Below are 57671 nucleotides of genomic sequence, written 5' to 3' on the forward strand. Positions count from 1 at the left end.
AGCAGTGGAAAAAACGATATGGTTATCATCGCCGTTCAATCTCAGAAACCGCCATGTACAGGATAAAACAACTGCTAGGAGGCACGTTGAGCATGCGGAATTATAACGCTCAGGTGGGAGAAGCTTACGCGATGATTAGGGCTTTGAACAAGCTTACTGGGCTAGGTATGCCTGAAACCCACTATGTAGCTTGATATTTGAACAATGATGAGAGTTTTGTTCGCTGACTCGATTTAGGAAACAAAGCCTCATTTACTCTCAATTTGATTTGGATTTACAACATTGGCACAACAAGTGCAATAGCACTATCAGTGTCAATAATAAATCAATATCAACTACCCTGAGAGAATTAGAATGATTAAAGGAATCCTAGTAACAGTTACTCTATTATCTTCAATTGGCTTTGTAGCAAATTCTGCAGCACTTGAAGCGACTTCCAATTCTGGACAAACATCGCTTGAAGCTACTGGTCATCCTGCGGTCAAATTCAAACCACTCGAAGTTGCTGGCCATCCTGCTGTGAAGTTCAAATCACTTGAGGTCGCTGGTCATCCTGCAGTCAAATTCAAACCATTCGAAGTTGCTGGCCATCCTGCTGTGAAGTTCAAATCATTTGAGGTTGCTGGTCATCCTGCAGTGAAATTCAAATCACTTGAAGTTGCAGGTCATCCATGCGTGAAGTTCATTAACTCTGAAGTTGCATAACATTAATCAGGTTAAGGAGAGTGACTATGTTAAATTCTATCAAAAAAGCACTCGGTTTATCCAAGCCAGCACGTAAAAAAGTTAAGTTGCCTGAAGGCTTGAATCACCTTGAAGTGATTTCTGCAAAAGGTTGGTGGAACTAATTTAAGTTCTGTAGCCATGAGTCTAACTCATGTACAGTGATAGTTAATTAAGTTAGCGCAGCTTAGAAACAATAAAGGGAGCATTGGCTCCCTTTAGTTTTAAGTGAATATAAAAGTACTAAATAGTCATGTAGTCATGTAGTCATGTAGTCATGGAAATTACCTAACAAATTAATAAATTAGCTATTTAATATCCCTTCCTCACTACAACGGATTTTCCTCAAGGCTAAATGACTATGTGTCGTAAAGAGTGGATAAGCCAGAGGCCCGAGCACAAAACCCAGCAGCACCCAATGCTTAACAGTAAAACCTGCGGTAAATGCAGCTAAGCCGAAGTACCAAGCCGAGATTAATGCGATAAACATAACCAGCAAAACCACAAACCACCTCTTTAAAAACAACTAAATAAATCATAAAGGTAGAGAAATTAATTCCTCATTAAAATGCGGATGCTACTAGCGTAGTCTTGGTGATTGATGCACATGTTAAATACGTCATTTTAACGGCAGGATAAAAAGTTTTCCGCACTATGCATAAACGAGCAACACTCATTCATCGCTACGCTCTCAGTACAGAACACGTAACACCGAACTCTCGATAAAGGGCTCGGATTATACAAGATCCACATCCCCAATGTGAACATTTTTTAGGCAAAAGCATGCCTTGTGGCAATAAAAAAAGCGGCAATAACCTGCCGCTTTTTTGTCCAATTCTGATTAACTAAGACCTAGATTAACTATGACTTAGATTCACTGAGACTTAGAAAAAGTGCGCGTTTTCTTGCGCCATGGTTTTTAAGCGCTCACAAGGTTCGAATCTGTTACCGAATTGACTTTGATAACCTTCAAGGATCTTCACTAAGTTCGCGGCGCCTAAAGTGTCAATATAATGGAATGGGCCACCGAGGAATGGCGGGAAGCCAATACCGAAAATGGCACCAATATCGCCATCTCTTGGCGATGCGATAATACCATCATCTAAACAACGCACCGCTTCATTGAGCATTTGTACGACACAACGCTCAGCAACCGCTTTTACATCTTTATTGGTGCCAGGCTTAATACCTAACACGCCATAAACACTCTCATCGACGACTTTCGCTTTCTTGCTAGAGTCTTTTTGGCCGTATTGATAAAAGCCTTTGCCATTTTTGCGGCCTTTACGATCGTCACCTAAAAGCTTGTCGAATGCGGCTGGCGCTTTAAAACGTTCACCCAATTCTTTCTCAAGGATCGGTGAAATTTTTGCGCCCACGTCAATACCCACTTCGTCGAGCAAAGTAATCGGTCCCACAGGGAAGCCAAATTTCACTAAAGCTTTATCCAAATGCTCAACACTTTGGCCTTCGAGTAGTAATTGCGCGGCCTCATTCATATACAGAGCCAGAATACGGTTCACGTAGAAACCCGCACCATCCTGCACCACTATCGGTGTTTTACCTTGCTTACGGGCAAATGCGACAGTAGTCGCAATGGTTTCTGGCGACGTTTTAGCATGGGCAATCACTTCCACCAGCGGCATTTTTTCCACTGGCGAGAAATAATGCAGACCAATCACATTTTCAGGACGCGTCGCCGCCTCGGCGATTTGGCTAATAGGTAAAGATGAGGTGTTTGACGCAAAAATCGTGTGCTCACCACACTCACGCTCAATGTCTTTCACCATTTGATGCTTAAGCGCTAAGTCTTCAAATACCGCTTCCACAACGATGTCGGCATCTTTAACGCCTTTATACTCAGTGGTTGTAGTCATCAGCGCCATTAAGTTGTCACGGGCAGCAGGCGTCATATGGCGGCGCTTTACCCCTTTATCCAACAACTTATAAGCGTAGGCTAATGCATTGCTTAAACCTTTTTCACTGATGTCTTTGACGCGAACGGGGATTTTAGCCTTAGTGGTAGTCACAGAGGCGATGCCTCCGCCCATTAAACCACCACCTAAGATCACCGCTTTCTTCACTTTACGCGGCGTAGCACCCTCAGCGCCGGTTTCTTTCTTCATTTCTGTGGTAGCGAAGAAAATACTGCGCAGCGCTTCAGATTCTTTTGATACCACTAATTCGGCAAAGTGACTCGCTTCGACTTCAAGCCCTTTTTGCATCCCCTTCGCAATCCCTTGACGCACGCAGTCAATAATCTTGGCTGGTGCTGGATAATTACCTTGGGTTTTCTTTTCGACTTGTTTAGTCGCTTGATCGAAAATAATGTTACGGCCAAAGCTCGTGCCTTCAAGTACTTGATTAACTAATGACTTTTTAACAGGTTTCGGTGCACGTTTACCAGCAAGCGCCATCTCAACTGCGGTTTGCAGCAAAATGGTCTGCGGTACAACATCATTCACTAAACCCATTTTCAAGGCTTGTTTAGGACGGATTTGTTTACCGGTCAACATCATGTCTAAGGCGGTGGTAATGCCGACTAAACGAGGCAAACGTTGAGTCCCACCGCCGCCAGGTAATAAGCCAAGTTGAACTTCCGGTACACCGAGCATGGTTTTACCATCGTCGCTACATACCCTTTGATGGCAGGCTAAGGCTAACTCTAAACCACCACCTAAACAGGCACCGTGGATTGCCGCCACTACAGGAATTTTTAAGGCTTCTAACTCATTAAAAACCACATGCCCTTGCTGGGATAAGGCTTTGGCATCGGCCGCCGTTTTACAGGCATCGAGCATGGAAATATCCGCGCCCGCAACGAAAGAATCTTTTTTGCCCGAGATCAGCACGAGTCCACGAATATGAGGATCGCTTTTAATCTCAGCCAGAATCTCACTGATTTCAGGGCCAAACTGTGCTTTTAGGGTGTTCATAGTTTCGCCAGGAACATCCATAGTCAAAATGGCAATGCCGTCGTCGCGGCGGGTTAAATTAAAGGTCTTTTCCATGCCGATTACTCCACTTCCACTATCATAGCCACGCCCAAACCACCGGCCGCACAGGCCGTCGTTAAGCCAGTTCCACCACCACGGCGCTTAAGCTCACGACACACTTGGGTGATTAAACGGGTTCCCGTTGCCGCAAAGGGATGACCATAAGCCAGCGAGCCACCGAGCACGTTAAACTTGCTCATGTCGATTTCGCCAATCGCGCGGTTACGGCCGAGTTTTTCTTCGGCAAATTTTTTCGAAGCAAACATCTGCATATTCGCTAATGTCTGCGCAGCAAAGGCTTCGTGCATTTCAATCAGAGTAAGATCTTCTAATTCCATTCCAGCACGTTTTAACGCCAGTGGCGTCGCGTAGGACGGTCCCATCAGCATATCTTGCCACACATCAATGGCGCTAAAGGCGTAACTCTTAATGTAACCAATAGGTTGATAACCTAAGGCTTTGGCTCGACCTTCACTCATCAGGATAATCGCTGAGGCACCGTCCGTCAGTGGCGTACTGTTAGCCGCCGTCACAGTACCATGCTGTTTATCGAATGCAGGACGCAACTTAGCATATGACTCCAGTACCGAGTTTTCACGGATATTGTTATCACGATCGATAAACTGCTTATACGGCGGTATATGCGCGACCATCACTTCGTCACGCAAATGGCCCGAAGCCCAAGTTTCACTCGCTAAGGTATGTGAGCGGTGCGCTAAGGCATCTTGATCGGCACGACTAATATTGTAGGTTTTTGCCATCTGCTCGGCGGTTTGTCCCATAGACAAGCCCGTTGAGTACTCTGCCACCGCAGGCGGCACAGGTAATAAATCCTTTATGCCTAAACGGCGGAAAATTTGTAATTTTTGCCCAAAGCTACGGGCTTTATTCAGATCGACTAACGCATGGGCTAATTTTTTCGATACACCGATAGGCAATACAGAGGAAGAGTCGGCGCCGCCCGCAATACCGATTTCGATATTACCCGTCATGATAGATTCAGCCACGTTTACGGCAGATTGAAAGCTAGTTGCACAGGCGCGAGTGACACTATAGGCATCGGTCGACACATTCATGCCAGTACCGAGTACGATTTCACGGGCAATGTTAGGTGCAGCCGGCATTTGCACGACTTGTCCATACACTAATTGCTCAATCAGCTTAGGATCGAGTTCAGAGCGCGCCAATAATTCATTGACCACCATTTTGCCCATATCGAGCGCCGATACGCCGTGGAATGCCGTGGCTTGCTTTGCAAATGGCGTTCTTAAACCCGCTACAATGGCGATACGTTCACCCTTTGCGTTCGTAACCTGTTGTCTATCACTCATTTGTCACCCTCTTTATGTGCGCAATCGCTGAGAGATTTCAGGCGGCGCTATCGATTTCCGTGTTTGACCCATTGTTTTACGGCAAAAAACGCCCAATAACAGGTCTGACCATTAAAGTGTGATCTGATTCTAACTTCTTGTCAGCAAGTTTTAAACACCTGTTTGTTTTTTTAACACTAGCCAAACCCTAAGGGAATTCTTTACCATAGCTGTTGTCTATAGCCCACACACGTATTTTCAACATAATAAAACGAGTAGCATCATGCCTTTGAGTCGCTTCCACGCATTACGCACTTACCTAAATAAGGTTGTTTTAGGGCAGCCAGTATTGACCGAAAATCTGCTCATTGCCTTAATTGCCAATGGCCACTTATTAGTTGAAGGACCACCGGGGCTGGCAAAGACCCGTGCAGTGAAAGCCTTATGTGACGGGGTTGAGGGCGATTTTCACCGCATTCAATTTACCCCAGATCTGCTACCTGCCGACTTAACTGGCACAGATATCTATCGCTCGCAAACCGGCACCTTCGAATTTGAAGCCGGACCGATTTTCCACAATTTAATCTTGGCGGACGAAATTAACCGCGCCCCAGCCAAAGTTCAGTCAGCCTTATTAGAAGCCATGGCCGAAGGTCAAGTTACAGTTGGTAAGCACAGCTATAAACTTCCACCGCTGTTTTTAGTAATGGCCACCCAAAACCCATTAGAGAACGAAGGCACTTACCCGCTGCCCGAAGCACAGCTTGACCGTTTTCTGATGCACTTAAACCTTGATTACCCAAACGGCGAGACTGAAATCGAAATTCTGCGTCAATCCCGCAAAGAAGCGCTGACCCACGAATTGCCAACCACTGAGCCGATTGCTCAGGCGGATGTGTTTGCCGCCCGTGACGAAGCCATGGAAATCTATCTCGCCGAGCCACTCGAAAAGTACATAGTCGAAATCGTGATGGCGACCCGTGAGCCTTTACGTTACAGCGAAGACTTAGCTAAGTGGCTTGAGTATGGCGTCAGCCCGCGCGCAACTATTTCATTAGAACGCTGCGCCCGCGCCCGTGCTTGGCTGCACGAGCGAGACTTTGTTTCACCAGAAGACATTCAAGCCGTCGCACCGAACGTGTTAAGACACAGATTGCTACTTAGCTACCAAGCACAGGCCGAAGGTGTCAGCCGCGATCACGTGATCAACCACATCTTAAGTCAAGTTGCAGTACCTTAACGGTGAAGATAAAGGTGAAATAAGATGAGTGACACAGCGCGACTCTCAGCCTCAGTCGATGGCTTGCCGCTTTTTGCCGATGGCTTGCATTTAACCGAGCAAGAGCTGCTGGCGTGCCAAAATATCGCCCGTGCTATGCCTGAGCGTTATAGCCGTGCCCGCGCTAATTTAGCGGGCCATCGCAGCAGCTTAATCAAAGGCCGCGGTATGGAGTTTGCCGAGGTGCGCCACTACCAACAGGGCGACGATGTGCGCACCATTGATTGGCGCGTTACCGCTCGTACTGGCACAACTCACACTAAGTTATTTGTCGAAGAACGTGAGCGCCCTATTTTATTGTTAATCGACTTGAGCCAAAGCCTCTATTTTGGTTCGAGTTTATTGCTGCAATCGGTGCAAGCAGGACACCTTGCGACCACCTTAGGTTGGAATGCGATTAACCATGGCGATCGGCTCGGCGCCTTGATCGCCTGCGAGTCTGAGCATTTAGAGCTCAAACCCCGCAGCCGTCGTCAGGGCATATTGCAATTGATCTCAGGCCTGCGCCGTGTGCACGAAAATCAGCTCAATCATGTTGGCAGTGGCCAGCGCGATCCTGACCATATCCTGCGTGCCTGTCAGCGATTACAACGTATCGCCAAACCCGGCTCCTTAGTTTGGATAGTGACAGATGGCAGCCATTTTAGCCCCCAATGTATCGCGCCTCTCACCGAGCTTAAGCGTCATTGCGATGTGGGCGCCTATCTTATTACCGATCCTCTGCGTCAAGGCACACTGCCGTTACCGCACAACTTTAATTTGCCGGTGCGGGATGGGGATGAGAACTTGGTGCTTACCCGCCACAGTTATCAGGCTTGGCTCGACATTCAGTTACGTCAGCAAAACGATTTTATCGCCATGATGCAACAACTGCGCGTACGCACCCAGCTCATAAATGCGGGTGCTCCCCTAGCCCATCAATTGGAATTATTGCGTTAACTATGGATCCAGCAACAGTGAATTCAGAAATAGCAAATCCACAGGCAACAGTACCTATGCCTTCTACGGCGTCAAACCCAGCCCTTGCACAACTGCAGGATATTATTCATCCCGATCCGATCGGCGCTTGGCCTTGGGCAATCGGTTATTGGCTGGTTTTAGCACTTGTGATTGCCCTCATCACACTCTTAGTTATCTGGCTAAGAAAACGCGCCCGTGACTTAGCACCGAAAAAAGCCGCTAAACAGTTACTTAATCAGCTCGATAAACAAGCGACTTCCTATGCCTCTGACGTCAACAGCATATTAAAGCGCACCGCCATGAGTTACCTCAGCAGAGAAGCAATAGCCTCCTTAGATGGCGAAGCTTGGGCGGCTTGGTTAGACAGCTATTTACCCGAGCATAAACGCCAACGTATCAGCCCCTTATTAGCCAAACGCCATCAGGCAACGCCATTGACCTTAGCTGAAGCCAATGAATTACATCAACTCGCACAGGCTTGGTTGGCATCGAAAGCAAAACTGAGTGCGCCTGAGTCGAATCTTGTTCAAGCTAAGGGCTACATTCAAGCTAGTGGCGACGCTCAAGCTAAAAGCCAAGCGCCAACCCAGCAAACTGACACTGAAAAAGCGGAGGCACAATGTTAACAATTGCATGGCCTTGGCTATTGATATTATTACCTTTACCTTTGATTTTTTGGCGCCAACACACAGTACAAGTGGATGGCGGCCGGCTGCAATTACCCGGAATAAGCCAAACGGGTAAACAAAGCTTAGCGGCCAACACGCGCCAAAGTCGCAAACGCTACTGGCTGATGTGGTGCCTGTTAGTGCTCGCTATTGCTCGTCCTCAATGGCTTGGTGAACCTATCGAACTGCCAAGCCAAGGCCGCGATTTGATGATGGCGGTGGATTTATCCGGCAGTATGCAGATTGAAGACATGGTGGTGAATGGCAAAACCGTCGATCGTTTCACTTTAATTCAGCACGTCGTCAGTGACTTTATCGAGCGCCGCAAAGGTGATCGTATCGGCTTGATCCTCTTTGCCGATCACGCCTATTTACAGGCGCCGCTGACCCAAGACAGACGTTCAGTCGCGCAATTTTTAAAAGAAGCACAAATTGGCTTAGTCGGTAAGCAAACCGCCATAGGTGAAGCCATCGCGCTGGCGGTAAAACGCTTCGATAAAATGGACGAGAGTAATAGAGTGTTGATTTTATTGACCGACGGTTCTAACAACGCGGGCAATATCGAACCAGAGCAAGCAGCGCAAATTGCCGCTAATCGTAAAGTTACTATTTATACGGTTGGTGTGGGCGCAGATGTAATGGAGCGCCGTACACTCTTTGGCCGCGAGCGGGTTAATCCTTCGATGGATCTGGATGAAAACCAACTTAAGCATATCGCTGACGTCACCCACGGCCGTTATTTTCGCGCCCGTAACAGCCAAGAGCTAGACCAGATTTACCAAGAAATCGATAAACTCGAACCTGTGAGTCGCGATCAATTAAGCTATCGTCCGCAGGCAGATCTGTTCTACTGGCCGCTGGCACTGGCATTACTGACGAGTCTGTGGATTGCCTTAGGTCAATTGCCACTCTTTGCAGCGCGCCGCGTTAAACCCTCTGTCGCAACCACTTCACAGGGGAACATCAAATAATGAGCCTACATTTTATTCGTCCCGAATGGCTACTCGCACTAGTACCGCTAGCCTTAGCCTTGTTGAGTTTATGGCGGCAACACGAGAGCCACAGCGCGTGGAATCGTTATATTGCGCCGCACTTAGCCAAGATATTGGTCACCCAAGGCAATAAGAAATCCCGCCGTCCGTTGCATTTATTAGCCTTAACTTGGTTGATTGCGACCTTAGCACTCGCCGGACCTGCCGTTAATAAACAATCCTTACCTGTGTTTGCCGCCGAGCAAGGCCGCGTACTGGTGATGGACATGTCCGTATCTATGTTCGCCACCGATCTTGCGCCGAATCGGTTAACCCAAGCCAAATTTAGGGCAACGGATCTCCTGCGTAATCTTAAAGAAGGTGAAACAGGTTTAGTCGCCTTTGCCGGCGATGCCTTTACTATCAGCCCGTTAACGCGCGATACCGGCACGCTACTCAATTTACTGCCGACGTTAAGTCCTGAGATCATGCCCGTTCGTGGCTCAAACTTAGCGGCAGGCTTGACCCAAGCCAAAACGCTACTGGCTCAGGGTGGGCATATTCGCGGTGATATTATCCTGATGACAGATGGCATAACTGCTGCCCAGTTTGATGAGGCTAACTCGGCATTTAGTGGCACCCAATATCGCCTCGCCGTCGTCGCTTTTGGTACCAGCCAAGGCGCGCCAATTCGTCTATCCGATGGACAATTACAACGCGACAGCAGCAACGAAGTCGTTGTGGCCAGCACTGATTTCGCTCTGCTACAAAAACTGGCCGTGAATAACAAAGGCGTTCTGATCCAGAATCGCACCGACGGTAATGATCTCGCCCAATTACAGCAATGGTTAAGCGATGCTGGCGATGCGAAAGCCACAGATCTTGATGGTGAAACTTGGCAGGATCTCGGTCCTTACCTCGCCTTATTATTACTGCTACCCGCCCTTTTCAGCTTTAGACAAGGAATCGTGGCCAGTGTTGGATTTGTCACTCTTGCTGGCAGCTTACTGATCGCGGCTGCGCCTCAGCCTGCCCATGCCAGTATGTGGGACAATGCCTGGGACAATGTGTGGAAAACCACAGATCAACAAGCGATGCAGGCCTATCAATCCCAAGATTACGCAAACGCCGCTAAGCAGTTTGAGTCGCCCCAATGGCGTGGCAGCGCCCAATATAAAGCTGGTGATTTTGCGCAAGCACTAAAAACCTTCGAGCAAGATAGCTCAGCCCAAGGCCTCTACAATCAAGGCAATGCGTTGATGCAACTCGGTAAACCCGATAAGGCCAAGGAGCGCTATCAAGCCGCGCTTGAGAAACAAGCTGATTTCCCTGCGGCGAAGGCCAACCTTGAACTGGCTGAAAAGTTATTGCAGGAACAGCAACAACAGCAAGGTAAAAACGAGCAACAGGATAAGAACCAAGGTCAACAAGGTGATCAACAGTCTGGCGACCAACAATCCGGTGACCAAAAATCGCAGGATAAACAGCAATCTGACCAAGATAGCGCTCAGAAAGATAAGCAAGATCAAGCGGGACAAAAGTCTCAGGATCAACAGGACGATGCCGACGCGGATCAAAGCCCTGAGCAGCAAAAAACGGATGAGCAACAGTCTGAGCAAGATAAGCAAAATGGCAATGCTCAGGATCAGCAGGATGAAGCCAAGCAGCAAAATGGCGAGCAGGATGCGCAGGAAAATGGCGAGCAGGATGCGCAGGAAAATGAGCCGGTAGACAATTCACCTGTAGAAAATGAAGCTAAGATGCAAGCGCAGGCTAAAGCCGATGCTGAAGAGCAAAAGTCAGCAAAACAAGAAAAGCAAAGCGTTGCCGCCAAAGAAGCTCCTGAGCAAAATGCGCAAGATAAACAAGAGGCTGCTATGAGTGAATCGGTCGAGGCACCGCCAACCAATAGCGAGCCACTGCCCGCAGAAATGCAACGAGCACTGAGGGGCGTGAGTGAAGACCCGCAAGTGTTACTGCGCAACAAGATGCTGTTGGAATATCAAAAACGCCGTCAAAATGGCCAAATATCAAAGGATAACGAACAGTGGTGACGAGACAATTTTTTATCCTGCTACTCCTTGCCATCGGAGTAGCCCATCCCGCCTTTGCACTTAGCAAAATTGAGGCCTCGGTCGATCGCAACCCAGTGATGGAGGGCGAATACTTTGTGCTCAACATCAGTGTCGATGACGAAGTCGATACCGGTAAGCTAGACACATCCGCCCTACTGAAAGATTTTATTGTCGGCCGTACTAGCGTGAGCCGCAGCACGCAAATCATGAACTTCGATGCGGTCAAAGAAACCCGCTGGCAAGTACTGCTCGCGCCAAAACAACAAGGCCAGTTAACCATTCCAGCCTTTAGTATTGACGGCGTCGGCTCATCGCCTATTCCACTCAAAGTGGTCGAAACTGGTAGCCAGCCCGCGCAAATGAACAATCTGTTCATTGACGCCAAAGTCTCGACCGACGAAGCCTATGTTGGGCAGCTCATTACCTACAAAGTGAAACTCTATCTGGCGGTAGAATTACAAAGGGGCGTATTGAGTGCACCAGTAATCGAAGGCGCACAGATCAAACAAATCGGAGAAGATAGGGATGGTTCAGAGATAGTCGATGGCCGACGTTACCGCGTGATTGAACGCACCTATGGCATCATTCCCGATTTGCCCGGCCAAGTGAATATCAAAGGTGCAACCTTTGCTGGCGATGTGCTGGTAGAATCCCAACGCCGCGGCGGCATGTTTGGCTTTAATGAAAGCCGCCCAATGCAAGCAGGCGCGCCCTCACTGACAGTTCAAGTGAATCCTGCACCAACAAGCTTCCAAGGCCAATGGCTGGTTGCCGATTTAGTAGCGCTAAAAGAAAACTTCCCTGAGGATATTAAAAAGTTTACCGTCGGTAGCCCTATCACCCGCACTATTACACTGTTGGCTTCCAATGCCGATGAAAATAGTCTGCCTGATATAGTGCAAACTCTGCCCGATGAGCTTAAGTCATACCCAGAAAAACCTCAGCGGCAGACCTTTGTGCGCGATGCACAAATTGTTTCGCAGTACAGTATTACTTCGGCAATCGTTCCCAGCAAAGCAGGCACCTTTACCTTGCCCGAAATCAAAGTGCCTTGGTGGAATCCGCGCCTTAAACGTCAAGAAACTGCAACGCTGCCCGCGCGTACCATAATCGTTGAAGGTGGTGCTGTCAGTGATACGCCAGCTCAACCAACATGGGAAACCAACTCCGCGGCCGATAAGGGCTGGTCTTGGCTAACCATGGTTTTTGCTGCTCTATGGCTGGTCACTCTAGTCGCTTGGATTATCACCTTAGTCGCTTGGCGCCGCGCCTTAAAAAATCAAACGGCCGCCCAAATTTCAGTAAACTCTTCAATCAGTTCAGCACAATCAGTGACTGCCTCCGGCTTGAAAGGATTAGAGCAAGCCTGCGCCAGTGGCGATGTGAGTCGAATTATGTTGCAATTGCAGCGATATTTCAGTGAGTTACAGCAAACGCCTATGACATTAGATAAGATTGCTGAGCAGTCACCACAACTGGCAGCAGCGATACAGCAACTGCAAATCAAAGCCTACAGTGCGAAGGCCGATAAGAGCCACCATACTGACAGTGCTAATACGAGCAGTGCGAATTCTAACAATACAAATAGCCACTTAAGCGCCGAATGTACCGCCTTACTTAACGCGGTTAAGGCCTGTGAGCATAAACATTCAAACCCAAAATCAGCACCATTAAGCCCACTGAATCCTAAATAAATGATGGGGTTAATGACAAAGAAGCGAGTGCTACCATGCTAAATATTCCGCCAAAAAGCCCAAAGATAAAAAATGTTTGCTAACTGGCGCAAGAAATCCGTCGAGCCCGCGGTCTCTTCTGACATGCTAAGCAAACAACGACGATACAACAGCCTAGTCATGGCGCTACATGCAGACATTTTCCGCTACGCCTATTGGTTATGCGGCGATAAGCACGTGGCTGAAGACATTACCCAAGAAACCTTCTTGCGGGCGTGGCGCTCTTTGGATTCCCTCAAGGATGATAAAGCGGCGAAAGCTTGGCTGATCACGATTCTTAGGCGTGAAAATGCGCGGCGTTTCGAGCGTAAACAGTTCGATTATTCCGACGTTGAGCAAGATACCTTAGAGGACAATATCTCCAATAGCAGTGAAGAGCAGACCGAGCAATATCTGATCCGTCGACAAATTGGCAAGCTGGATATCGAATACCGCGAACCACTCTTACTCCAGCTCATTGGTGGCTTTAGCGGCGATGAAATCGCCGAGCTGATGGAGCTCAATCGCAACACCGTAATGACGCGTTTATTTCGGGCGAGGAGCCAATTGAAAGAATTACTTGAGAAGAATGATGTGAGAGGTCAATCCAATGGATGAGCTTAAATTTAGACGTCAAGCTTATGAAGATCCTCATAATCAAGATGCTGACTTTCTGGCGCAGATCAATGCAAAGCCAGAAAACCAAGCCCTAATCAATGAGCTTAAAAACCTTGATGCCAAACTGAGCAACGCATTGAAAGTAGATGTGGCTGAGGATCTCGCCGACAAACTCATTTTGCGTCAGCAGTTACAACAGCACCATAAACAGCGCCGGCAAACGTTTTTTTTAGTGGCCATGGCAGCCTCGGTTGCGTTTGTGGTAGGGATCAGCTTCAGCCTATTACGCTTAGGGCCTATTGATTTGGCTGAACATGCACTGGCCCATGTCTACCATGAAGATATTGCCTTGCATGTCGATCAAAATGTCAATTTTAGTCAAGTCAATGCCCAGCTTGCGTCGATAAAAGACTTTGGCAATGCCAAATTTACCCAACAACCGGGCAAAGTGTATTACACCTCTTATTGCGATTTTCAAGGGGTAAAAAGCCTGCACTTAGTACTTCAGGGCGAACAAAGTAAGGTGACACTCTTTATCGTGCCACTCGAGAAACGTATGGTGTTGGATAAAACCTTCGCCGACGGTAAATATCAAGGAATGGGCTTTGAAACGCCCGATGCATTTATTTTGCTAATAGGTGAGGATCAAGCTGACCTTAGCTATATAAAAGACGAAATCAAGAATATATTTATTTAAGACATTGTTATAAATTGCATTTAAAAATCAATCTCCGATATTTTCATGTTATCGGAGGTTAGATTTCAATCACACTTACATCTGCTAATGGGCGCACGTTCAAACATCTGGTAGCATGCTTGCCACTTTTAATAATAAAAAGATGGGAAAAGGCAAGATGACGATTGAAACCCCGATTTTAATCACATTTGTTGGTTACTTAGTATTGATGATGGGCATAGGTTTTTGGGCTTACCGTGCTACCGATACTGTTGATGATTATATTTTAGGTGGCCGCAAAATGGGCCCCGCAGTGACCGCACTCAGCGTGGGAGCATCTGACATGTCAGGTTGGCTGTTACTGGGGTTACCCGGCGCAGTTTACTTAAGCGGTTTAGGTGCAGCCTGGATTGGCGTAGGATTAATTATTGGTGCTTGGCTAAACTGGTTATTTGTTGCCAAGCGACTGCGCATTTATACCCAACTCGCCGATAACGCCCTCACTTTACCGGATTTTTTCGAGAAACGTTTCCACGATACCCAAGGCTATCTCAAGCTCGTTTCCGCAATCACTATTCTGGTGTTTTTTACTTTCTATGCCTCCTCAGGCATGGTCGGTGGCGCGATTTTGTTTGAGAAAGTCTTTGGGCTTGATTACACCGCAGCCCTCGTGATTGGCTCGGCCATCATAGTCGGTTACACCTTTATTGGCGGTTTCTTTGCCGTGTGTTGGACTGACTTTTTCCAAGGCAGTTTAATGCTCATCGCCCTATTGATTGTCCCTTTCGCCGTTTTCGTTCACCCAGAAAGCCATGCAGGTATTGAAACGATTGATCCCGCAATGTTGGCATTGGTCAATGACAAAACCACTGCCATCGGCATGTTATCTTTGCTCGCATGGGGCCTAGGTTATTTTGGTCAGCCACATATTTTGTCGCGTTTTATGGCGATAGGCAGTGCCGATGCCCTGCCCTTGTCACGCCGTATTGCCATGAGCTGGATGGTGTTATCTCTCATTGGCGCGTTAGCCACAGGTATCGCAGGCTCGCTCTATTTCGCCAAAGAGCCATTGGCCAATTCTGAAACGGTATTTATCCATTTAGCTCAAGCGGCGTTTAACCCATGGATTGGTGGGCTATTAATCGCCGCTATTTTATCGGCAATCATGAGTACTATCGACTCACAACTCTTAGTCTGCTCAAGTGTCATTACCGAAGATTTCTACCGTAAATGGTTGCGCCCAAAGGCCGATGATCGCGAGCTAATGATGGTAGGTCGTTTAGGCGTGCTCGCTATCGCTGTGATTGCAGGTGTGATAGCACTCAATCCTGAAAGTACCGTACTTAGCCTAGTGAGTTATGCTTGGGCAGGCTTTGGTGCGGCCTTTGGTCCCGTAGTCTTGTTATCCTTGTTTTGGAAGCAATACAGCCGTAATGGCGCTATCGCCACTATTATTGTCGGCGCATTGACTGTGGTGATTTGGAAGCAACTCACTGGTGGCATTTTTGAAGTATACGAAATCCTTCCTGGGTTTATATTCGCGACTATTGCGGGTATTTTAGTCAGTAAATTCTCTGCTCCAAGTGAAAAAGTAACGACAGAGTTCGAACAATTTAAGTCTGCACTCTAATCTAGATATGCTTCCATATGTTAAAAAGCGCACAAGTGTGCGCTTTTTACATTTTGTATCCTTTTAAATGCCCAACACACCATTACAAACCGTTAACTTCAATTGAAACCCATAGCGGTACCCAAAGCCCTTCATATCAAGCATCTGGCCAGACCATTCAAGCATACTAAAGTATCACTCTTGTTTTAAAGACTTTTAATTAACTGAAAATTAACATATTTCACTTCTGGTCGGACTTGTTGAGGGTACATTGAATCCATAAGATGCCGGAGACTAATAAATGGATTTAAATACTTTCGGCGGACTAGGACCGAATAAAAATCCAATACTTATAAAAAATAGAGAGAATAATAATGAAAACATTCAACAAGACACTCATTGCCGTTTCTGTCGCATTAGCAAGCACACAAACCTTAGCTTCAGGTTTTCAACTAAACAGCCAATCAGCAACGGGTATGGGCCGTGCATTTGCGGGTGATGCGGTTATTGCCGATAACGCTTCTGTGTTATCACGTAACCCTGCTGCTATGGCATTATTCGATAAAGATGCGATCTCCTTCGGCTTAACTTATGCCGATATTACTGTTGATGTTAAAGACGTTAACTTTGCCGGTGGTGCCGTTGACTTAGGCAGCATCGATGACGCGGGTAGCTCTAAAATTATCCCTAATATTTTCTACATCCACCCCATCGACGATAAGTTCGCCGTAGGTTTTGCCGCTTTCTCTAACTTTGGTACCGGTACCGATGCCAGCTCACTTTCAAAGAGTTTACCAGCAGGCTCACCAGCACCTTATGATCTGCTTGGCGAAACAGAAGTAACAACGGTTAATTTTAACACCAGCCTTTCATACCGTATTAATGACATGTTCAGTATCGGTGCTGGTATTGATGCCATTTACGGTGAAGGCCGTTTAACCCGTAACATGGGCGCGACACCTCTGGTTGACGTCGACGCTGACGGTTGGGCGTTTGGTGGTATTGTGGGTGCCACAATTGAGTTAGATAAAGACAATCGTTTCGGTATCAGCTACCGTTTCAGCCCAACAGTGAATGTTAAAGGTGATGTTAATACCATTACATCAACCAATATACCAAATGTTGGACAAGTGGCTGTTGCCACCAGTTTTGATAGTTTAGATGTACCGCTAGCGGATATCTTCCAAGTTGCAGGTTTTCATCAAATCACCCCTAAGTTTGCTCTGCACTATACAGCACAGCACACCCAATGGGGTAATTTTGAACAAATCACAGCTAAAGATGGTGTTGCAACCATTCCAGCTGTTGGAGTGACTCAAGCCGTAGGTGATGTTGCGCTGAAAGAATACCAATGGAAAGATTCATGGTTATTCAGCCTAGGTGGCACTTACACAATCAACGAACAATTCACCGTGCGCGCGGGTTATATGCATGACCAAGGCGTTGTGGACGAAATCAGCTCTATTTCATTCCCAGACTCTGACCGTAACTGGTATACAGCGGGTATGAGCTACCACATCAACCCACAAAACACGGTTGACTTTGGTATCGCTTATATTAAAGGTGAAGAAGTTCACTTGATCGAAAACAGCTCTATCACAGGCATAGGCCCTGTTAATGCGATTACTGAATCGAGTGGTATGTACTACTCAGTTCAATACAGCTACCAGTTCTAAGCTAAACGCTTAACCCCAAAAGCCGCATTTTTTGCGGCTTTTTTGTATCTTAAGCATTTATTGCCTAAAGTTAATTCATACTCCTGTAAACGCAGCTACGGCTATGGCTAAAGTCATTGGACTCGGTGGAATTTTCTTTAAAAGTGTCGATCCCGTTGCCTTGGCAACTTGGTACAAAACCCATCTTCAAGTCCCCATTGAAAACTGGGGCGGCGCCGCGTTTTATCACACAGATAAATCAACTCTTGGCTACCATGTTTGGACCCCTTTCGCCCATAGCACGGACTATTTCGCCCCCTCAGATAAAGGGTTTATGTTCAACTTTGTCGTTGACGATCTAGAGCAAGCCCTAGTACAAGTAGAGCAAGGTGGCGGTCAACCGATTGGGGGTATTGAAGATTCAGAATTTGGCCGCTTTGGCTGGTTTATTGACCCTGATGGCAATAAAGTCGAATTATGGCAGCCAAGCGCCATCCCTCCTGAAAAATAAAATGCTTTAAACAGATATTTCAAAACTCATCTCTCAACATAATCTCCTCTGCCTTAAGCGGCATCTATTCCGAATAAACCCAGTGCATGACTGAGGTTTATTCGGTATCGTAGACTGAGTTCATCTAATCAAGAGATTCTTTTTATGGAAAAAAGTAACATCCTTCCTGCCCTGCTGTTAGGTGGTTTCCTTTGCGCTGGACTTGTTTATGTAGGCCAGACAGCAAGCTCAGCACTATTGCAAATGAAAGCCATGGAACGCACTGTCACGGTAAAGGGCTTAGCGGAAAAAGAAGTCAAAGCCAATGTGGCAATTTGGCCAATCAATTTCACTGAGGTCGATAACAATCTGCCTAAACTCTACGAGACGGTACAGCAAAAAACCGATCGTGTTGTGGCGTTTTTAAAGGAACAAGGCTTTAGCGACAGCGAAATTACTGTCTCTTTGCCTTCAATTGAAGATCGCCAAGCCCAAGGTTATGTCGATCCCAACGTCAGATACCGTTACTCGGCAAAAGTGAACCTATCAGTTTATACCCCACAGATTGATCTCATGCTGAACACCCGTAAGCAAATGATTAACTTAGTAAAAGAAGGTATAGCGATCGCTAGCCAAGATTATGATAATCGCACTGAGTTTCTGTTTACCGATCTCAACTCAGTCAAACCTATCATGGTGCAAGAAGCGACTCAAAATGCCCGCGAAGTGGCTGAAAAATTTGCTAAGGATTCGGATTCTCGCCTCGGAAAAATTAAAAGTGCGAGTCAAGGCCAGTTCACCATTTCAGACCGCGACAGCAGCACGCCTTACATTAAACAAATTCGCATCGTTTCCACACTAACCTATTATTTAAATGACTAAATTTTAGGCTTAATTTGAAGCTCTGAAGCATGAGGAATAAGGCGCTATAGGCCTTATTCCTCATTCCTAAATTAGGTAAAAACACTACATTAAATTTTTCTAATAAATATTGATTGCCTATTGAAAACAACTCCATTAGAATTTTCTCATAAATTACATCTGGGGTGATATAAGTTATGACATCAATTTCTCGTGCTTTTTTCTTACTGCTGGCACTTTCCAGTACTCAAGCTCAGGCTGCCTCAATCGAAACCATCGAAGTCTTAAATAAACCCTATCCGAATTGGGTCACCTTAGACGCCACCATTGAAGCAATAAAAGCAGCGACGGTATCGGCGCAAACCTCTGGTCGTATTGTCAAACTCAACTACGATGTTAACGATGTCGTCCCCGAAGGAGCCGCCCTACTGGAAATTACCAGTAAAGAGCAAGGTGCTGAACTGGCAAGCTTTGAGGCTGATCTAGCCAAAGCGAAGGCTTTAAATGTCGAAGCTCAGGCACAATACAAACGTTATAAAGAGCTATTTCCCCAAGGCGCGATTTCTAAGGGCGCGATGGATGAAGCCACCGCCAATGCTAAAGCAACAGAGCAAGCCGTCAGTGCAGCACAAGCCCGTGTCATCAAAGCCAACGAATCCTTAAAATACACTGTCGTTTCAGCGCCTTTTAGTGGCATAGTCACTGAGCGTTTTGTCGAACTTGGCGAAACAGTAAGCCCAGGACAAGCACTACTTTCAGGGTTTTCCGCGAGTCAAATGCGCGCCATTACCCAAGTACCACAGCGTTACATTAACCAACTTAAAAATTCCCCCGAATTTCTCGTCCGTTTAAGTGATGGGCGTGAGTTCACCTCAACTGATCTCACGATTTTCAGTTTCGCCGATCCTGTCAGCCACAGTTATCAAGTGCGAATTAATCTGCCAGAAAATGAAGCCAATCTTCAACCCGGTACTTGGGCAAAAGCTTCCTTTAAAAATGGCGATCGGGAAAAAATCCAACTGCCCGCCTCTGCACTGCTCACAATGAACGAACTGAGCAGTGTTTACCTTAAACAAGGCGAAGCCTTTGTGCTGACCCAAGTCCGTATCACTGAGCCCTTAGATGGCGAGGTAGAAGTGCTTGCGGGCCTTAAGTCGGGTGACAAGGTGGCCGTTGATGCCTACCAAGTGTTGCTCAGCAAGAAGCAATAAATTCCCTAGCGACTTAAGCTTTGTCGAGGTTGTTTTATGAAACATGCTCCAGTACCACAAACCACACTTGGGATTTCCGGACGAATTGCCGCTGCCTTTCAAAATAGCGCCATCACGCCGCTATTAGCACTTCTCGGGCTCTTACTTGGCTTATTCGCCATTTTGGTGACACCAAAAGAAGAAGAGCCACAAATTGATGTCACCTTTGCCGATGTGTTTATCCCTTTTCCCGGCGCGACACCCACGGAAGTTGAAAACTTAGTCACTCTGCCTGCGGAACAAGTGATCTCCGAAATCAAAGGCATAGATACTCTGTACTCGTTCTCCCAACCCGATGGCGCGCTGATCATCGTCATCTTTAAGGTCGGCGTTGCGCGCAATGATGCCATCGTCAGCCTATACAACCAGATTTATTCCAATATGGATAAATTGCCAAGGGGCGCTGGCGTGGGCGATCCGCTAATCAAACCCCGCGGCATCGATGATGTGCCCATTGTCAGTTTGACCTTGTGGTCTAAGGACAGGCAAGTGTCTGCTGAGCAGCTAACCCATGTCGCCCTTGGATTAGAAACCGAAATTAAGCGTATTCCCGGCACTCGCGAAATTGATACCGTTGGCCAGCACGATATGGTGGCCAACATACGTATCGATCCCGCCAAGATGAACAGCTTTAATCTGACCTACGATAAGTTAAGACAAAGTCTGAATGACAATAATATGGTCTCTATGCCTGCATCCTTAGTGCAAGGCAATCAAGAGATTAAAGTTCAGGCTGGGCAGTTTTTACAATCCATCGACGATCTCAAGCAATTAGTCGTCAGTGTCTATCAAGATAAACAAGGCAAAAATATTCCGATTTATTTGGCGGATATTGCTGAAATCAGCTTAAAGAGTGATATCCCTAAACAGAGCGTTTGGCACGCAGATAAAACCGACATTTATCCCGCTGTCACAATCGCAATTGGTAAACAAGCAGGCCAAAATGCCGTCGACATCGCCGACAGTGTGATTGAGCGGATAGCTAAGGTCGACAATGTGTTGATCCCAGCAAATGTCGAAGTCACAGTGTCACGTAACTATGGCGAAACCGCGGCGGATAAATCTAACACCCTTATTTTAAAACTGATTTTTGCCACCAGCGCCGTAGTTGTACTGGTCTTTTTAACCATGGGCGCACGCGAATCCTTAGTCGTGGGCGTGGCCATTATTATCACGCTGGCGATCACCCTTTTCGCCTCTTGGGCGTGGGGATTTACCTTAAACCGCGTGTCCTTGTTCGCGTTAATATTTTCCATCGGCATCTTGGTCGACGATGCCATAGTCGTAGTAGAAAACATCCACCGGCATATGGCGCTCGGCAAAAAGTCCTTCAGCGAGCTTATCCCAGTGGCGGTCGATGAAGTCGGTGGCCCGACGATTCTGGCGACATTTACTGTTATCGCAGCCTTGCTGCCAATGGCTTTTGTATCAGGCTTAATGGGGCCTTACATGAGCCCGATCCCCATCAACGCCAGTATGGGCATGTTAATTTCCCTCGTTGTGGCATTTGTGGTCACTCCTTGGCTCAGTCGTAAACTGCTGAAACATAATGACCAACACGATACTGCCCAAGCCTCGCACGAGGATGAAGCTGAAACTAAGATGGTGCGCCTCTTTACTCACTTAATTGGCCCTTTCCTGCTGGGTAAAAATGCCCGTAAGGCAAGAGTGGGACTGGCTGCCGGCGTATTTGTGTTAATCGGCATCGCCGTCGCGCTCCCTGTCGGTCAGCTCGTGGTGCTTAAAATGCTGCCCTTCGATAATAAGTCCGAGTTTCAAGTGATGGTGGATATGCCAGAAGGCACTCCCGTAGAGCAAACACAAAGAGTATTGCAGGATTTGAGTCGCTACCTAACAACCGTCCCTGAGGTCGAGCATCTGCAATTGTATGCGGGCACTAACGCGCCAATGAACTTTAACGGCTTAGTGCGCCACTATTTCCTGCGTCACAGCCAAGAGCTTGGCGACATCCAAGTGAACCTAGTGGATAAGAAACACCGCAAGCGCGACAGCCACAGCATAGCGGTATCGGTGCGAGACGAACTGCAGCAAATTGGCGAGCAATATCAAGCCAATATCAAAGTGGTTGAAGTGCCACCAGGGCCGCCAGTGTGGTCGCCGCTGGTTGCAGAAGTGTATGGCCCAAGTCCCGCTATTCGCGAGCAAGCCGCATATGAGATGCAGGCGCTGTTCCATGAAACCAAAGACGTGGTCGATATCGATATTTTCTTGCCCGCCGCCCAGCAAAAATGGCAAGTGATGATCGACCGCAGTAAAGCCAGCCTGATGGCCGTGCCCTACAGCAATATTGTCGACTTGATTGCCACCTCAGTTGGCGGCAAAGATGTTAGCTATTTACATCAAGCCCAGCAAAAACAACCGATACCGATCCGCCTGCAATTAAACGAAGGCGCGAAAGTCGATTTAGAGCAAGTACTGAATATGAAGTTACTGAGCCAAACGGGGCAATCTGTGCCTGTCTCTGAGCTAGTAACCATCAAACGTGGCAAAATCGATGCACCGATTATCCATAAGAATATGATCCCTATGATCATGGTTGTCGCCGATATGTCGGGACCACTGGACAGCCCGCTCTACGGCATGTTCGATATGGCGGGCAAAATCGATGGCGCCGATGGCTTAGGTTTTGATCAGCATTATATTCACCAACCCACAGGGTTAGACTCAGTCGCCGTGCTCTGGGATGGCGAATGGAAGATCACCTACGAAACCTTTAGAGACATGGGTATCGCCTATGCGGTCGGTATGATTGCGATTTATTTATTGGTGGTCGCGCAGTTTAGATCGTATCTGGTGCCGCTTATCATCATGGCGCCAATTCCACTGACTGTGATTGGCGTAATGCCTGGACATGCCCTGCTCGGAGCGCAATTCACCGCGACGTCCATGATAGGCATGATAGCGCTGGCGGGGATTATTGTGCGTAACTCGATATTATTGGTCGATTTTATTAATCAAGAAACCGCATCCGGCGTGCCCTTTGAGCGGGCAGTGATCCACTCTGGCGCCGTGCGAGCTAAACCTATCATGCTGACTGCATTTGCAGCCATGATAGGGGCATTGTTTATTCTTGATGATCCGATTTTCAATGGCTTAGCGATCAGTCTGATCTTTGGTATTTTTATCTCGACCATACTGACCTTAGTTGTCATCCCTGTGCTGTACTACACGGCCATGAAAAACCGTATGAATACTGTTCAGATATAAACACAAACACAAAATTAACCACAACAAAGGCCATCACCAAGATGGCTTCAAGGAGTAAGGTATGTCATTAGAACGCAATATTATGGCTTTTGCCGGATTTATGGTGTTACTGTCACTGGTGTTAACCGCCTATGTGCACCACAACTTTCTGTGGTTAACCGCATTTGTTGGCGCTAACCTATTCCAAAGTGCTTTTACCGGTTTTTGTCCTGCCGCCATGGTTTTACGAAAATTGGGTGTAAAATCAGAGGCTGAAATTGCTAAACAAAGCTAAGCCACATACAGTCACTGCTTAAGAGTTAAAATAAGAGATAAGAGATAAGAGTTAGGTGAGCAAGTACACGCTTGGCCTAATACAAGCGTGCCAAAAAGCCGTCAAGGAGAGATAAAGTGACCCACAACCTCGTAACCCGTGGCCAAAGCCTAATGCGCTTAGCCCTATTAAGCTTGCAATCACTGGTACTCATGCCACTGCTGCTAATGCCCATGATAGCCAGCGCCGCCGACCAAGATCCTGCAATCGCATGGGATAAAATTGCCGCAGGCGCTATGGTGCTCGATGTTAGAACGCCTGAAGAATTTGCCGAAGGTCATTTAGCGAATGCGGTCAATATTCCCTTTGAGCAAGTGACAGAGGAGTTTGCTAAGCGTGGCATCGCCAAAGATGCTCCCGTCGTCTTGTATTGCCGCAGCGGCCGTCGTAGCAGTATTGCGACCGAAGCCTTAGTCGCTGCCGGATACACCCAAACCTATAATGGTGGCGGCTATTCCACCTTAGTTGAGGCGCAAAAAGTGCCCGCTAAGTAATTCACTACCATCAAATTGGCTCTAGTGTGGGGAAGTAAGAATAAATCACTTTAGTACTCTCACCTTGCTCTAGCCATTCAAGGTTTAACGGCTAAAAGCGCCCTAGGGCGCTTTTTTATTATCTAAATAAAATATCGAAATTAAGCAGGGTGTGGATTAATAGGTTCTTACCAGATTCATTGTGGACGAAAGAGCACAGGATTTTTTAGTAGTTCTATAAAATAAGTAACACCCGTATTCCCAAACAGCCTAAGTAAAGTCAATCAATTGGCAACTGCCACCCTATTGACAGCCTTTTGCAACAATTTCGCATAATCAATCACTTGAGAAAATCTTATCATTATGATGAAAACTTAAAGTTTGTTTTTGTTCTTTTTAATTACAAAAAAATATATATATAAATTTCAATGCATTGATAACGGTAAAATCAATCAAAAGCCCTCATATGAAGTCGTAAATTCGTATTCACTTATTCACGTTTATCACATAAAAAAACAAATATTTTAATAAAATTTGGTTACAACTCGTTACAACTTGAATTTATATGCACTATAAATGCCTATTAAATCTAATCACTTACCAACCGCCATACCGTTAACAATTGATTTACAAATACTGTAGTCGCAGATAAATTCACTAACCGAGTAGCATCTGAGTCGTAGTTATTCTTATGAAACATAAAATAATAATGATTAACACTAAATTGACCATGGAAGAAGAACATGACAATCAACAGAACCACTAAAATAGCGTTAAGCCTTTCAAGCTTAGCTATTGCGATCTCAGCCGGTGTACAAGCAGCACCACAAGCCCCGGGTTTTGCCGCAGCATTACAAGCACAAACCTCCCCACTGCCAAAGCGTTACATTGTGAAGTTTAAAAACACTGATGCCGCGGCCATCATGTCAGCCAATAGTGTGCAATCAACGAGTGATCTGCAGTCACTCAATGACGCGACAACAGATACGCTACCAACCACAATGAATTATCAGCCACAAATGGCTGAAATCAGTGCCCAACATACCGCATTAAATAAAGTACAAGCGAAGGAAATGAAGCGTATCGGTCGCAGTAACAGTTACTCGGTGAAACTCGATGCCAAAGGGATCAATGCCTTAAAAACCCGTGCTGATGTGGAATATGTCGAAGAAGATATGCCACGCCGCTTTCTAAGTGAAAGTACGCCTTGGGGCCAAACTTTTGTGGGAGCAACCCAGCTAAGCGACAGCCAAGCCGGTAACCGCACTATTTGTATTATCGACTCAGGCTACGACCGTAGTCACAGTGACTTAGGTGGCAACAATGTCACAGGGACCAATAACTCAGGCACGGGTAACTGGTTTGAGCCGGGCAATAATAACGCCCACGGTACCCACGTTGCGGGGACGATTGCAGCGATTGCCAACAATGATGGCGTGATCGGCGTTATGCCAAATCAAAATGCCAATATTCATGTGATCAAAGTGTTTAATGAATCTGGCTGGGGCTACTCTTCATCCTTAGTCGCTGCCGTAGACACTTGTGTCACCAACGGCGCCAATGTTGTCACTATGAGTTTAGGTGGTTCAGGTTCTAGCACCACTGAGCGTAACGCTCTGGCTGCCCACTATAATAATGGTGTTCTCCTGATTGCTGCTGCGGGTAACGATGGGAATAGCACTCACAGCTACCCAGCATCCTACGATGGCGTCATGTCTGTCGCCTCTGTGGATAACCATAAAGACCACTCAGCATTCTCCCAATACACTAACCAAGTGGAAATATCAGGCCCTGGTGAAGCCGTTCTATCGACTGTTACCCGTGGCGAAGGCCGTTTAGCCGATATCACTATCGGCAGTCAGTCTTACTTTGACTCAGGTGTCGTGCCGCACAATCGCCTGATATCCTCTGGTGGCAGCTATGTCCCCGCACCATTTAACGGTACCAGCACTGCAACTTTGGCAGAATGTACGGTTAGCGGCACAAGCTTCAACTGCGGCAACATGACCAATAAGATTTGTTTAGTGGAACGTGTTGGTAATCAAGGCACTAGCTACCCTGAAATTAACGCAGCTAAAGCCTGTAAGAACGCGGGTGCCAGTGCGACGATTGTTTACAGTAACGCGGCATTACCCGGCTTACAAAACCCCTTCCTTGTCGATGCTAACAACGAAATCAATATGGTTTCTGTATCTGTTGATCGTGCAACAGGTTTAGCATTGCGCAATCAACTGGGCGCCACAGTCACTGTCAGCAACCAAGGCAATAAAGATTACGAGTACTACAACGGTACATCAATGGCGACACCGCATGTGTCAGGTGTTGCGACCTTAGTGTGGAGCTACCACCCAGAATGTAGTGCGGCGCAAGTCCGTAACGCATTGAAAATGACCGCCGAAGATCTCGGAACTGCAGGTCGTGACAACTACTATGGTTACGGTTTAGTTAATGCAGTTGCAGCAAAAGCCTTCCTAGACGCATCTTGTACTGGTCCAACGGGTCCTGTCGATCCAACTGAACCGGGCGATAGTGTTCTGGTGAACGGTGTGGCGAAAACAGGTTTAGCAGGCGCAACAGGTGAAGAATTACATTTTTCATTTGAAGTTCCAGCAGGTGCAACGAACCTAGGCTTTGTGATGAACGGTGGCACAGGTGATGCGGACTTGTATGTGCAATATGGCGCGGCGCCAACCACCACTAATTACGATTGCCGTCCGTATAAAAGTGGCAATAGTGAGTCTTGTCCAATCACCAACGTACAATCAGGCACTTACTATGCCATGGTGAAAGGCGATTCGGCTTTCACTGGTGTGTCGTTAACGGCGAACTACACAGCGTCTAATGGCGGCGGTACGCCAACGAGCTATACCAATACTGATAACTATAATATTCCTGATAACAAAGCGGCGGGGATCACTAGCCCAATCACGGTTACTCGCACAGGTGATTCAGGTACTGTGACTGCAGTCGTGAATATAGTCCACCCTTACATTGGTGACTTAAAAGTGCAGCTGATCAGCCCTTCAGGAAAAACGGTTACCCTGCATAACAACACAGGTCTTGGTGCAGACAATATCAATAAGAGCTATACCGCAGATATGACAGGTGCTAATTCGAACGGCGTATGGAAGTTAAAAGCCGTAGACAGTGGCCGTGGTGATGCTGGTTATATCGATAGCTGGGAACTGAGCTTCAAATAAATCAAAATCGATACTCTTACTGATACTTAAAAGTGATAAACGGAAAGAGCCTGCAATTGCAGGCTCTTTTTTTACAAAACATGTTATTCAATATCTTTGAGAATTTCAGGCTCAATCAACACGCTGGTTTCATTATCCGATAACCAAATTTGGCCTTCACTAATCGAAACTTGCAATGCCATATTACGCCCAACAAAGGCTTCCATCGCAGTGACGGACTCTTCGGCAATATTCCACACTTTTAAATTCTGATAACGCTCTAACGCTTGCTGATTCTGTTTCCACCAAATCGGTACACTGCGACCACCATAGGTAAAGAGCTGCACGACTTTGGCACGGCCGCTGGCCTTTCGAAGCCATTTTTCATCGGCCTGACCAAACTCAACCCACAGATCAATTTCACCGGATAGGGTTTTGTCCCATAGCTCTGGCTCGTCATCGACGCACAGACCTTTACTAAAACTTAAGGTTTCGCTGGCATTCACAATAAACGCGAGTAAACGCACCATCATGCGGCCATCGGTTTCGGAAGGATGCTGGGCAAGCGTCAATTGATGGTCTTGGTAATAATTTCGATCCATATCGGCTATCTGTAAATTGACTTTAAACACGGTCGCCTTGAGGGCCATAGTCATCCTAAATGCAGAGTGAAATCCTGAAACAGCGAAATCCTAAAATAAGGCTGCCGAGTCTACCTGAGACTCGGCATTAGCTCAAACGAACAATAGGGTACGCCCATGAAATCGAACAAAACGTGCAATCGAACAGAAGGTTAAATCGAACCCAAGGCTGAATTGGTAAGAAATTAAATCGCTCCGGGTCGCAGATGTTTAGCCATGGGGAAATGGGCTTTCAACAAGCTGATTTTTTGCGTATCCGCTACCAGTAGCATACGCGTACCCAACTCATACTGTTGACTCAATTCACTGAAAGCGGGTAAAAAATCACGATCTGCATCGCGGCGAACAAGTTCAGCGAGTTCGACGCTCAAATCCCCTTGGCTGTATATCCAATCGAGGCGCTGTAATAATGGCATGGCGGCGAGCGGCAATAAGTCCACAGACGTTGCATCATCCAACAAAAGGATTTCGCCGCGGCTGACTAAGTTATTAAACGCATTATGGTAATGCTCGGTGGTACGACTATCGAAACGGTCGCCATTGGTATCGAAAAAACGCTCCCAAAATAAGCGGCGTTTCGAGGTTGAATCGAGCTTATCTTGTACTTCGACGCGTCTATCGGCGACAAAATCGAATAACGGTTTGAGTGACTGCGGTAGGCTAGATTCTAAACGCGAGCGAATCGTGCGTGCAAATACCGGTGCTGCGCCCGCAGTGCTGATCGCGACCACTAAACGACCTCGATCCACAATAGAAGGAGTGATAAAGCGGCAAAAGGCGGGATTATCGACGGCATTAACCCAGATACCACGTGCAGTAGCTAAGGTCGCTAACTCGGCATTAAGACTGTCGTTTGCCGTAGCTAAATACACCAAATCATAATTTTGAATGTCGGCATGGACGACTTCACGCTGGGATAACAAAATACGGCCAGCATCTGCATAACGTTGCACTTCAGGGTTCACCTCTGGCGCTACCACGTGGATATTGGCTTCAGTACGTGTCAGCAGTGCTAACTTACGGCTCGCCACATCGCCCGCGCCCACCAGTAGAACATTCAAATTAACCGTATCGACAAACAAGGGAAAATATTGCATTAGATGAGATCCTGAACGCTTAGTCCTGCACCACTGGTAGTTGACGCTGTACCCAGCCCTTATAGCCACCAATCATAGAGGCAACGTGGGTGTAACCCATAAGTTGTAGATTATGGGCAGCCAAGGCGGAGCGCGCACCACCCGCGCAGTAGAGTAATATGGGTGTATTTTTATCGGGGAAACGCGCTTCGATATCACGCTCTAAAATACCCCGGCTTAGATGTTTTGCTTGGGGTAAATGATCCTGCAGCCACTCACGATCCTCACGCACATCAACAAGGTGCCAGCGATCATCGGCCTGATAAGCTTCGATTGTCACTTCGGTGATATTAGGCAGAATAGCATCAACAAGGGCGGAAAATGCATTGGGATGCTGCATCACTAACTCCTAGATAAGATATTGAATGACATGATGAATGTCAGCTTATCAGCAAAGTGTAATCTTCTCATCCTGCAGACGCAATCTTTCAGCCTCACCGCAAAGCTAAGAAGGTTGCCAGTGAAAGGCTAGTTGTGGCTTTCGCTGCGCTCTGAGCTACATTGCCAGCAAAGCTCAAAACTGCCTTCATTAGTCTCATGGCATTGCACACACTGCCATTGCGGACTTTCAACATCCAACGCATTCAATTGAACTTGTGCCGACGCGTATTGGGACTCACCTACCCATAACTCGACGTTTTGCATCCCAGTAGGGAGTTCACCAATGCCGCCTAATAACGCTTCACCTCTGAGTTCAACATGAATGCCACAGGCCTCCAATAAACCTTTCCATGTGTGGGCCTGCAATAAATTACCACCAGCAACTAACACTTTACGTTCTTCCATGCGACATCCTACGGCTACAACTCTCTAGAATATGGGTTGCCGACATCCTACTGCTAAATAGCCGAGGCTGTCGAGCGCTGATTTTTACATCAGTTGTTAAATAAATTAACATTCACTTTTTACAGCATAACTGACTATAACTTTGTGAGTTTGCTAGCAGAATGTCAGATACGCCTCAAAATCGATGCAAAAAAAAGCCACCTCATCGGTGGCTTTTTAACTCCAAATTAACCTTTAAGGCATCATAGGAGGTTGGTCTGCGCCTTCTTTCTCAATCTCAACTGGCATCATGTGTTCACGATTGATACCCAGTTTAACGGCCAAGAAGCTAGCCACATAGATAGAGGAATAAGTACCCACAAAAATCCCTAACAGCAATGCAGTCGCAAAGCCATGGATCATAGTGCCGCCCTTAAGGAACAAGGCCACAACAGTCACCAAAGTCGTGCCCGTTGTAATAATGGTACGGCTCATAGTTTGAGTGATTGAAATGTTAACTATTTCTTCAGGATCGCTCTTACGCAGCTTAAGGAAGTTCTCACGGATACGGTCAAATACCACAATAGTATCGTTAAGTGAGTAACCCACCACCGTCAACAAGCCCGCCAATACGGTCAAGTCAAATTCCAATTGGAATAACGAAAACACCCCTAATGTCACGATGACATCGTGCGCCAGTGCCGCTACAGAACCAAACGCTAAGCGCCATTCGAAACGAAACGACACATAGATCATGATACAAATCAGCGCGACTAATACCGCTAATGCACCTTGCTCTGCCAGTTCTTTACCCACTTGTGGGCCAACAAACTCAACACGCTTCTGCTGCACTTGTGGGTCAACTTTCTGCGCGGCTTCCATGACAGACTTAACCTGCACATCGCTCTTAACGCCTTCTTTCACCTGTAAACGTACAAGTACGTCACGGCTAGAACCGAAGTTTTGCACGATCGCACCTTCGGAATCTGGCGTCGTCAGTTGCACACGTAGCGCATTCAAATCAACCGGCTGAGTAAACTCCATTTCAACAACAGTACCGCCAGTGAAATCAAGACCCCAGTTAATACCGTTAGTCGCGAGTGATACCAGCGAGCCCAGCACTAACACTGCCGACATAACGCTAATAGGCAGTGCATGGCGGAGGAAGTTTACTGTATGTTTTAAGGATAAAACTTCAATCATTGTCACTTCCCCTTAGATAGACAGAGTCTTCACGCGCTTACCACCCCAAATCGCGTTAACGATTGAGCGAGTACCCACGATGGCGGTAAACATAGAAGTCGCAATACCTATCATTAAGGTCACAGCGAAGCCTTTAATCGCACCAGTACCTACGGCAAACAAAATGAGCGCAGTGATGAAGGTGGTGATGTTCGCATCGGCGATAGTTGAGAAAGCATTACCATAACCTTCATGGATAGCCTGCTGTACGCTACGTCCGGCACGAAGCTCTTCACGAATACGCTCATAAATCAGCACGTTGCCGTCAACCGCCATACCGACCGTCAATACCATACCGGCAATACCGGGTAGGGTTAACACAGCGCCAGGGATCATAGACATAACGCCCACAACCATGACTAAGTTTGCGGTTAAAGCCAGGTTAGCAATAAGCCCAAAGCTACGGTAGTAAACCAACATAAAGAGTAAGACAACTGCCATACCCCATACCATAGCTTGTACACCGCTTTGAATGTTTTCAGCACCTAAGCTTGGACCAATGGTACGTTCTTCAACAATTGATACAGGAGCAATCAAGGCACCCGCACGCAGTAATAGCGCAAGGTTTTGTGCTTCACCATGACTTAAGCCAGTGATCACAAAGTTACGGCCTAAACGGGCTTGAATGGTCGCGACAGAAATCACTTCTTGGATTTTCTGCATCTTAACGCTGCCATCGGCATTGCGATCACCACTGTCTTTATATTCGATGAACAAAGTCGCCATAGGCTTGCCTATGTTGTCTTTGGTCACGTCAGAGAAAATGGTACCGCCTTTAGCATCGAGGTTGATACTGACCTGAGGACGACTGTACTGGTCAAAGCTAGGTTGTGCGCCAGTGATATGGTCACCCGTCAACATCACTTCTTTCTTCAATATCACAGTGCCACCTTCGCGGCGCTGATACACTTCAGAACCCGCAGGTACACGGCCTGATTGCGCAGCATTCGGATCGGCTTTGTCATCCACCATGTGGAATTCAATTGATGCGGTTGCACCTAAGATTTCCTTAGCGCGAGCCGTATCTTGCACACCTGGCAGCTCAACGATAATGCGCTCGGCGCCTTGACGTTGTACTACAGGCTCAGCCACACCTAACTCGTTAACACGGTTACGAATGGTTGTAATGTTTTGTTGCAGTGCTTCTTCTTTAATCTGCTTTAGATAAGCTTCACTCATCACAGCTTGCAGCGCGAAATCTTCGCCACGGCTAGCGTCGGTGAACACCATATCTTTATTGCGAGTCTTAAGAAAACGCTCGGCAGTCGCTAAGTTTTCAGCATCACGGAACTTGATTTCAATTCCAGTGGCATTAACACGAATACCAGCATAACGAATGGTTTCTTCACGTAATTGTGAACGGAAATCAGCGACTTTAGCTTCTTCCATCTTACGAATCGCTTCGCCCATGTCCACTTCCATGAGGAAATGCACACCACCGCGAAGGTCAAGACCGAGTTTCATTGGGCTACCACCCATGGACTCGAGCCACTTAGGCGTCGCAGGCGCTAAGTTAAGTGCCACAGTAAACTTGTCACCTAAGCTGTCAGCAATCAGTTCTTTCGCCAGTAGCTGTTGATCCGCATTTTGCAAACGGACCAACAACTGACCTTTTTCAAGCTCAGAGCGCTTTACCGCAATGCTCTTACTGGCTAACAGCTCGTTCACACTGGCTTGGGTAGATGCTGTTACTTCAGCACCTCGAGTCGCCACCACTTGCACCGCATGATCTTCACCAAAAAGGTTAGGTACGGCATAGAAACAACCTATGGCGATGACGAGCATCACCATAATGTTTTTCCACATTGGGTATTTATTTAACACGCCTGAGCCCTCTTGGCTTACAACGACTGGATAGAGCCCTTAGGCAATACAGCTGCAATATAGTCTTTTTTGATCGTGATTTGTGTTGTGTCGTTCAAGCTCAGTAACACGTAATCGCTTTCGTCGCTGATTTTTGCAATCTTGCCTAAAATCCCACCACTGGTTAACACTTCATCGCCTTTGCCTAATGAAGACATCAGATTTTTGTGCTCTTTAACGCGTTTTGATTGCGGACGGAAAATCATGAAATAGAAAATCAGGCCGAAAATTGCCAGCATGAAAATCAGTTCCATCGTGCCGCCACCTTGTGGTGCGCCGGCAGCGCTTGCATATGCATTTGAAATAAACATAGTTTTTCTCTTCTTATTAGCAAAAAATCAATCGACTAACTCTGGTACTTCGCGACCTTGACTGGTATAGAAGTCCGCCACAAAGGCGTCTAATGTACCCGTCTCAATCGCACCGCGCAAACCTTCCATTAACATTTGATAGTATCTCAAGTTGTGAATGGTGTTTAAACGCGCACCCAGAATCTCATTACAACGATCTAAGTGGTAAAGATACGCCCGTGAATAATTTTTACAGGTATAACAATCACACTTAGTATCAAGTGGTGACGTGTCATCTCTATGACGCGCATTGCGTATTTTGATCACACCTTCACTCGTAAACAGATGACCGTTGCGGGCATTACGGGTTGGCATCACACAGTCAAACATGTCAACACCACGACGTACACCTTCAACTAAATCTTCTGGTTTACCGACCCCCATCAGATAGCGAGGTTTGTCTGCAGGAATTTGCGGGCAAATATGCTCAAGAATACGATGCATATCTGCTTTGGGCTCACCGACGGCCAAACCACCGACGGCATAACCGTCGAAACCAATATCGACTAAGCCTTTTAAGCTTTCGTCGCGTAAATCTTCATACACACCGCCCTGAATAATACCGAAGAGTGAGTTAGGGTTCTCTAAACGGTCAAATTCATCACGCGAACGTCTCGCCCAACGCAAAGACATCTGCATTGACTTGCGCGCTTCATCTTCAGTGGCAGGATACGGGGTACATTCGTCAAAAATCATCACCACATCACTGCCCAATGCATCTTGAATTTGCATTGATTTTTCAGGATCTAAGAAGATTTTCTCACCATTTATAGGCGAACGGAAATGCACACCTTCTTCGGTGATCTTACGGATATCGCCAAGACTAAACACTTGGAAACCGCCCGAGTCCGTTAAAATAGGACGCTGCCAGTTCATAAAGTCATGCAAGTCACCGTGCTTACGCATGATTTCTTCGCCTGGGCGCAACCATAAATGGAAAGTGTTACCGAGCAAAATATCCGCGCCAGTGGCACGGACTTCTTCCGGTGTCATGCCTTTCACTGTGCCGTAGGTTCCTACCGGCATAAAAGCGGGGGTTTCTACTGTGCCACGATCAAAAATTAACCGACCACGGCGCGCACGCCCGTCGGTAGTGTCTAATTCAAATTTCATAATTCACCTCGCCAGATAAACAGTCTGACTACATTTTTAATGGCTAATGCCATTTTGATTAACAATAGAGATGGGGACAGCGTTAAAAGGTTCAATCTTTTAACGAAAAAAATTGCCGCACAATCTCACTTTGGGCGGCTATTTTAAAACAAAATCTTGGTCTAGTGGGCTTTTTTCGTCACAAACATCGCATCGCCATAGCTAAAGAAGCGATATTTTTGCGTGATAGCATGTTGATACGCCGCCATAACATGATCAAAACCAGCAAAAGCACTCACTAACATGATCAAAGTTGATTCAGGTAGATGAAAATTTGTCACCATAGCATCGACCACTTGGAATTCATAACCTGGGTAAATAAAGATATCGGTATCGCCGCTAAAAGCTTTGAGCTCGTCAAGGCTTGCGCGTGCCGCACTTTCTAAGGAGCGCACTGACGTCGTCCCCACGGCCACCACACGTTTACCCGCAGCTTTGGTTTGCGCGATTAAATCAACCACATCCTGCGGCACATTCGCCCACTCGGAATGCATCTTGTGTTCAAGAATAGTATCGACACGCACTGGCTGAAATGTTCCCGCGCCCACATGCAAGGTCACAAACGCGACATTCACGCCCTTGGCTTTTAATGCATCGAGCATGGCATCGTCAAAATGCAAACCCGCCGTTGGCGCTGCAACTGCACCAGGATTTTGGTTATACACGGTTTGATAGCGCTCTTTGTCGGCATCTTCATCGGGTCTATCGATATAAGGAGGCAAAGGCATGTGCCCTACTGCTTCAAGCACTTCTAAGATGGTTAACTCGGATAACAACTCAAGTTCAAACAAAGTATCGTGGCGGGCGACCATCTTCATTTGATAGCCACCGTCGAGATGGATTAACGAATCCACTTTCGGGGATTTAGAGCTGCGAACATGGGCGAGGATACGCTTATCATCGAGCATACGCTCAACTAAAATTTCTAACTTACCGCCACTGGCCTTTTGACCAAACATGCGCGCGGGGATCACTCGGGTATTGTTGAACACCATTAAATCGCCGGAATTAATCATCCCCAGCAGATCGGTAAACTGTTTGTCGCCTAACGCACCAGAGTTGCCGTCTAAGGTTAACAGACGGGATGCATTACGCTGCGCCATAGGATAACGAGCGATCAGCTCATCGGGGAGATCGAAAGAAAAGTCTGCAACGCGCATATTGGCCTCTAGATAGCTTAGAACGGCGGCTAGTCTATGGTTAGAGGCCAATAAGATCAAGATTACTTATTGCCAGTGTCCACTTCTTGCTCGGGTTCCACTGGATTGATGCCATCTTGGGGCTGATTGTCATCGGCATCGAATTTTAGCCGCGAGCGACTAAAGTCATCCATGCTGAAACGGTGTTGTTCAAAGGGGATTTCTATTAGCACTTTTTTGCGCTTCTGCTGCTCGTCTTTACCAAGCATTTTGGTGAACCAGTTCCACATCATCCATGATCCTAAAAAAGGTTATTGATTTTATTTCACTTTCCCGTATCGATTACTATGTCAACGTTTAAGTCAGCCATAATTATTCACGGCGAATCAAATGTCATTATCAATAAAAAGTGAAAAAATACTGCATTTTTAGCTTCGGCGCTTTCCTAAGCGCGCTTGTGCATGATACCGTGAACCGACATGGTTAACCAAGCACAAATAATGAACTTTCTTACACACTTACATCTCGCCGACATCAGTAAAACCCACCTTGCTGCCAACGTAGCAGGTAACTATATTCAAGCGCCAATTGCGCAAGCCCCAATGGAGTTACGCCAAGCTTTATGGCTAAACCAAGAGATTAATACCCTCTGCGCCAGCCATGAATTGACGATTGAATTAATGGAAGCTTTCCCTGCGCCCTTAAGAAGCATAGCAGCAGAACTCATGGCGGTGAGTTTCGATCACTATTTAGCTTACTATTGGGAAGAATATCACCACCAACCCTTGGATGAATTCAGCAGCAAGGCCTATGACGCGCTAGATGCTTTCGCCACGCAAGGTGTTGATCCATACCATCCAGAGGCATTATTTACACTCTTGCCCACAATGCGCAGCGCCGATTGGCTAGGCAGCTACACCACCGAAAAAGGATTACAACACGCCTTAGCACAAGTGGCCAAACAGCATCCGCAAGCCGCACTGTTTAAAGATGCCCATAAAGTCGTCAATAAAATGCAGATAGAAATCGAAACCGCGTTCCGCACTTTTTATCCGCAACTAATGGCTTATACCCGTATTTGGAGCCGTAAGACGCCTGCAGAATATTTGCCCTCCCCCCTCTAAGAATAAGCAAGCATGAGATTATGCTGTGTGCCTGCGTAAATTTTGCTAGTATGGCCGTGCAAAAATGAGGACAAGATGCAGATATTTGATTACCAACCCCCAGCTGTTCCTTGGCTAGACATACGCTATAAAGATAGAGATCTGATTATCATCAATAAACCTTCGGGATTATTATCTAATCCGGGTCGAGCAGCTCACACCTTCGATTGCGCGTTAACCCGCTTACAAGCCCTTTATCCAGAAACGATTTTAGTGCATAGGCTCGACTGCGCGACCTCGGGCATTATGGTGTTCGCCCGTAATAAAAAAGCGGAGTCGCATTTAAAAACACAGTTTCAAGATAGACAGAGTAAGAAAGTCTATATTGCCGAAGTGATGGGACATGTGCTGCAAGATCAGGGGATTATTGACCTCGCGATAGTGCCAGACACTGAACATCCGCCCTATCAAAAAACGCTACAGGCGGGAGAGACTGGCGGCAAAAGCGCCCTCACTCACTACCGTGTATTAGAGCGCCGAGAAAACAGCACCTTAGTCGAGCTTTCGCCAGAAACAGGCCGCACCCATCAATTGCGTGTGCATATGCTTGCCCTAGGCCATGCGATTTTGGGTGATGAGTTTTATGGTGATGCCGAGGTTATCAAGGCCAAACCGCGTTTATGTTTACATGCACAAAGCTTAAGTTTGACCCATCCCTATTCGGGTAAATCGCTGTTTTTTAGCAGCAAACATCCATTTACTGAATAACTTAAGCCACTCGTTACAATTCCATAAAAGCAAAAGGTCGCGACTTAGCTCTTAGCTATCGTGCGACCTTAGTTATTTACAGATTTGACTGTCGTCGTTTAAGCGACGCGTATACCTTGACCAAAATCGACATCAGCCGCTAATTTTTCCGCTTGGAAATAACAGCCCTGCTCATTACAAAATTGTAATTGCTGCGACGATGTCACGATAAAGAATTCACCAAAGAAATTGCCGCCAACATCTTCCAGCTTATGGCCCTCAGGAGTTTGCGTCATATAGACTTCATCTAAACTATGGCAGCCATCACTAAACCAAGTTTCTAAAAAATATTTATCGTCTTCTTTATAGAGGGTAATTTTGTCCCCCAATAAAGGACGCCCATCTAACCAACGACCTATAATTTCACGATTTTGCATATCTGTCTCCCGCCAATGAAGGCGACGGCGTTTTTCGATCCCAGACATCCTGATATCCTTATGCAATACCCAATCACCTAAAGTGAATGTCAGTTGTGGTAGTACATTAAGCATAGAACCCATTTAACTCTTTACTCCCCACAGCAGCAAATTACTTCAAATCGCCCGTAAAATGTAATTTTTGGGTTAATTTAAATTTGCTAAATATTTAAAATATAAAAGATAAATACCTTTGACTAATTAATCGGCAGTGTAGCTCAATCTAAAAATAAAAACGCGATCTTTATCACTATTTACTTATCGCTAAAGTAAAGGCAGCTAAAAGACTTATCTAGCGAGCTGAATAAAAACACCGCGCTGTATAGACGTCGATAAAATGAGAACGGCAGCCAAACAGACCAACTGGCAATGTCAGCAAAAGTCCAATAAATCCCCTCTATATTACTAACTGCCCTCATAACATCCTTGCTAACCGTTATGCGTCAAGTTGAAGAGTTTGTATGGCACTTAGTCACAAGCGCCAATATATTTTCCATTGCCAACGAGTTTCGACTTGATTTTCATTGACTCTTCAGAGATTGTCACTTCAAGCTTAGAAGTGAACGTTTTCCCATTGAAACGCATTTCACCCACTGTTTTAGATGCACCATCAGGGCTAGTGCATGATGTTTCAAACACCATCTTGTTAGCACTGATCCAATTGCTGTTAGTTTGGCATTCTTCGCCTTCATTTTCTTCAGGCTCTAAATCAAATGCAGAGGCGATGTCATTTATGCATTCAGTTTCCGTGTAATCAGGCCTTTTGGCCATGCTCCGCATCATTTTCTCCATTTCAGGAGGTGCGTCTATTTCTACTATTTCGGATTTCCAAGTGGTTTCCCATAAACCCGGTTTGAAGTCATAGTTTTCAGCGTAAAGATGAGTTGATGCCACTATGAGTCCAGTTAACATCACTTTAGTAATTAGGTGGGTCATTTATTATTCCTTTAATCAACCTGAGATCGGTTTAACAAGCCATAACTGTAATAGCATTAAACTCTGCGTTAGTGATGTTCAGTTGTGGCTTATTGTCTTTCAATTGATAGGCGATGAGTCCCGCAATCATGTTGAGCATAAAACCATGTACGCTGCGGTGTCTAGAGTGCTCTATTTGAGAGATGTTTTTTAACTGGTCGTTGATGGTTTCTATGATGAAACGTCTCGACAGCATCGCTCTATCCCACAACGACATCGCTTTTACTTTCATATTCTTACGCACGTTTGTCACCAGTGTGATGCCTTTCTCCAGCAATTCACTGGACAGTGCTTTACTGATATACCCTTTATCTGCATAGAGTTTATTCATGTCACTGTGCACCATCTCGTTCACCAGTTTTGTGTCATGTACATTCGCTGGGGTCACTTTGGCCGCCACTATTCCGCCTTGATGATTCACAATCAAATGCAGCTTAAAGCCATAGAACCACCCCATGGTGCCTTTACCTCTGCACGCCTGTCCCGCCAAAGTTTTATGGCGATGAATACGTAGGTTATGACACACTTTGATGCTGGTTGAATCAACAAATTCGATGCCAGTGGGGTCACTCTTGAGGCTGGCAAAGTAGCTGCAAAGCGACACTAAAGCCTTGGGCATCACCTCAAGAAAGCGGGTATAGCTGAGTAAATTAGGAAAAGCGGATTTGTAGAAATGAGCCAGATAGCCGATGTAGAAGTTCTTGAAATCACGGTGGTGAGACATCTGAAAAAGTATGATGCTGGTCATCACTTCGCTCATCGTCATACGGCCAGGGCGTTGACGCTTGCGTATACCATCGGTTAACAGCGTTTTTTCCCATTCTGGAATGAAAACAGCGCAAAAATCATCGACATCGCAAAACACTTCCACTAATTTATGCATAGGCCCTCCGGTGTGATGGGGTTTCTCTTGGTCGAAAGATCCGATCACTTGGAGGGCTATTAGTTCAACATTTCTTATCCCGAGTTCAGGTTAATTAATGAAAAACAAGTAAGGTTTTAGTGCCTAGCGCCCAAATTTAGCACGCAAAGTCGTGCTGCGGGTTGAGGTCGCAGCCAGCAATTTTGCTGGCTTTAACATTTGTTTTTAGGGGCGACAACCATCTTAATCGTCCGACCCACTATAAACATCTAAACTTAAAACAATTCTACGTTGACCAAGTGCCAGCATGATTTCAGGTGACAAGCTCAAACCATCATTCCAGTTGCCCATAAACAAGCCGCAGAACATGTCAACTTTGTAGCTTTGGTAAAGCTTTTCCCATATCGCTAAGTCACTTGTTAGCTGGGATAAAATTGCTCCAATCTGCGTGTTTAGGTCTTCTGGCTCTCTCTTTTTAGCCTGAAAATGCCAGCTACCCGTTTTGGCAATCCGCACTTTTCCACTGGTTTTGCTGACATCTTCATCACCTTTCTTTTTACTTTTAGTTGCTGTACCACCAAGTAAATTTGATACGTCTTCAGGTATCAAATCATCCCCGAAGATCCGAAGAGTGGCTTGTGAATATTCAAATGCACCCATAAAAGGCCCTAATGCTGAGCTAAAAAGCGCCAATGCAGCGTAGCGCTGAAGAATCCCCTGATGATTTACATATAAATCATTAGATTGGAGTGAGCTTACACCTTGAAGTGTGATCAGATGGAAGTGCGAACAAACATCAATCACAGGGCATTAAGGTGCAAGTGTTAACTATCTTACATCAATCTCTCTATCAACATTGTCCAGAAATCCATCAAAAGCGACTCAATACCCTCATGGTTGCTTGCCGAGCACTTATCAATGCGGATTGCCTCACCCTAACGCATTTAGGGCGGCACATTGATGGCACCAGCACTCATACTAAGCACTCAATAAAGCGCATGGATAGATTGTTGGGCAACCCGCATCTTCACCATGAAAGAATGGCTGTTTATCAGTGGCATGCAAAGTGGCTGCTAACCGCACATACGATGCCGACAATATTGGTGGATTGGTCGGATATGCGTGAAGGTCGTGAACTGATTGCACTACGCGCCTCTATTGCTATCAAGGGCCGCTCAATCACGCTCTACGAGCGAACATTTCCGTTAATCCAGCAAGGGACTCAAACCGCCCATAATCAGTTTCTGAATGAACTCCATAAAGTCTTACCTGACAACATTACCCCGCTGATAGTCACTGACGCTGGCTTTCGTAATCCATGGTTTCGCAAAGTTGAGCAGCTCGGTTGGTATTGGCTGGGTCGTGTCAGAGGATTAAGTGTCTATCGGCCGCACCCCTTCGGTCGCCAATTTTCGCTAAAAGCGCTTTATCCCAAAGCCAGTCGTCGCGCAAAACATGTTGGACGGGTGGCGTTATCGGTAAAGAAACCCTTGTTATGCGAGATGGTATTGTTCAGGGCTCCAAGTAAAGGCAGAAAAGGTCAGCGAAGTACGACAACAGACTGTCACCATACGGCGCAATGGACGTATGAACTGACCGCCAAAGAGCCTTGGGCACTGGTGACCAACTTGACCATAGAAGCCATGTCGCCTCAAAAACTGGTTAATATTTACCAAAAACGGATGCAAATAGAAGAAACCTTTAGAGATTTAAAAAGTCCCGCTTATGGCTTTGGTTTACGTCATAGCAGAACACGTTATGCGGCGAGGATGGACATACTGCTATTGATAGCGTTATTGGTGCAACTGGCATTTTGGTGGGTAGGATTATACGGTGAAACACAGCAATTACAGCGGCACTTCCAAGCCAACACGGTAAAGAAAAGGAATGTGCTATCAACACTCAGGATGGGCAAAGAACTGCTGCGGCGACGGTATGATTACCCCATATCAGCAGATGATTTGCTTCGTGCTGCGAAGAAACTAGCTGAACTCTCATTAACTCATGGTTGTTGGGGTTATGAATTATGAGGGGATCCTACAGAGCGTAGCGTTGGCGTCCATAGAAAAATAAAAACGCGCACACTTAACTACCTGTATTAACTAGAAGTTATCAGCTTTATACCGCTTTTCATATACAAGAATCCATCAGAAAGACACGCATGCGCGTTTTCCAGACCTATTATCCTAAAACGGTAACCTGTAAGTGTTTAATTTTAAATATTTTTAGATTTAGATGTTTGAGATAACACGCACGTGTATTGACAGAAAGCACTCACAAACAAGCAATTTAGATACGATTGTATCTCTTCCAGTTTCTACGACTCTTGATGAAGAGTTAAGCACAAGGGGGATGTAGCGTTATTTCTACAAATCTAAAACTCAATCCTTTGGTATGAATATGCTCCACATATTGTCCACTTTCGTTTTTTAGTTTGGTTTGATCATATTGATGAACTCGCAACAAAAATAACTCAAGAAATTGTTTTTTTAAAATTTTTACATAACCCCATAACGTGCGCATTTCATATATCAAATGGACTTATAGGAGCTTGTTACATCTTTTATTGCCAATTTTAATAGGGTTTCTGATATAACCCATAAGTGAATTACCGCACAAATAAGACCAAGTGATATTTCAATATCCCTACAAAACAAAAATAAAGCAGGAAGCGCAATGCATAACATTCATCGTCGTCACTTTCTTAAGGCAGCGGGTGCAGCTACCGCCGGACTCGTCACAGCCAATATTGCCCTCAACGCCTACGCCAGTAGCGTCGCCCCTAAACCGCAAGCGGGTAAATCCGTTATCGGACTCATAGCACCCAAGATGGACGTGGTTCGAGTTGGCTTTATCGGTGTTGGCGAGCGTGGCTTTAGCCATGTCGAGCAATTCTGTCATTTAGAAGGCGTTGAACTTAAAGCCATTTGTGATACTCACCTAGCGGTGCTGGACAGAGCCGTGGATCATATCGTTAAACAGAATCGGCCAAAACCGGCTGTCTATACAGGTAATGACCTGAGCTATCGCGATCTCTTAAGCCGCGATGATATTGATATTTTGATCATTTCTACTCCATGGGAATGGCATGCACCTATGGCGATAGAGACGATGGAAAGCGGTAAACATGCCTTTGTCGAAGTACCGTTAGCACTCACAGTAGAGGAATGCTGGCAAATTGTGGATACCGCCGAACGCACTCAGAAAAACTGCATGATGATGGAAAACGTCAACTACGGCCGTGAAGAACTTATGGTTCTCAACATGGTACGCCAAGGTGTGTTTGGTGAGTTGCTCCACGGTGAAGCCGCTTATATCCACGAGCTACGTTGGCAGATGAAGGAAATAGACCATAAGACGGGCTCATGGCGGACTTATTGGCATACCAAGCGCAACGGTAACTTGTACCCGACCCACGGTTTAGGACCAGTTTCCCAGTATATGGACATCAACCGCGGTGATAGATTTGATTATCTAACCTCGATGAGTTCGCCCGCTCTTGGCCGTGCGCTCTATGCTAAACGTGAATTCCCCGCCGATCATGAGCGTAATCAGCTCAAGTACATCAATGGGGATATCAATACCAGTCTGATTAAGACCGTTAAGGGCCGGACCATCATGGTGCAGCATGACACGACGAGCCCAAGACCTTACAGCCGCCACAATTTGATCCAAGGGACAAATGGCGTGTTTGCGGGTTTCCCGAATCGTATCGCCGTCGAAAATGGTGGCTTTGGTCAAAGTTACCACGAGTGGGATATGGACATGCAAAAGTGGTATGACAAATATGATCACCCTCTGTGGCAGCGCATAGGCAAAGAAGCTGAGATTAACGGCGGCCACGGCGGCATGGATTTTGTGATGTTATGGCGCATGATTTATTGCCTGCGCAATGGCGAGGCCTTAGATCAGGATGTGTACGATGGCGCGTCTTGGTCGGTGGTGAATATCTTAAGTGAACATTCAGTCAATGACCGCAGTAATTCAGTCACCTTCCCAGATTTTACCCGCGGCGCATGGCAAACGGCCAAACCCTTAGGGATTGTCGGCGCTTAAGCAGCGGCTTTCGCCAAACTCATCATTTTGATGGGTTCACCATAAGGATAAGTGCCTCGGCCTTATCCTTTTTCTTTTCTTAAATGAAGCTTAGAGATGCCCACACCATCAATAGCAATAAGGGACAAGCAATTAGGGGCAACAAACTCATGATAAGAAACCAACTATAAACGCTAATAGTAGCCAATTTCTTTGATTTTCAAAGAAAAATCACCACTCTGCTGGGCACCAATCACTAGCCCTAGACTACAGACTTGGCTTAAATCTATTGCCACTCGGGAAATCGGTTTACCCCGACATTGGGGCAAGAAGTCACTGAAGGGAATTTCTATCCGCTGCCAATTCAAGACTCTAGCGCCACTCACGCCAAACGTTTGATGACTTGGCGCGGGCATAGGCGCTTGATAAACCGTGCTTTGGGGTGTGTCGACATCCTTTAGATTCACTTTATAATCTTTAGGTCGGTCGCCATCGAGTTCGACATAGATCCCAGTAAATCCACTGACATCTATAGGGCTAAACTCACAACGCACTGAAGCAAACCCGCCGCCATTTGCCAGCGACACATGGCCACTAAACTCACCATAGCCTAAAGGTGACACCGTCATCTTACTGCGGGACAAACCGCCCATCACAGTGTCATTTATTCCATACCAGGGCTTTGCGGCATCTAGCACTTTAAAATCAAAAAAGATCATAACGACTCCCATAAAAAAAGCAGCCACCTAAGTGACTGCTTCCATAATACTTTTCAATACGAATAACAGCCCTCGTTAACGCAGTTTAGCTTTATTCTCAGCGGCTTCACAAGCAGCAGCGGTAAAGATAACGTCAGTAGAGCTGTTCAATGCGGTTTCGGCTGCATCTTGAACCACACCAATAATAAAGCCGACAGCGACTACTTGCATGGCGACATCATTAGAAATACCAAACAAGCTACAAGCCAGTGGGATCAACAGTAATGAACCACCCGCCACACCCGAGGCGCCGCAAGCCGAAATAGCGGCGACAACGCTCAATAACAATGCGGTGAGTAAATCGACTTGAATGCCCAAGGTATGCGCCGCAGCTAAGGTCAATACCGTAATAGTGATCGCCGCGCCGCCCATATTGATGGTGGCACCTAAGGGAATAGAGACTGAATAAGTGTCTTCATGCAGATTTAATTTTTCACACAGCGCCATATTCACCGGAATATTCGCCGCACTCGAGCGGGTAAAAAATGCCGTCACGCCACTTTCACGCAAACAACAAAATACCAACGGATAGGGATTACGTTTAATCTTCACGTAAACAATTAAAGGATTAACGATTAACGCAATAATGGCCATCGCACCTAATAACACAGCCAATAACTGCGCATAACCCGCAATTGCGGCAAAACCGGTTTCAGCAAACGTCGCAGCAACTAAACCAAAAATACCAATAGGTGCTAAACGAATAATGAAATGCACCATTTGCGAAATGCCGTGGCTCATGTCGGCAAATACTTGCTTAGTCGAATCGCTAGCATGATGTAAGGCTAAACCTAAACCCACACCCCAAGCAAGAATACCAATATAGTTGCCCGTCATTAACGCATTCACTGGATTATCAACCAGTTTAAATAATAAGGTATTGATCACTTCACCAATACCTTGTGGAGGACTTGTGCCTTCCACACCAGCAACCAAAACTAAAGTCGTGGGGAAAATAGAGCTTAAAATCACAGCAGTTAACGCCGCGGCAAAGGTCCCCAATAAATACAGGATTACAATTGGGCGCATATTGGTTTGCGTATTTTTCTTTTGATTGGCAATCGACGATGCTACTAAGATAAATACCAGTATTGGAGCAATCGCTTTTAGTGCTCCAACGAATAAACTGCCTAAGAAGGCGATATCTTTTGCGCTATCGGGTGAAAAACTCGCTAACACCACACCAGCGATAATCCCTAATAAGATTTGTAATACGAGACTGCCATTAGCCAACTTAGCTAATAATGATGATTCTTGTTTCATGGTTTAACCTGTCGTTATTATATTTCGGTTGAGATCCCCAACGCGCACCTTCGGAAATGAGGCCAATAAGGTTTTTATAGGATGTGACTAGACTTGTCTAGTTTTGCGGGGAAATAAGCTAACTAAATTACCCTTGTCCCGCAAAAAGCATACAAAAAACTAACAAGCGCCTTATTGGCGCTGCTTCATGGCTAAATCGGCACCACGCAACATGGCATCAATCAACTCGTGGGCATCGAACTTAGTCAGCGCTTCATTTGCCCCCACTTGGTGGGCCTGACTCACGCTTATTTCGCTGGATAAAGACGTGTGTAAAATGATGTAGGCCTTGGCAGTCAGTGGATTATCACGCACCTCAAATGCCAGTTCGTAACCATCTAGTCCCGGCATCTCGATATCACTCACCAGAATATCTATGGGATGATGCTCTAGTGCCGCTTGTTCCATCATGACTAAGGCTTCTTTACCGTCGGCGGTCACTCGATAAGGGATGTTGATCATATCAAGGGCATCGGATAACTGCTTACGTGCCACCTTAGAATCATCCACTAACAGGATATTCATGGGTTTGAGTTTCTCACGCTGCACATCGGTCAAGATTGCCCGATTTGCCTGTGGGTTATTCGGGAAAATTTTCGACAGCAATAACTCAACATCGAGCAATTGTACTAACTGGTCCTCAAAACGAGTCACGCCAGTCAAGTAAGCATTCTTGCCCAAATTGGCAGAAGGTGCCTCAATATCGCGCCAATTACATTCGATAATCTTATCGATACCACGCACTAAAAAGCCAATGATCATCCGCTGACAGTCAGTGATGATGATGTAGCATTTTTCCCGCTCTTCAGGGGCTATCGGCCGATAACCAATCGCAGCCGCCATATCTATGATAGGAATAGTATGGCCACGAATCGTTGAAGCACCAAGAATCGTCGGATGAGATTGGGGAATTTTGCTTAGCTGTGTGTACGGCACCAGCTCACGCACTTTCAACGTGCCTAAGGCAAACACTTGAGTCTGTGATAACCGAAACAGTAGTAATCCCTGTGACTGACTTGCCTTACTTTTCATAATTAGATAAATAACTCACTAAAAACAACCTTCGGATAGCTTAACCTTAACACAGTAAAATTTTGATGACTAAGGTCAAACGAATGAAACTATTATTACCTATTTATTAATAGGTTCGATGCCAATCGCCGAGAAATGCTTAGTCTTGCAATGCATACAAGACATCAAAGGCGAATTGATCCCAACCTTCGGCAGTAAAAGCGATATCGCGAATATTACGAACTTGGCTCACCGCATGTAATGGCGCTGCACCATTGACCATCAAGTAATAGGCCATGATAAGACTGGTGCGATCCTTGCCAGAGCGACAATGGATCACGACAGGCAGCTCATCGGCTTCACATTGCTGAATAAAAGCGAGTGCCTTGGGCAACTGAGCGACACAAATCGCCACATCCCCATCTTGGGGCGGCACATTGCGCGAAAAGGGAATACATTCGTAACGTAAATCAAGCTGCTTAAACGCACTCGGCTCGCAGCCCTCGCCCCCATTGACCGACAGAATGGCACCAATACCGGCCTCTTTGAGCGCTTGTAAATCCCAAGGATCTTTATTAGGGCCACTGCGCCCTGCGACTTTACCTTCAACTAACCAGAATAAGTGTTGCATAAACCTTACCTACGACAAGTGAGATGACAAGGAACGCCAGAGATAAGCTAAGAATAGCTTGTTTCCAACGACTTAAGATTTTTTACCCCAAAATTCAGCATTGGCAGGCGGTAACTGTTTACGTTTTTTTTTACCCGAACCTTCGGGCTTGGCGACAGGTTTAGCTTGTTCTAACAGTTCGGCTGGCATTTCATCATCGGCTTCAAAACCGACAATTTGCTCACGCACTAACTTAAGCTTGTTCTTTTTCTCTATCACGCCAAAGTGGTGATAATCCTCATGGGAAATCAAGGTCACAGCTAAGCCCGCTTCACCGGCGCGGCCACTACGGCCAATGCGATGCATATAATCCGCTGGGCTTCTTGGTAAATCAAAGTTGATCACCACAGGCAGTTTATCGATATCGATACCACGGGCGGCAATGTCAGTGGCGATTAACACACTGATCTCACCATTTTTAAACCCATCGAGCACTCGCGTACGTGCGCCTTGGGCTTTATCGCCATGGAAGACTTCGGCACTGATCCCACGTTTAGACAATTTTTGCGCTAAATGATTACAGGTATTTTTGGCACTCACAAAAATCAACGCCTGTGACCACTGATGTTCTTTAATCAGATGCGCCAATAATGCGGTTTTCATCGGACGATTAACGGTAATCACCCGTTGATGAATCGTGCTTTCTTGTTCACTTTGAAATTGATATTCAAGCGGATCATTCAGCAGTTTTGCCGTTAATTCGCGGACTTCTTCAGGGAATGTCGCTGAGAATAATAAGGTTTGTTTCTTGACGGGCAAAGCGTCGAGCACTTGAGCTAATTCTTCAGTAAAACCAAGGCTTAACATGCGGTCAGCTTCATCTAGCACTAAGGCGCTGACACGATTGAGTTTGATGGCATTACTCGACAACAGATCTAACAAACGGCCCGGCGTTGCAACTAGGACGTCAGCGCCAGAGCGTAGACTCTGCATTTGCGCATTCACCGACACACCGCCAAACGCAGCGACAATTTTTAGCTTGCCATTGAGATGTGAGGCATAGGATAAAAAGCTGTCGGCGACTTGTTGTGCTAATTCACGGGTTGGGACTAAAACCAAACAACGAATATAAACGCCGGTCTTATCATCAGTTTTTGCTTCAACAAGTTGTTGCAACAGCGGCACGGCAAAGGCTGCCGTTTTACCCGAGCCCGTATTAGCACCGGCTAACACATCGCGCCCCGCAAGCACAGCAGGGATCGTCGCCGCCTGTACTGGTGTGGGCGAAACATACGCTAATTCGGTTAATCGATTTAGCAAGGGTGCAATAATGCCGAGTTGGGCAAAGCTTGCCGCAGAGGAAGAAGCCTGAGTCATAGAAAGTTTAACTGCTCACCAATATCTTAATAGGCGGCTATTCTAGCTTAAATATCGAGGCAATGCTTGGCAGTTTCCAGCGTTAATAACTGCTGTTTCATCGCAAGCCCATAGGCGTAACCCGTTAACTTGCCATTTTTGCCTATCACTCTATGGCAAGGCACGATAATCGCAATGGGATTGGCACCATTGGCAGCGCCCACGGCGCGCACCGCCTTAGGCCGACCAATTTGCTCGGCAATCTGCCCATAGCTGCAGCTCTGACCATAATCTACATTGAGCAAAGCTTGCCAAACTTCACGCTGAAATTCAGTGCCTTTAGGTGCAAGCTTTAAATTAAATTCAATCAGTTCACCTGCAAAATAATGCGCGAGCTGCACTTGAGTTTCACTAATATGCGCCTTAGCTTGATTGAGGACATCCTCACTCACCTTAGCAAGCACAATCTCAGTGCGATCCGAGCCGACAACCGTTAAATGACTCAGCCCATAGGCATTGGCATTTAACTGCAATATTCCGGCAGGACTCATAAAAGTATCTACGGCACAGGGCTGATACGCAGCAATACTCGGCGCTTGGCTCAATTGACGAATCGCATGTTTCATAATCTGTCTCTTTGTTTGCTCTAAATTTGGTTCTAAATTGGCTCTTAACTTAACGCTAAATCATCTTTTTAAACTAGCAGTTAAATGTGAGGCGGCTTGATGGTTATTGATGCCAAAGCTGAAAAGTTAAATAACTGCCCCAAGGCGCGATTTCTTGACTCAGTTGCTGACACAGTTTCGGGTAGTTGACGGCACCCGCAGCGGCTTCATCCAGCCTATGGGTCTTGCCATACAAAGCAAGCAAATGCTTTTTAACAATCAAATCGGTATGCAAAAACACATTGGGATCGCCCAAACCGCGGAGCTTAGCATACGCTATTGTCCATGGACCTATGCCCTTAACGCTGAGCCAATCATCGACACTCGCCTCAGGATGATCGCAGATAAACGCCGCGAGCGCATTGAGGGCTAATTTACGAGCGCCCGGCATTTTTAGCTCAGTTAAACTCGCCTCACGAATAGCCTCGGGTGTAGGAAATAAACGATACTCGCAACCATTGAGACTAAAGCGCTCACCATAGGCTTCAACCAATTGATTAAGTAGCTTAGTCGCCTGCACTACCGTCACTTGCTGGCCTAAAATCGCACGGCAGGCCGCCTCAAATAAGGAGCCTGCACCGGGAATGCGTAATCCCGAAAACGGTGTTAATCCTAAACTTGGTAGCGCACTTAAGCCTTGTTCAATCAACAGCATATCCGCATCGAGATCTAAAATGCGTCGCACTTCAGTGACCAGCAATTGCAGCTCATCGACAGGAGAGTCTTCGGTCAACATTATCGCGAGTTTGAAGCGATTTAGCTTAGGCTCATGGATAATGTGCACTGTGCCGCGCATCTTACCTAGGGCAAAACAACGACCATATTCGAGCCCATTATCGCCAGCTTTGGCCTCATCTACCACGGACGCCTCATCGCCAACGACATCGCTCGCTTGTGGATGACTCATCTGCGGCGTGAACCATTCCATCCCTGTTACCGCACGTAATCGATAAAACGCCAGCTGCGATGCCCAATCCAATGGCGGCCGATAATACTGATACAAGGTTAATCCATAGTGCGGCACAAATTCCCCCATAGTATCAATCTCATCTAATCCTGTTAGTGGCTCAATCATGGACTCCTTTGCCGCTTTGGTTAATGTACTCTTTCTTAACTGGGTCGGCGTCAATTGCAAGGTTTGCTTAAACGCCTCATTGAAACGGCGAATACTGTTGAAACCCGCCGCCATCGCGACTTGAGTGATGGGTAATTGGGTTTGGTGCAATAATTGTTTAGCAAACAGTAACTGCCGATATAAGGCATATTGTTTTGGCGAAGTGCCAAAGCCTTCGGTAAAGAGCTTATTGAGATAACGACTGCTGATCCCTAATCGGTCAGCCAATTGTGTTACTGTCGAAGCTGGCTCTCCCGATGATTTTCCCGCTAAGGCGCCCGCTTCGATTAAACTAATGGCCCTCGCTAATGTTGTGCCAGTCCCCTTCCAAGGATTCGATCCCGGCGCACTGTCGGGCCGACAACGCAAACATGGGCGTAATCCCGCCTGCGCGGCTTTAATGGCCGAATCAAAATAACGCACATTTTGCTCTTTTGGCGCGACGGCGGGACACACAGTTCGGCAATAAATGCCTGTCGTTAATACGCCCACAAAAAACTTACCATCAAAACGCGGATCGCGGCTCATCCTCGCCTCACGGCAAATGGACGCAGAAAGTAGCCCCGCACTGGACTCCAGTGAATGCACCGAATCTATTTCATCACGCTTAATCGCACTCTTAGACACTCTATCTGCACTCATTTTTCATCACGCCCGACAATATTCGCTCACAATTAATTTCTTGTTCATTACTTTACGTAAAACTAGCATGTAGCACTAGCGGAAAACGGAACTCAATCATTTCAATGCTTTTAGGGCATGAAATCTTATATGCCCAAGCTACCTGAAGATACGAGTTTCAGAGCGTCTAGGGTGCTTCAATTCAAGGCGCATCAATGACAGAATGTCGGCCACCTTTTGAATTGGTGCAACACGGAAGTGGAGTGTCCTAGACGCTCCGTCCCGGCGGCTGATGTTAACCACGGGGTAACGCACTTTATGCCGTGTTGGTTATTTTTAACTTAGTCCACTAGGTCTGCAAATAACCGCCTTGCCTAAAGTGCGTTAAATTCCCGCTGAATCCTGCATCTTCAGGTTGTTTGGGTATATGCTAGAGCCGACTATTTTTTATCTCACCATAGAGTTAATTCATGTTTAAACGATTTGAATCCTGGGTTGAAGCCCTACCCGATGATGAACCCACTAAACCACCCACAGGGGTTTATGCTTTTTGTCGCCACTACACTAAGGGCTACGAACTGCCGCTGATCTTAATGTCAGTGCTGACCGCCATGCTGGCCATGCTTGAAGTGTCACTATTCGGATTCATGGGCCAATTAGTTGATTGGCTGGTGAAAAAAAATCCCGAAACCTTATTCCAAGACGAAGGCACGACCTTAATGCTGATGGGAGGTATGGTGATAATTGTGATGCCAATATTGGTATTACTGCATGCGCTTATCATGCATCAAACCTTGCTCGGCAATTATCCTATGTCGATCCGCTGGCTTGCACACCGTTATTTGCTAAAACAAAGTGTATCGTTTTATCAAGATGATTTTGCTGGCAGAATCGCCACGAAAGTGATGCAAACATCCTTAGCCGTGCGCGAAACGGTGATGAAATTGCTCGATGTGTTGGTATACATTTTAGTGTATTTCACCTCAATGCTGGTGATGATTGCCAGCGCTGATCTGCGCTTAGTCATACCTATGCTCGTCTGGCTTGCACTGTATGTTGGTCTGCAATGGTACTTTGTGCCTAGACTAAAAAGTGTCTCTACCGAGCAAGCAGATGCGCGCTCAACCATGACAGGCCGTATCGTCGACAGCTATACCAACATCACCACAGTGAAGCTATTCGCCCACACGCAAAAAGAAGCCGAATACGCCAAATCCAGTATGCGGATATTTTTAGACACGGTTTATCGCCAAATGCGCTTAGTGACGGGCATCAGCGTCAGCGTGCAAATCATCAACTATCTGTTGGCCTTTAGTATTGCAGCAGTATCGATAGCCCTATGGACCGATAGCGCAATCACGGTCGGCGCCATCGCCATTGCGGTCAGTTTAGCACTGCGCTTAAACGGCATGTCACAGTGGATAATGTGGGAAATCAGTTCGTTATTCGAAAATATCGGCACGGTTACCGATGGAATGAACACCTTATCGAAAACAACGATCATCCAAGATGAGCCAAACGCCAAGGCGCTGGTCGTCAATCATGGCAAGATTGATTTCAACCAAGTGTGTTTCCATTACGGTGAGCAGACTGGCGTGATTGAAGATCTGAATTTGAATATTAAAGCAGGTGAAAAAGTTGGCTTAGTGGGGCGTTCTGGCGCAGGTAAATCGACCCTAGTGAATCTACTAATGCGATTCTACGATGTTGAAAAAGGTCAGATTAATATTGACGACCAAGACATCAAGATGGTTATGCAAGATTCACTGCGTTCGCAAATTGGCATGGTGACCCAAGATACCTCCCTCTTGCACCGCACCATTCGCGAGAATATTCTTTACGGCAATCCCAGTGCCAGTGAAGAGCAACTTGATCGCGCGATTAAACAAGCTCAAGCCTATGACTTTATTCAGGAACTCAGTGATCCTAACGGTAATCATGGCTTAGATGCCCAAGTGGGTGAACGCGGCGTAAAACTCTCTGGTGGCCAAAGACAGCGTATCGCCATCGCGCGAGTTTTATTGAAAAATGCGCCCATTTTACTGCTTGATGAAGCCACATCTGCGCTAGATTCCGAAGTCGAAGCTGCAATCCAAGAAAGTTTGTATGAATTAATGCAAGGCAAGACAGTGATCGCAATTGCCCATCGACTTTCTACTATTGCCGCGATGGACAGGTTAATTGTATTAGATCAAGGCCGAGTCGTTGAGCAAGGCACGCACCATGAACTCATCGCCGCAGGCGGTATTTATGCTCAATTATGGGCCCACCAAACCGGTGGATTCTTAGGTGTAGACTAAGCCAAAGGTGAGATGACTAAAGGTGACACTCAGCAGTGAGTGTCGCCTTTTTTATCTCAAATAAGTTTCCGCCTAATTCTGCCCTCTTCCCGCAAAGCTTCACTCTTACACTCGCCCGCATATTCACCGCAACGATACGCTATTCAGCTATTACAATAGCTACCGTAAGAACGGTTCACTTCAAACTTCACTCGTTGAACGATTGGAAACAAGAGATAAACTGCGCTTAACGGCTCAACTTATCAGCATTGAGAGTAGCTGCATTCAAAGTGCCAACACACTGAACAATCCGAAAGGTGAGTTTTAGCTATGGATTAGCGCAAAGTTAAGCAAGAAAACGCTTCAATAATCTTTATCACACGATTGAACAGAATGACTTCACCACACTAAGTAAGCCTTTCGAAGCATTATTTATCTTAATGTGGATGGTTTGAATTGTTGGGTAAATTCGGCAAATAACTCGGGGCGTATGACTCGTAAATGAATCGGGGAGATCTCGATTTAATATTCAAAATTCAGACACAAAAAAACCACCTTGAGGTGGTTTATTGTCTTTAACCAAAGTTTCGATAAACCTTGATTAAAATTGGTATCCCCTAGGGGATTCGAACCCCTGTTACCGCCGTGAAAGGGCGGTGTCCTAGGCCTCTAGACGAAGGGGACCCGGACTTATGATTTAACTCGTAACCGAGCTTTGTAACACATTCACTTCAGTAGGCTAGGAAGCAAATGCCTTGTTCTTACCAAACAACACGTTAGTTATTTGCTAGGAACCAAAATGTGGTATCCCCTAGGGGATTCGAACCCCTGTTACCGCCGTGAAAGGGCGATGTCCTAGGCCTCTAGACGAAGGGGACCCGGACTTATGTTTTAACTCGTAACCGAGCTTTGTAACACATTCACTTCAGTAGGCTAGGAAGCAAATGCCTTGTTCTTACCAAACAACACGTTAGTTATTTGCTAGGAACCAAAATGTGGTATCCCCTAGGGGATTCGAACCCCTGTTACCGCCGTGAAAGGGCGGTGTCCTAGGCCTCTAGACGAAGGGGACCCGGACATATGATTTAACTCGTAACCGAGCTTTGTAACACATTCACTTCAGTAGGCTAGGAAGCAAATGCCTTGTTCTTACCAAACAACTCGTTAGTTATTTGCTAGGAACCACTCTCTATAAAATATAGATGGTATCCCCTAGGGGATTCGAACCCCTGTTACCGCCGTGAAAGGGCGGTGTCCTAGGCCTCTAGACGAAGGGGACCCGGACTTATGATTTAACTCGTAACCGAGCTTTGTAACACATTCACTTCAGTAGGCTAGGAAGCAAATGCCTTATTCTTACCAAACAACACGTTAGTTATTTGCTAGGAACCAAAATGTGGTATCCCCTAGGGGATTCGAACCCCTGTTACCGCCGTGAAAGGGCGGTGTCCTAGGCCTCTAGACGAAGGGGACCCGGACATATTAATTTGAACCTAACGTTCCCGTTTAACATCTACGGCCTCATATGCACTCTTCTAAATAACGAATTGTGCCTGGGTGCATTAATTTAAACTTTCGTTTCTGCTTAATAAGGCAGTAAATTGGTGGAGCTACACGGGATCGAACCGTGGACCTCTTGCATGCCATGCAAGCGCTCTCCCAGCTGAGCTATAGCCCCAAATTTTTGTCAACACAGCTAACTTTAGCAGTATATGTATCAGCAGAAATTTAGATTTTGTTCTTACCAAATAACTCGTTAGTTATTCGCTAGGAACCAATATTTGGTATCCCCTAGGGGATTCGAACCCCTGTTACCGCCGTGAAAGGGCGGTGTCCTAGGCCTCTAGACGAAGGGGACCCCGGACATATTAATTTGAACTTTTCACTAGAAAAGGTTCCCGTTTAACATCTACGTAAGTTTGGTGGAGCTACACGGGATCGAACCGTGGACCTCTTGCATGCCATGCAAGCGCTCTCCCAGCTGAGCTATAACCCCAAACCTATCGAACTACATTTAAGTGCACTGCAAGCATTTGCTCGACTGTGTCTCAACTGCGTGGCGCATTCTATGCAGCGCACCTAAAAGTGTCAACTCGTTTTTTTAGGAATTTATTCTATCTGCTACAAATTCAATCGCTTTGGATATTCTTTGCTCAGAACGGCTTCTTCCAATTAAAAATAGTGTGATATCTAAGCCTGGAGACTGCCCTGCCCCTGTTACTGCAACACGTAAAGGCATACCGACCTTACCCATACCCACATCTAATTCAGTCGCTGTATCTTCAATTGCCTGATGAATAGCTTCAGCTGTCCACTCAGTTAATGCCGATAATTTCTGTTGCACCAGTTGCAATGGCTCTAACGCAACACCGCGTAAATGCTTTTTCGCCTGTGCTTCATCAAACTCAGCAAAGTCTTCATAGAAATAGCGGCTAGATGCAGCTAACTCTTTTAGAGTCTTAGCGCGCTCAGCTAATGCAGTGACCACTTCAGCTAATGCTGGGCCATTTGACAGATCAATTTTTTGATCGTCCATGTGCCATTGTAAGTGTGTTGCCACATATTCTGGATCTAGGCTCTTTATATAATGTTGGTTCAACCACACCAGTTTATCGGTATTAAAAGCAGAAGCAGCTTTGTTGATGTCACTCAACTTAAAGAATTGCTTCATTTCTTCTAATGAGAAAATCTCTTGGTCGCCATGTGACCAACCTAAACGCACTAAATAGTTCAGCAGTGCTTCTGGTAAATAGCCATCGTCACGGTACTGCATTACGCTAACAGCGCCATGGCGCTTGGACAACTTAGCGCCGTCATCACCTAGAATCATAGATACGTGTGCATATTCTGGGATCGGCGCCCCTAATGCTTTAAGAATGTTGATTTGACGCGGGGTATTGTTGATATGATCTTCACCACGCACCACACAAGTGATCCCCATATCCCAATCGTCAACCACCACACAGAAGTTATAGGTTGGCACGCCGTCGGTACGGGCGATGATCAAGTCATCTAATGCATCGTTAGAAAATTCAATCCGACCACGAACATGATCATCAAATACCACTGAACCACCGATTGGATTTTTAAAACGCACTACAAATGGTTCATCAGTCTCGCGAGCGGGTAAGTCGCGACAGCAACCATCATACTTTTGTGCTTCACCGTTAGCGGCCTGTGATTCTCTTAGGGCATCGATTCGCTCACGTGAACAGTAACATTTGTACGCTGTGCCCTTTTCTAACATTTGAGCAATGATTTCGTTATAACGGTCAAAACGCTTGGTTTGGTAATATGGGCCCTCGTCCCATGTCAAACCTAGCCAGTTCATGCCTTCTAAAATCGCATCGCAAGCGGCTTGAGTCGAACGCTCAATATCAGTGTCTTCAATACGTAATACAAACTCACCGTTATTTGCACGGGCTTGTAACCAAGAATAAAGTGCCGTACGGGCACCACCAACATGCAAGAAACCGGTAGGACTAGGGGCAAAACGCGTCTTAGTTGTCATAATGGGACACTAACCTATATAAAGTCGTCTAGATAAAGACAATCACGATAAAAAAGTGGGCTTATTCTAACAGTCAAAGCAGGCGCTGCAAATGGGACAAGCTTCACAGTATCACTTATCTGGTTAAATCGTGTCGCGAATCCCTCCCTTTTATAGGGAAGCCAATATAAAGCGATATATAAAGGTGGCACTATTGCTATCACCACCATTGATTAATGCTAACACTTGAGATGATTTTTCAGGCTTTATATTCCAACCCCTAAATCTCTACACCTATATTCCTTCGACTATAAATATCTGCGCCATCGAACACGCGCATCTATACACTATCAATGCACTCATACTATTTAGTACGCTAATTTTTATAAATCACTCACTTCCTCAGCACTTTTACCACAAAAAAGTCCGGTGAATGGGATGAGTTCAACTCGTATTTAATCGCGAGCGCCCAAATTGCATACCATTGACTGGCGAATTAAATAACACTTTGATCGGCGGCATGATTAGCATTAAGCCAATGTGGACAAAAATAGCGCGACCAATGCTTTTTTCACTAAAAAGCGTTGACACTAGATCGAACCTCCCTATAATACGGCTCCACACAGCGAGGTCGATTAGCTCAGCTGGGAGAGCACCTCCCTTACAAGGAGGGGGTCACTGGTTCGAGCCCAGTATCGACCACCATATTTTCTACAAAGAAATTATGGCATACAAAACGTTATATCCCAGGTCGCTTAGCTCAGCTGGGAGAGCACCTCCCTTACAAGGAGGGGGTCACTGGTTCGAGCCCAGTAGCGACCACCATATAACTTAATGTATTAATGTGTAAAAGTCATTCCCAGGTCGCTTAGCTCAGCTGGGAGAGCACCTCCCTTACAAGGAGGGGGTCACTGGTTCGAGCCCAGTAGCGAC

Annotated in this window: 48 protein-coding genes, 11 tRNA genes and 1 pseudogene (1 of these 60 running past the window's edge); 27 read left to right on the forward strand and 33 right to left on the reverse strand. The window is 46.2% G+C overall.

Annotated elements, in window-relative coordinates:
* Both L5M28_RS02050 and L5M28_RS02055 read left to right on the forward strand, forming a co-directional pair.
* Positions 1-194, forward strand: a pseudogene (locus L5M28_RS02050) (IS5/IS1182 family transposase); the annotation flags it as partial.
* Positions 195-354: 160 nt separating this feature from the next.
* The gene (locus L5M28_RS02055) at positions 355-705 is read left to right on the forward strand and encodes a hypothetical protein (protein ID WP_263202307.1); all 351 of its coding nucleotides are present in this window, start codon (positions 355-357) and stop codon (positions 703-705) included.
* Positions 706-1027: 322 nt separating this feature from the next.
* Here the strand turns inward: L5M28_RS02055 and L5M28_RS02060 are convergent, their stop codons facing one another.
* From L5M28_RS02060 to fadI, 3 genes are all read right to left on the reverse strand, one after another.
* Positions 1028-1228, reverse strand: coding sequence for a hypothetical protein (locus L5M28_RS02060; protein ID WP_263202309.1), 201 nt, complete (start codon positions 1226-1228; stop codon positions 1028-1030).
* A gap of 379 nt (positions 1229-1607) precedes the next feature.
* Positions 1608-3734, reverse strand: a complete 2127-nt coding sequence (fadJ, locus tag L5M28_RS02065) for a fatty acid oxidation complex subunit alpha FadJ (RefSeq protein WP_263202310.1) — start codon at positions 3732-3734, stop codon at positions 1608-1610.
* 5 nt (positions 3735-3739) lie between these two features.
* A complete protein-coding gene (gene fadI / locus L5M28_RS02070; RefSeq protein ID WP_028761050.1) occupies positions 3740-5050 on the reverse strand; it encodes an acetyl-CoA C-acyltransferase FadI in 1311 nt (436 codons plus the stop codon).
* A gap of 262 nt (positions 5051-5312) precedes the next feature.
* Between fadI and L5M28_RS02075 the strand changes: the two genes are divergently transcribed.
* From L5M28_RS02075 to L5M28_RS02155, 17 genes are all read left to right on the forward strand, one after another.
* A complete protein-coding gene (locus tag L5M28_RS02075; protein WP_263202312.1) occupies positions 5313-6269 on the forward strand; it encodes an AAA family ATPase in 957 nt (318 codons plus the stop codon).
* Between the two features lie 24 nt (positions 6270-6293).
* The gene (locus L5M28_RS02080; protein WP_263202313.1) at positions 6294-7247 is read left to right on the forward strand and encodes a DUF58 domain-containing protein; all 954 of its coding nucleotides are present in this window, start codon (positions 6294-6296) and stop codon (positions 7245-7247) included.
* A 2-nt stretch (positions 7248-7249) separates the two neighbouring features.
* Complete coding sequence (locus tag L5M28_RS02085; RefSeq protein ID WP_263202315.1) at positions 7250-7894, forward strand: DUF4381 domain-containing protein; 645 nt, start codon at positions 7250-7252, stop codon at positions 7892-7894.
* Positions 7888-8907 carry a vWA domain-containing protein gene (locus L5M28_RS02090; protein WP_131525283.1) on the forward strand — a complete coding sequence of 340 codons (1020 nt, stop codon included), beginning with the start codon at positions 7888-7890 and terminating at the stop codon, positions 8905-8907. Before L5M28_RS02085 ends, L5M28_RS02090 begins: the two co-directional genes overlap by 7 nt.
* Complete coding sequence (locus tag L5M28_RS02095; RefSeq protein ID WP_263202316.1) at positions 8907-10961, forward strand: vWA domain-containing protein; 2055 nt, start codon at positions 8907-8909, stop codon at positions 10959-10961. Before L5M28_RS02090 ends, L5M28_RS02095 begins: the two co-directional genes overlap by 1 nt.
* Complete coding sequence (locus L5M28_RS02100) at positions 10955-12676, forward strand: BatD family protein (protein ID WP_263202318.1); 1722 nt, start codon at positions 10955-10957, stop codon at positions 12674-12676. Before L5M28_RS02095 ends, L5M28_RS02100 begins: the two co-directional genes overlap by 7 nt.
* A 72-nt stretch (positions 12677-12748) precedes the next feature.
* Positions 12749-13312, forward strand: coding sequence for a sigma-70 family RNA polymerase sigma factor (locus L5M28_RS02105; protein WP_263202320.1), 564 nt, complete (start codon positions 12749-12751; stop codon positions 13310-13312).
* On the forward strand, positions 13305-14009 hold the full coding sequence (locus L5M28_RS02110) for a DUF3379 domain-containing protein (protein ID WP_131525286.1): 705 nt from the start codon (positions 13305-13307) through the stop codon (positions 14007-14009). The genes L5M28_RS02105 and L5M28_RS02110 overlap by 8 nt, the downstream gene beginning before the upstream one ends.
* 157 nt (positions 14010-14166) lie before the next feature.
* Positions 14167-15618, forward strand: coding sequence for a sodium/proline symporter PutP (gene putP, locus L5M28_RS02115; protein WP_263202322.1), 1452 nt, complete (start codon positions 14167-14169; stop codon positions 15616-15618).
* A gap of 353 nt (positions 15619-15971) precedes the next feature.
* Entirely contained in the window at positions 15972-17273 is a 1302-nt protein-coding gene (locus tag L5M28_RS02120; RefSeq protein WP_263202324.1) for an OmpP1/FadL family transporter, read from the forward strand.
* Between the two features lie 103 nt (positions 17274-17376).
* Positions 17377-17763: a VOC family protein gene (locus L5M28_RS02125; protein ID WP_028761061.1), complete on the forward strand. Its 387-nt coding sequence runs from the start codon at positions 17377-17379 to the stop codon at positions 17761-17763.
* A gap of 144 nt (positions 17764-17907) precedes the next feature.
* On the forward strand, positions 17908-18624 hold the full coding sequence (locus L5M28_RS02130; protein WP_028761062.1) for an SIMPL domain-containing protein: 717 nt from the start codon (positions 17908-17910) through the stop codon (positions 18622-18624).
* A 176-nt stretch (positions 18625-18800) separates the two neighbouring features.
* Positions 18801-19814, forward strand: a complete 1014-nt coding sequence (locus L5M28_RS02135) for an efflux RND transporter periplasmic adaptor subunit (protein ID WP_263202325.1) — start codon at positions 18801-18803, stop codon at positions 19812-19814.
* Positions 19815-19850: 36 nt separating this feature from the next.
* Complete coding sequence (locus L5M28_RS02140; RefSeq protein ID WP_263202327.1) at positions 19851-23081, forward strand: efflux RND transporter permease subunit; 3231 nt, start codon at positions 19851-19853, stop codon at positions 23079-23081.
* Between the two features lie 61 nt (positions 23082-23142).
* The gene (locus L5M28_RS02145) at positions 23143-23355 is read left to right on the forward strand and encodes a DUF2892 domain-containing protein (protein WP_113940697.1); all 213 of its coding nucleotides are present in this window, start codon (positions 23143-23145) and stop codon (positions 23353-23355) included.
* Between the two features lie 116 nt (positions 23356-23471).
* Positions 23472-23888 (forward strand): rhodanese-like domain-containing protein, encoded by a 417-nt coding sequence (locus tag L5M28_RS02150; protein WP_263202328.1) that lies wholly within the window; start codon positions 23472-23474, stop codon positions 23886-23888.
* 722 nt (positions 23889-24610) lie between these two features.
* Positions 24611-27067, forward strand: a complete 2457-nt coding sequence (locus L5M28_RS02155; RefSeq protein WP_263202329.1) for a S8 family serine peptidase — start codon at positions 24611-24613, stop codon at positions 27065-27067.
* A gap of 83 nt (positions 27068-27150) precedes the next feature.
* Here L5M28_RS02155 and L5M28_RS02160 read toward each other — a convergent pair whose 3' ends face one another.
* From L5M28_RS02160 to L5M28_RS02205, 10 genes are all read right to left on the reverse strand, one after another.
* Positions 27151-27696: a YaeQ family protein gene (locus L5M28_RS02160; RefSeq protein WP_113941666.1), complete on the reverse strand. Its 546-nt coding sequence runs from the start codon at positions 27694-27696 to the stop codon at positions 27151-27153.
* A gap of 176 nt (positions 27697-27872) precedes the next feature.
* Positions 27873-28784, reverse strand: coding sequence for a bifunctional precorrin-2 dehydrogenase/sirohydrochlorin ferrochelatase (locus L5M28_RS02165; protein ID WP_263202330.1), 912 nt, complete (start codon positions 28782-28784; stop codon positions 27873-27875).
* 19 nt (positions 28785-28803) lie between these two features.
* Positions 28804-29163 (reverse strand): rhodanese-like domain-containing protein, encoded by a 360-nt coding sequence (locus tag L5M28_RS02170; RefSeq protein WP_131523169.1) that lies wholly within the window; start codon positions 29161-29163, stop codon positions 28804-28806.
* Positions 29164-29291: 128 nt separating this feature from the next.
* Positions 29292-29609, reverse strand: a complete 318-nt coding sequence (locus L5M28_RS02175; RefSeq protein WP_028761071.1) for a DUF2007 domain-containing protein — start codon at positions 29607-29609, stop codon at positions 29292-29294.
* A gap of 234 nt (positions 29610-29843) precedes the next feature.
* Entirely contained in the window at positions 29844-30791 is a 948-nt protein-coding gene (secF, locus tag L5M28_RS02180) for a protein translocase subunit SecF (protein WP_113941669.1), read from the reverse strand.
* Between the two features lie 12 nt (positions 30792-30803).
* Positions 30804-32654: a protein translocase subunit SecD gene (secD, locus tag L5M28_RS02185; protein ID WP_173496405.1), complete on the reverse strand. Its 1851-nt coding sequence runs from the start codon at positions 32652-32654 to the stop codon at positions 30804-30806.
* A gap of 17 nt (positions 32655-32671) precedes the next feature.
* Entirely contained in the window at positions 32672-33004 is a 333-nt protein-coding gene (gene yajC / locus L5M28_RS02190; protein WP_007649452.1) for a preprotein translocase subunit YajC, read from the reverse strand.
* Positions 33005-33031: 27 nt separating this feature from the next.
* Positions 33032-34156 (reverse strand): tRNA guanosine(34) transglycosylase Tgt, encoded by a 1125-nt coding sequence (gene tgt, locus L5M28_RS02195; protein WP_006082277.1) that lies wholly within the window; start codon positions 34154-34156, stop codon positions 33032-33034.
* A gap of 161 nt (positions 34157-34317) precedes the next feature.
* Positions 34318-35355: a tRNA preQ1(34) S-adenosylmethionine ribosyltransferase-isomerase QueA gene (gene queA, locus L5M28_RS02200; protein WP_263202331.1), complete on the reverse strand. Its 1038-nt coding sequence runs from the start codon at positions 35353-35355 to the stop codon at positions 34318-34320.
* A 62-nt stretch (positions 35356-35417) separates the two neighbouring features.
* On the reverse strand, positions 35418-35627 hold the full coding sequence (locus L5M28_RS02205; RefSeq protein ID WP_105252070.1) for a hypothetical protein: 210 nt from the start codon (positions 35625-35627) through the stop codon (positions 35418-35420).
* Between the two features lie 207 nt (positions 35628-35834).
* On the opposite strand from L5M28_RS02205, the gene L5M28_RS02210 reads away from it, so the two are divergent.
* Positions 35835-36458 (forward strand): acyl carrier protein phosphodiesterase, encoded by a 624-nt coding sequence (locus L5M28_RS02210; protein ID WP_263202332.1) that lies wholly within the window; start codon positions 35835-35837, stop codon positions 36456-36458.
* A gap of 75 nt (positions 36459-36533) precedes the next feature.
* Complete coding sequence (locus L5M28_RS02215; protein ID WP_219251542.1) at positions 36534-37205, forward strand: RluA family pseudouridine synthase; 672 nt, start codon at positions 36534-36536, stop codon at positions 37203-37205.
* Positions 37206-37303: 98 nt separating this feature from the next.
* Here L5M28_RS02215 and L5M28_RS02220 read toward each other — a convergent pair whose 3' ends face one another.
* The 4 genes from L5M28_RS02220 to L5M28_RS02235 all read right to left on the reverse strand — a co-directional run bounded on the left by L5M28_RS02220 (position 37304) and on the right by L5M28_RS02235 (position 40157).
* Complete coding sequence (locus tag L5M28_RS02220) at positions 37304-37744, reverse strand: hypothetical protein (protein WP_131523165.1); 441 nt, start codon at positions 37742-37744, stop codon at positions 37304-37306.
* Positions 37745-38128: 384 nt separating this feature from the next.
* Positions 38129-38596, reverse strand: a complete 468-nt coding sequence (locus L5M28_RS02225) for a DUF3617 domain-containing protein (RefSeq protein WP_263166667.1) — start codon at positions 38594-38596, stop codon at positions 38129-38131.
* A gap of 31 nt (positions 38597-38627) precedes the next feature.
* The gene (locus L5M28_RS02230; RefSeq protein ID WP_263202333.1) at positions 38628-39518 is read right to left on the reverse strand and encodes an IS982 family transposase; all 891 of its coding nucleotides are present in this window, start codon (positions 39516-39518) and stop codon (positions 38628-38630) included.
* Positions 39519-39740: 222 nt separating this feature from the next.
* Complete coding sequence (locus L5M28_RS02235; protein ID WP_263146159.1) at positions 39741-40157, reverse strand: DUF4279 domain-containing protein; 417 nt, start codon at positions 40155-40157, stop codon at positions 39741-39743.
* A gap of 155 nt (positions 40158-40312) precedes the next feature.
* On the opposite strand from L5M28_RS02235, the gene L5M28_RS02240 reads away from it, so the two are divergent.
* Both L5M28_RS02240 and L5M28_RS02245 read left to right on the forward strand, forming a co-directional pair.
* A complete protein-coding gene (locus L5M28_RS02240; protein ID WP_263202334.1) occupies positions 40313-41527 on the forward strand; it encodes an IS4 family transposase in 1215 nt (404 codons plus the stop codon).
* A 646-nt stretch (positions 41528-42173) separates the two neighbouring features.
* Positions 42174-43553 (forward strand): Gfo/Idh/MocA family oxidoreductase, encoded by a 1380-nt coding sequence (locus tag L5M28_RS02245; RefSeq protein ID WP_263202335.1) that lies wholly within the window; start codon positions 42174-42176, stop codon positions 43551-43553.
* A gap of 173 nt (positions 43554-43726) precedes the next feature.
* On the opposite strand, the gene L5M28_RS02250 is transcribed toward L5M28_RS02245, so the two are convergent.
* The 7 genes from L5M28_RS02250 to L5M28_RS02280 all read right to left on the reverse strand — a co-directional run bounded on the left by L5M28_RS02250 (position 43727) and on the right by L5M28_RS02280 (position 50990).
* The gene (locus tag L5M28_RS02250; protein ID WP_263166662.1) at positions 43727-44251 is read right to left on the reverse strand and encodes a CIA30 family protein; all 525 of its coding nucleotides are present in this window, start codon (positions 44249-44251) and stop codon (positions 43727-43729) included.
* Positions 44252-44326: 75 nt separating this feature from the next.
* On the reverse strand, positions 44327-45553 hold the full coding sequence (gene sstT, locus L5M28_RS02255) for a serine/threonine transporter SstT (protein ID WP_263202336.1): 1227 nt from the start codon (positions 45551-45553) through the stop codon (positions 44327-44329).
* A 171-nt stretch (positions 45554-45724) separates the two neighbouring features.
* Positions 45725-46624 (reverse strand): chemotaxis protein CheV, encoded by a 900-nt coding sequence (locus L5M28_RS02260; protein WP_028761082.1) that lies wholly within the window; start codon positions 46622-46624, stop codon positions 45725-45727.
* A 139-nt stretch (positions 46625-46763) separates the two neighbouring features.
* Positions 46764-47234: a dual specificity protein phosphatase family protein gene (locus tag L5M28_RS02265; RefSeq protein WP_028761083.1), complete on the reverse strand. Its 471-nt coding sequence runs from the start codon at positions 47232-47234 to the stop codon at positions 46764-46766.
* Positions 47235-47306: 72 nt separating this feature from the next.
* Positions 47307-48590: a DEAD/DEAH box helicase gene (locus L5M28_RS02270; protein WP_263202337.1), complete on the reverse strand. Its 1284-nt coding sequence runs from the start codon at positions 48588-48590 to the stop codon at positions 47307-47309.
* Positions 48591-48637: 47 nt separating this feature from the next.
* Complete coding sequence (locus L5M28_RS02275; protein ID WP_263202339.1) at positions 48638-49195, reverse strand: methylated-DNA--[protein]-cysteine S-methyltransferase; 558 nt, start codon at positions 49193-49195, stop codon at positions 48638-48640.
* A 103-nt stretch (positions 49196-49298) separates the two neighbouring features.
* The gene (locus tag L5M28_RS02280; protein ID WP_263202341.1) at positions 49299-50990 is read right to left on the reverse strand and encodes a DNA-3-methyladenine glycosylase 2 family protein; all 1692 of its coding nucleotides are present in this window, start codon (positions 50988-50990) and stop codon (positions 49299-49301) included.
* Between the two features lie 449 nt (positions 50991-51439).
* On the opposite strand from L5M28_RS02280, the gene L5M28_RS02285 reads away from it, so the two are divergent.
* Complete coding sequence (locus tag L5M28_RS02285) at positions 51440-53269, forward strand: ABC transporter ATP-binding protein (protein WP_113941006.1); 1830 nt, start codon at positions 51440-51442, stop codon at positions 53267-53269.
* 587 nt (positions 53270-53856) lie between these two features.
* On the opposite strand, the gene L5M28_RS02290 is transcribed toward L5M28_RS02285, so the two are convergent.
* The 9 genes from L5M28_RS02290 to gltX form a co-directional block, all read right to left on the reverse strand.
* Positions 53857-53932, reverse strand: a tRNA-Glu gene (locus L5M28_RS02290).
* 118 nt (positions 53933-54050) lie between these two features.
* Positions 54051-54126, reverse strand: a tRNA-Glu gene (locus tag L5M28_RS02295).
* Positions 54127-54244: 118 nt separating this feature from the next.
* Positions 54245-54320, reverse strand: a tRNA-Glu gene (locus tag L5M28_RS02300).
* A 131-nt stretch (positions 54321-54451) separates the two neighbouring features.
* Positions 54452-54527, reverse strand: a tRNA-Glu gene (locus tag L5M28_RS02305).
* Between the two features lie 118 nt (positions 54528-54645).
* A tRNA-Glu gene (locus L5M28_RS02310) sits at positions 54646-54721 on the reverse strand.
* A 129-nt stretch (positions 54722-54850) separates the two neighbouring features.
* A tRNA-Ala gene (locus L5M28_RS02315) sits at positions 54851-54926 on the reverse strand.
* Between the two features lie 104 nt (positions 54927-55030).
* Positions 55031-55106, reverse strand: a tRNA-Glu gene (locus L5M28_RS02320).
* Between the two features lie 62 nt (positions 55107-55168).
* Positions 55169-55244, reverse strand: a tRNA-Ala gene (locus L5M28_RS02325).
* A gap of 105 nt (positions 55245-55349) precedes the next feature.
* Complete coding sequence (gene gltX / locus L5M28_RS02330) at positions 55350-56759, reverse strand: glutamate--tRNA ligase (RefSeq protein WP_105252064.1); 1410 nt, start codon at positions 56757-56759, stop codon at positions 55350-55352.
* A 608-nt stretch (positions 56760-57367) separates the two neighbouring features.
* Between gltX and L5M28_RS02335 the strand changes: the two genes are divergently transcribed.
* The 3 genes from L5M28_RS02335 to L5M28_RS02345 all read left to right on the forward strand — a co-directional run.
* Positions 57368-57443, forward strand: a tRNA-Val gene (locus L5M28_RS02335).
* Positions 57444-57487: 44 nt separating this feature from the next.
* Positions 57488-57563, forward strand: a tRNA-Val gene (locus L5M28_RS02340).
* 37 nt (positions 57564-57600) lie between these two features.
* Positions 57601-57671 (forward strand) — tRNA-Val (locus L5M28_RS02345); it runs 5 nt beyond the window's last position.

Source organism: Shewanella sp. SW32 (assembly GCF_025653365.1).
Classification (GTDB): Bacteria; Pseudomonadota; Gammaproteobacteria; order Enterobacterales; family Shewanellaceae; genus Shewanella; species Shewanella oncorhynchi.

Bases quoted from the DNA above. Each gene is read 5' to 3' on its own strand.
- L5M28_RS02110 (WP_131525286.1), top strand. From the start codon at position 13,305: ATGGATGAGCTTAAATTTAGACGTCAAGCTTATGAAGATCCTCATAAT.
- L5M28_RS02080 (WP_263202313.1), top strand. From the start codon at position 6,294: ATGAGTGACACAGCGCGACTCTCAGCCTCAGTCGATGGCTTGCCGCTT.
- L5M28_RS02170 (WP_131523169.1), bottom strand. From the start codon at position 29,163: ATGCAGCATCCCAATGCATTTTCCGCCCTTGTTGATGCTATTCTGCCT.
- fadJ (WP_263202310.1), bottom strand. From the start codon at position 3,734: ATGGAAAAGACCTTTAATTTAACCCGCCGCGACGACGGCATTGCCATT.
- L5M28_RS02210 (WP_263202332.1), top strand. From the start codon at position 35,835: ATGAACTTTCTTACACACTTACATCTCGCCGACATCAGTAAAACCCAC.
- L5M28_RS02155 (WP_263202329.1), top strand. From the start codon at position 24,611: ATGACAATCAACAGAACCACTAAAATAGCGTTAAGCCTTTCAAGCTTA.
- L5M28_RS02120 (WP_263202324.1), top strand. From the start codon at position 15,972: ATGAAAACATTCAACAAGACACTCATTGCCGTTTCTGTCGCATTAGCA.
- queA (WP_263202331.1), bottom strand. From the start codon at position 35,355: ATGCGCGTTGCAGACTTTTCTTTCGATCTCCCCGATGAGCTGATCGCT.
- L5M28_RS02230 (WP_263202333.1), bottom strand. From the start codon at position 39,518: ATGCATAAATTAGTGGAAGTGTTTTGCGATGTCGATGATTTTTGCGCT.
- secF (WP_113941669.1), bottom strand. From the start codon at position 30,791: ATGATTGAAGTTTTATCCTTAAAACATACAGTAAACTTCCTCCGCCAT.
- L5M28_RS02275 (WP_263202339.1), bottom strand. From the start codon at position 49,195: ATGAAACATGCGATTCGTCAATTGAGCCAAGCGCCGAGTATTGCTGCG.
- L5M28_RS02090 (WP_131525283.1), top strand. From the start codon at position 7,888: ATGTTAACAATTGCATGGCCTTGGCTATTGATATTATTACCTTTACCT.
- yajC (WP_007649452.1), bottom strand. From the start codon at position 33,004: ATGTTTATTTCAAATGCATATGCAAGCGCTGCCGGCGCACCACAAGGT.
- putP (WP_263202322.1), top strand. From the start codon at position 14,167: ATGACGATTGAAACCCCGATTTTAATCACATTTGTTGGTTACTTAGTA.
- L5M28_RS02085 (WP_263202315.1), top strand. From the start codon at position 7,250: ATGGATCCAGCAACAGTGAATTCAGAAATAGCAAATCCACAGGCAACA.
- gltX (WP_105252064.1), bottom strand. From the start codon at position 56,759: ATGACAACTAAGACGCGTTTTGCCCCTAGTCCTACCGGTTTCTTGCAT.
- L5M28_RS02095 (WP_263202316.1), top strand. From the start codon at position 8,907: ATGAGCCTACATTTTATTCGTCCCGAATGGCTACTCGCACTAGTACCG.
- L5M28_RS02165 (WP_263202330.1), bottom strand. From the start codon at position 28,784: ATGCAATATTTTCCCTTGTTTGTCGATACGGTTAATTTGAATGTTCTA.
- L5M28_RS02215 (WP_219251542.1), top strand. From the start codon at position 36,534: ATGCAGATATTTGATTACCAACCCCCAGCTGTTCCTTGGCTAGACATA.
- sstT (WP_263202336.1), bottom strand. From the start codon at position 45,553: ATGAAACAAGAATCATCATTATTAGCTAAGTTGGCTAATGGCAGTCTC.
- L5M28_RS02245 (WP_263202335.1), top strand. From the start codon at position 42,174: ATGCATAACATTCATCGTCGTCACTTTCTTAAGGCAGCGGGTGCAGCT.
- L5M28_RS02220 (WP_131523165.1), bottom strand. From the start codon at position 37,744: ATGGGTTCTATGCTTAATGTACTACCACAACTGACATTCACTTTAGGT.
- fadI (WP_028761050.1), bottom strand. From the start codon at position 5,050: ATGAGTGATAGACAACAGGTTACGAACGCAAAGGGTGAACGTATCGCC.
- L5M28_RS02250 (WP_263166662.1), bottom strand. From the start codon at position 44,251: ATGATCTTTTTTGATTTTAAAGTGCTAGATGCCGCAAAGCCCTGGTAT.
- L5M28_RS02280 (WP_263202341.1), bottom strand. From the start codon at position 50,990: ATGAGTGCAGATAGAGTGTCTAAGAGTGCGATTAAGCGTGATGAAATA.
- L5M28_RS02175 (WP_028761071.1), bottom strand. From the start codon at position 29,609: ATGGAAGAACGTAAAGTGTTAGTTGCTGGTGGTAATTTATTGCAGGCC.
- L5M28_RS02140 (WP_263202327.1), top strand. From the start codon at position 19,851: ATGAAACATGCTCCAGTACCACAAACCACACTTGGGATTTCCGGACGA.
- L5M28_RS02145 (WP_113940697.1), top strand. From the start codon at position 23,143: ATGTCATTAGAACGCAATATTATGGCTTTTGCCGGATTTATGGTGTTA.
- L5M28_RS02235 (WP_263146159.1), bottom strand. From the start codon at position 40,157: ATGGGTGCATTTGAATATTCACAAGCCACTCTTCGGATCTTCGGGGAT.
- tgt (WP_006082277.1), bottom strand. From the start codon at position 34,156: ATGAAATTTGAATTAGACACTACCGACGGGCGTGCGCGCCGTGGTCGG.
- L5M28_RS02270 (WP_263202337.1), bottom strand. From the start codon at position 48,590: ATGACTCAGGCTTCTTCCTCTGCGGCAAGCTTTGCCCAACTCGGCATT.
- L5M28_RS02075 (WP_263202312.1), top strand. From the start codon at position 5,313: ATGCCTTTGAGTCGCTTCCACGCATTACGCACTTACCTAAATAAGGTT.
- L5M28_RS02265 (WP_028761083.1), bottom strand. From the start codon at position 47,234: ATGCAACACTTATTCTGGTTAGTTGAAGGTAAAGTCGCAGGGCGCAGT.
- L5M28_RS02130 (WP_028761062.1), top strand. From the start codon at position 17,908: ATGGAAAAAAGTAACATCCTTCCTGCCCTGCTGTTAGGTGGTTTCCTT.
- L5M28_RS02260 (WP_028761082.1), bottom strand. From the start codon at position 46,624: ATGAAAAGTAAGGCAAGTCAGTCACAGGGATTACTACTGTTTCGGTTA.
- L5M28_RS02160 (WP_113941666.1), bottom strand. From the start codon at position 27,696: ATGGCCCTCAAGGCGACCGTGTTTAAAGTCAATTTACAGATAGCCGAT.
- L5M28_RS02135 (WP_263202325.1), top strand. From the start codon at position 18,801: ATGACATCAATTTCTCGTGCTTTTTTCTTACTGCTGGCACTTTCCAGT.
- L5M28_RS02055 (WP_263202307.1), top strand. From the start codon at position 355: ATGATTAAAGGAATCCTAGTAACAGTTACTCTATTATCTTCAATTGGC.
- L5M28_RS02105 (WP_263202320.1), top strand. From the start codon at position 12,749: ATGTTTGCTAACTGGCGCAAGAAATCCGTCGAGCCCGCGGTCTCTTCT.
- L5M28_RS02285 (WP_113941006.1), top strand. From the start codon at position 51,440: ATGTTTAAACGATTTGAATCCTGGGTTGAAGCCCTACCCGATGATGAA.
- L5M28_RS02225 (WP_263166667.1), bottom strand. From the start codon at position 38,596: ATGACCCACCTAATTACTAAAGTGATGTTAACTGGACTCATAGTGGCA.
- L5M28_RS02205 (WP_105252070.1), bottom strand. From the start codon at position 35,627: ATGATGTGGAACTGGTTCACCAAAATGCTTGGTAAAGACGAGCAGCAG.
- L5M28_RS02125 (WP_028761061.1), top strand. From the start codon at position 17,377: ATGGCTAAAGTCATTGGACTCGGTGGAATTTTCTTTAAAAGTGTCGAT.